Source organism: Streptomyces sp. SD15 (assembly GCF_054462255.1).
The window spans coordinates 226,921-284,591 of sequence record NZ_JBTLMO010000002.1 but is presented as its reverse complement, the minus strand read 5'-3'; the positions used below and the strand labels follow the sequence as shown (position 1 = coordinate 284,591).

The window sequence follows — 57,671 nt, the reverse complement described above, 5'->3', positions numbered from 1 at the left end:
GCCGGAGTCGGGGCGCTCCATCCCGTACAGGACGGACATCAAGGTGGACTTGCCCGCGCCGTTCTCGCCCATGAGGGCGTGGATCTCGCCGTGGCGGACGGTCAGGTCGACGGCGTCGTTGGCGAGCGTGCCGGGGAATCGCTTGGTGATTCCCCGGAGCTCGACCGCGACGCCAGGATCAGCCGGCTGCGGGGTCATCGACCTTCAGCTCTCCGGACACGATCTGGTCGCGCAGCGCCTCGACCTTCTCCAGGACGTCCTTGTGGTCCGCGATGACGCACTTGGAGGTGTCGACGCCCGCCTCAAGGCCGGTCAGGCTGATGCCGCCCTCCTTCAGGCCGTACGAGACGGTCGTGCCCGCCTTGCCGTCGAGGACCTGCTTGATGCCCTCCTCCACGGCGACGTCCGTCTTCTTGATCACGTTGTCGACGACCGTGCCGGGCGCCGAGACGCACTGGTTGACGTCGACGCCGTACGCGTACGCGCCCTTGGCCTTGGCCGCCTCGAAGACGCCGTAGTTGCCGGCCGCGGCCGCCGCCATGATCTGGTCGTAGTCCTTGGCGAGGAGCGAGTTCGCCTGCTCCTTGGCGCGGGCCGAGTCGTCGAACGGGGACTGGCCGCCGACGAAACGGGTGGAGGTCTCCGTCTTGGCGGCGACCTTCTTGGCGCCGGCCGCGAACGGGTCGCTGTAGCGCCGGAACTGGGGCGTGTCGAGGACGTCCACCGCGCCGACCTTGCCGCTCTCGCTGAGCAGCCCGGCCTCGGCGCCCGCGAGGAACACGCCCTCGTGCTCGCGGAAGACCGCGCAACTGACGTTCTCGTACGTCTTCGTCGTGCACGCGTCGATCATCAGGAACTGCTGGCCGGTGTGCGCCTCGGCCTGCTGCGCGACCAGGTCGGCGAACTCGAAGCCGACCAGCACGATGACATCCGGCTCGGCGTCCACCGCGGCCTGCACGTTCTGCTGCATGGAGGCGGTGTCCGAGGACTCGTAGACCTTCTGCGTTCCGTCATGCGACGTGGCCGCGGCCTTCACCCCGTCGACCGCGAGCTTCAGGAACTCGTTCTGACCCACGGCGTCCGGCGTGACCAGGGTGAAGGACTCGCCACTGTCCTTGGCGCTGTCGGAAGTGTCGTTCTTCGCGGCGGCGTTGCAGCCGGTGACCGCGGTGACGAGGAGCGCGGTGGCCGCGGCGAACTGCAGGGTACGGCGGTGTCTGCGGTGCATCGGGGGACCTTCCGGATACGGCAAGGCGCGCTCCGACGGGAGCACGTGAGGGTGAGTGGTGGGCGCTGAGGGGGACGGGTCAGCGTCGACAGCCGTCGCTTGCGCACCGGCCGTGGTCGAGGAAGCGGCGTTTCGTGAGCAGCACACGTCCTCCTTCGCGTCGGCCTGGGGGCTGCGGGTGCTGGACTTTAACACCGGTTTCCGGACAGGTGTGCGGCTGTCTCGAACTGTGGTTCTCACAGGTCATGTACGGTGTCGGACACCTTCGGAACATCAGGAGTGTCCCGCTATGTCCCAGGAACTGCGCGCCGTCGACTGGACCGGAAACAGCCTCGCGCTCATCGACCAGACCGTCCTTCCGCACCGCACCGAGACGTGTGAAATCCGTGACGTGGACGCTCTGGTGGACGCGATCCAGCGGCTCGTGGTGCGCGGCGCTCCGGCGATCGGGGCGGCCGGGGCGTACGGTGTCGCGCTCGCGCTGCTCCAGGGCGAGCGGGAGGGCTGGGACCGCTCGGAGGTGCGCGCCGCGGTCGCCCGCATCCGCTCGGCACGCCCCACCGCGGTGAATCTCATGGTGTGCGTGGACCGGGTGATGACCCGCTTCGACGAGGGCCTCGACGCGGTCCTCGCCGAGGCCGCGGCCGTCCAGCGCGAGGACGTCGAGGCGAACCGCGCGATGGGGGCGTACGGCGCGGACTGGCTGCTCAAGCGCGTCGACGCCGACCGGCCGCTGCGCATCCTGACGCACTGCAACACCGGCGCGCTCGCCACCGCCGGCTGGGGTACCGCGCTCGGCGTCATCCGCGAACTGCACGCGCGCGGCCTCGTGGAGGTCGTGTACGCCGACGAGACGCGCCCCCTGCTCCAGGGCTCCCGGCTCACCGCCTGGGAACTCGTCCAGGAGGGCATACCGCACTACGTTCAGGCCGACGGAGCCGCCGCCGGCACCATCCTGCGCGGCGAGGTCGACGCGGCGATCGTCGGCGCCGACCGCATCGCCGCGAACGGTGACACGGCCAACAAGGTCGGCACCGTGGGCGTCGCGCTGGCCTGTGCGGACGCGGGTATCCCGTTCCTGGTGGCCGCCCCAACGACCACGGTCGACCTGTCGACGGCTTCGGGCACCGACATCCACATCGAACTCCGGGGCGAGGACGAGGTGTTGGAGTGGTCGGGCGTACGGACGGCTCCGGCGGAGTCCCGGGGGCACAATCCGGCATTCGACGTCACGCCGGGGCGGCTGGTGACGGGGTTGGTCACGGAGCGCGGGGTACTGGAGGTGTCGGCCGGGGAGTTGCCGGGGGATCACCTGAGCCGACAGAAGAGCGCTTGAGCCGGCAGAAGAGCGCTTGAGCTGAGGGCGGAGCGCTTGAGCTGACGGCGGAGCGCTTGAGCTGACGGCGGAGCGCCTGGGCCGACGGAGGAGCGCCTGAGCTGGCGGCACGCGAAAGCCGCGGTCCCGAATCGCCATCGGGCCGCGGCTTTTCGCTGAGCTGGGCGCTTGGTTCAGCGCTGGGTCAGTTCCAACTCCAGCAGCCACTCCACCACTTCGGTGTGATGCCGCGCCTGACGGGGATCGGCGCCCCACACGTACAACCCGTGCCCCGCGACGACCACAGCGGGCATCCGCGGGTCGCGGGCCGCCTCCAGGCGATCGCCCAGCACCTTCATGTCCTGGCTGTTGGTGATGACGGGGAGGGTGACCTCGACGTCGTGGGCGGGCTGGCCGACGCCCTTGAGCATCTCCAGGTCCCTGAAGACGATGCCGCCGGGCTCGCGGCGGCCCATGGCCACGGAGGCGACGGTGTGGACGTGGACGACCGCGCCCGCACCCGTGAGCGCGGCCACGCGCGCGTGCAGCTCGGCCTCCGCGGACGGCCTGCCGCCCGACACCGCCGCGCCCGAGCCGTCCACCAACACCACATCGGCGGGCGTCAGTTCACCCTTGTCGTGGCCGCTCGCGGTGACCGCGAGGCGGAGCGGCTCACGGGACAGCACCACCGACAGGTTTCCCGACGTGCCGCGCATCCAGCCGAAGGAGGCGAAGCGGGCCGACTCGGCGGCCAGGACCGCGCCCGCCTCCTCCAGGTCCAGTGCTGAGGTCTCGACGGTCATGCGGTGCTCCTTGCGATGGTGATCTCGTCGAACGTCCCCGCCTGCGGGTGATCGCCGACGCCCTGCTCGTAGTACGGCTCCCCGGGGCGACGTACGCCCACGGCCTGCCAGCCCGCCGCGCGCGCGGCGTCCAGCTCGCCCGGCCGGTCGGAGAGGAAGAGGATGCGGCCGGGGGCGACGCCCAGCGCGGCCGCGATGGTCGCGTACGACTGAGGCTCCTGCTTGGGGCCCGCGTTCTCCGTGTCGTACAACCCCTCGACGAGCGGCAGCAGATCGCCCTCGGGGCTGGACCGGAACCACGCGCGCTGCGCGGCCACCGAGCCGGACGAGTACACGTGCAGGCGGACGCCTGCCGCGTGCCAGCGGCGCAGCGCCGGGAGCACGTCGTCGTAGAAGTGCGAGACGAGGTCGCCGCGTGCGAAGCCCTCGGACCAGATGAGGCCCTGGAGGGTCTTGAGGGGGGTCGCCTTGCGGTCTTCGTCGAGCCACTCGCCCAGGGCCTTCTCGACGCGTACGGCGTCGGCGTCCGGCTCCCCGATCAGCTCCCGCACCTGCGCGACTGCCCGCGCCACCTCCGGATCACCGCTCCGCTCGGAGAGCAGTGCTCCGAAACGAGAGCGGGAGTACGGGTAGAGCACGTCCACGACGAACCCCGTGGCGCTCGTGGTGCCCTCGATGTCGAGCACCACGGAGTCGATGTCGAAGACGGAACTCATGCTTCCGAACCCGCCCGGTCCGCCGCGTACCCCGCGTCGATCGTGTCGAAGTCCGGGAACCGGTCCGCGATCCGGTCACCGGTGAAGCTCCCGATCCAGCCGTCCTCCTCGTGGAAGAACCGGATCGCGGTGAACGACGGCGTTGTGCCCATGTCGAACCAGTGCGTGGTGCCGCGCGGCACGCCCAGCAGGTCGCCCTTCTCGCACAGCACGGCGTGCACCTCGCCGCCCACGTGGAGATAGAAGATCCCGGAGCCGGAGACGAAGAAGCGGACCTCGTCATCGTCGTCGTGGGTGTGCTCCTGGAGGAACTTCTGCCGCGCGGCCTTCGCCTTCACCGGGTACTCGGGGTCGTCGCTCGGGTGCAGCCCGAGGACGTCGACCGTGGTGAAGCCCTCCTCGGCGTTCAGCTTGTCGATCTCGGGGCCGTACGCGGCGAACACCGTGTCGCTGTCGGCGTCCGCGGGCACGTCCTCGCGAATCGGCCACTGCTCGTAGCGCACACCGATCGGCGCGAGCGCGGCGGCGATCTCGGCGGGGTCGGAGGTGCGGCGCACCACGGTCAGGGGACCGGACTCGGGCCAGGTCGTCAGCAGGGTCATGGGAGCAACTCCAGGAACTGGAAGGGATGTCCGGATGCTGGACGGGCGCCCGGACGGGGAGTGGGGAGGGACGGAGGCGGAGACGAGGACGGCGGGCGCGGCACGCCCGGGCGCGGCGCGCGAGGGGCAAAAGCCGACGGGGGGTACGGGGATCCGGCCGGATTCCGGTGGGAAACCCCTGGTCAGCCGGGACACCCCGCGCCGGTACAGCGTCGCCTCGCTGTCGCGCACGGTGTCGTCATCGGAGCCTCACTGTCCCGGGTCGGGTGCCGGTTCCGAGATGGTAACTCCCGGCGGACGGGCGGCCGAGTGTGACGTAGTTGTTGTCTCAAGTGCTGAGAAAGCGGGTCCTACGCTTTGACGCCTGGCTGGAAACGTTCAGATGATTTGCCCATGAAGACGCTGCTGCTTGTGCGGCGGCTGTACGTGGACTTGCTCCGGTCGACCACAGCCCGCTGTCGCTGACCTGCCCCCGGAGCGCCGGCTCGACCGAGCCCGAAACGCCAAGTCGGCCCAGTCCGAGGGGCTCCCGCCCGCTGTGCGGTGCCGGCGCGTCTGTCTGCCCTGCTCCGGGTCAAGCATTCCCTTTCCTTCATCCCCTGCGTACCGCCCTGCATCTGGAGCCCTGTCATGTCCCGTAGCCGTCTGCCCCTTGCCGCGTTGTCGCTGGCCTCCGTCTCCGCCCTCTTCCTCGCGGGCTGCTCGCAGTCCTCGAACGCCTCGGAGAGCACCGGTGACCAGGCCGCGTCGGCGTCGGCCGCCACCGGCAAGAAGCCCGCGCCGTTCAGCAAGGGCACGGTCAAGGTGGCCCTGGTGCGGCAGAGCGGCGCCGGTGACTACTTCGAGCAGTGGGGCAACGGCGCCAAGGCGCAGGCCAAGGCCCTCGGTATCGACCTGACGGTGTACGACGCCCAGGCCGACAACGCCAAGCAGGCCACCGACCTGTCCTCGGCGATCAACTCCGGCGCACAGGCGATCATTGTCGACCACGGCTTTCCGGCCACCATCCAGCCGGAGATCGACAAAGCGGTGAAGAAGGGCATCAAGGTCGTCGTCTACGACGTCGAACAGACCAACACGTCGGCCGTCAGCACCAAGCAGGACGACGCCAGCATGGCCCAGGCCGTCCTCGACGTGATGGCGAAGGAGCTCGGCAAGAACGCCAAGGTCGGCTACGTCAACGTGGCCGGCTACGCCGCCCTCGACAAGCGGGACTCGGTCTGGAAGTCCACGGTCGACGCCAACGGCTGGAAGCAGCAGTTCAAGGTCGGCAAGGTGACCGACTCGACGGCCACCGACAACGTTCCCCTGGTCTCCGCCGCGCTCACCCAGAACTCCGACGTGACCGGCGTCTTCGCCCCCTACGACGAACTGGCCAAGGGCACCGTCCTCGCCGTCCAGAACAAGAAGCTCCAGGACAAGGTGAAGGTCTTCGGCGCGGACGTCTCCAACGCCGACATCCAGAACATGACCGCCACCGACAGCCCTTGGGTCGCCACGGCGGGCACCGACCCGTCCGCGGTCGGCGCCGCCGTGGTCCGCACCGCCGCCCTGGAGCTGGCCGGTCAGCTGAACAAGACCTCGGTCGAGTTCCCCGCCGTCGCCATCACCCAGGACTTCCTGCGCGAGAAGAAGATCGAGAACATGGACCAGCTGCGCGAGGCGCTGCCCGCGCTGAACCTGTCCAAGGTGAGCACCGCGGACTGGATCCCCAATGTCGCCCACTGAACCGATCTCGCCCACCGAACCGGTGTCTCCCACCGAACCGGCGGTGCGCCTCCGTGAGGTCAGCATGGCCTTCGGCGGCAAAACCGTCCTGGAGTCCGTCTCCCTGGACATCGCCCCCGGCGCCGTCGTCGCGCTGCTCGGCGCGAACGGCGCCGGCAAGTCCACGCTGATCAAGATCCTGTCGGGCGTCCACACGGATCACGGCGGGGAAGTGAGCGTGAACGGCGCGCCCGCCGCGCTCCACTCCCCGCTCGCCGCCCGCCAGTTGGGCATCCAGACCGTGCACCAGCGCATCGGCGAGGGCATCGTCCCCGGCCTCACGGTCGCCGAGAACCTGGTCTTCGAGGAGCTGGCGCAGACCCGCGGCAACCCGTTCCTCAGCGGGCGTCGGCAGCTGGCCCGCGCCCGCGAGATCCAGTCCGCCCTGGACCTCGGCTGGAGCGACACCGTGCTCAAGCGCGACGTCACCGAACTCGGCATCTCCGACCGGCAGCTGCTGATCCTGGCCCGCGCCCTCGCGACCCGCCCCCGCCTGCTCATCCTCGACGAGCCGACGTCCGCGCTCTCCGCCGCCGAGGCGGAGCGCCTCTTCGCGCTCGTCGAGCGGATGCGGTCCGAGGGCATCGCCGTGCTGTACGTCTCCCACCGCCTCGGCGAGATCGACGCGCTCGCCGACCGGCTGGTCGTCCTGCGAGACGGCCGTCTCACCGGGGACCAGGCCAAGCCCTTCGACTGGGACAGCGCCCTGCGCGCCATGCTCGCCCAGGCGCAGGAGGCGACCACCGCGCGCCCCCAGCGGGCCGCCGACCAGGGCGAGATCGTCCTCTCCCTGCGCGGCGTCCCCCTCCTCGACGGCCACACCCCGCAGAACCTCGACCTCCGTACGGGCGAGGTCACCGGTGTCGTGGGCCTGCTCGGCGCGGGCAAGACCGAGCTGGCCCGCGGCCTCTTCGGCGCCGAACCCTTCACCGGGGGAGCCGTCGAGCTGGACGGCAAGCCGTACCAGCCGCGCCGCCCCGCCGACGCGATCCGTCGCGGCGTCCACCTCGTCCCCGAGGACCGGCACGCGGACGCCCTGGTCCCCGGCTGGTCGGTGGCCCAGAACATCTCGCTGCCGTTCCTGAAATCGCTGTCCACGGCGGGACTTGTGAGCCGGGCCAAGGAGGACGCCCTCGGCCGCGACACCATCGAGCGGCTCGGTGTCGTCGCCCGCGACGAGCGCAGCACCGTCGAGGAGCTGTCCGGCGGCAACCAGCAAAAAGTCGTCGTCGGCCGCTGGCTCGCCGAGAACCCGCGCGTCCTCATCCTGGACGAGCCGTTCCGAGGCGTGGACATCGGCGCCCGCCGCGACATCGGCCGCCGCGCCCGCGCGCTGGCCGCCGACGGAGCAGCCGTCCTCGTCCTGTCCGCCGACGTCGACGAGATCCTGGAGATCGCCGACCGGGTCGTCGTCCTGGCCGCGGGCGAGATCCGCCTCGACGCGTACGGGGAAGACGCCGAGCGCGACCGCGTCATCCAGACCATCTCGGCGTCCGTCTGATGCCGTACCCGTACGTCGGCCTGATGCCGCGCCTACCCGTCGGCGCACACCCGATGCCGGTCACACCAGGAAGTACGCCATGACCATCACCCAGAGCACGCCCGTGAAGGCGGCGACCCCGTCCTCGCCCGCCCTCGGCCCGCGCGTGCAGAACGCCGTCATCAAGTACGGCTTCATCTTCGTCACCGTCACACTCTTCGCGTACTTCGGAATCAGCGAGCCGTCCTTCCGTGACTCGGCGACGCTCCTCGACACCCTCCGGTACGTCTCCGTCGCCGCCATCCTCGGCCTCGGCGTCACGCTCACCATGGCCGTAGGCGGAATGGACATGTCCGTCGGCGCGGTAGCCGGACTCGGGGTCACGGTCGCGGCGAAGACCATGGTCACGTACAACCAGGTCGGCGCGGTCGCGATCCTCGCCGTGATCGCGGCGGGTGCCCTCGCGGGCCTGCTCAACGCGCTGCTGATCGTCGTCCTCAAGATCCCCGACATGCTGGCCACGCTGGGCACGATGTTCGTGATCCAGGGCACCAAACTCATCCTGGTCGACGGGCAGTCCATCACCCCCGGCATGACCCGGTCCGACGGCACCACCGCGCCCGGCAAGTTCACCGACGGCTTCCTGCGCATCGACCGCGGCACCGTCCTCGGCATCCCCGTCTCGGTGCTGATCTTCGGCGCGCTGACGGTGATCGCCTGGGTGTTCCTCGCCCGCACCCGCTGGGGCCGCGTGCTGTACGCGATCGGCGCCAACCCGGAGGCCGCACGCCTGGCCGGCATCCGCGTCGGCGCGTACCGGGCCCTCGCGTACGTCCTGTCCGGCGTCCTCGCCTCCATCGGCGGCCTGATCCTCGCCTCCCGCATCGGCCAGGGAGACGTTTCCGCCGGTACCTCCCAGCTCCTCGAGGCCGTCGCGGTGGCGCTGGTCGGCACCTCGGTCCTCGGCCGGGGCCGCCCGAACGTCTGGGGCACGGCCCTGGGCGCCGTCCTGATCGGCATCATCACCACCGGCCTGACCATCAAGGGCCTGCCCTACTACACCCAGGACGTCGTCGAGGGCGCGGTCCTCATCCTCGCCCTGGTCTTCAGCTTCACCCTGTCCAAGCGCCGCACCGCATAAGGGAGTACCGACCCGATGGGCTACCGCATCCTGGAGACCGAGGACATCGCCGGCTACCTGCGCGAGCGCGGCCACTGGGGCGCCGACGAACCCCACGTCCGCGAGGTCTCCGACGGCAACATGAACCGCGTCTTCCTCGCCACCTCCACCGACGGCACCCGCAGCCTCGCCGTCAAACAAGCCCTGCCCTGGGTGCGCGTCGCGGGCCCCTCCTGGCCGATGAGCCCCGAGCGCGCCGACGCGGAGGCCCGCGCCTACGAGCAGGTCACCAAGGTCGCCCCCGACAAGATCCCGGCGATCCACGGCTACGACTCGGACAACTACGCCCTCGTCATGGAGGACATGTCCGACCTTCAGGTGCTGCGCACGGTCCTCAACGACGGCGCCGCGTACGGCCCGGACATCTCCCGCCGCATCGGTGAGTTCGTCGCCCAGCTCTCCTTCGCCACCAGCGACTTCGGCATGCCGTCCGCCGAGCGCAAGGCGCTGATCGCGGCCTCCGTCAGCCCCGAGCTGTGCAAGATCACCGAAGATGTCGTCCTCTCCGAGCCGTACCTCGAGCACGAGCACAACCACTGGCACCCGGGCCTCGACGACCTCGTGGCCGCCTTCCGCTCCGACCCGCGGCTGCGCACCGAGGTCGCCGAGCTGCGCCACCTCTTCATGACCAGTGCGCAAGCCCTCCTGCACGGCGATCTGCACACCGGCAGCGTCATGGTCGGCGCACGCGAAGGCGCCCCGGTGGTACGGGTCTTCGACCCCGAGTTCTCCTTCGTCGGCCCGATCGGCTTCGACCTCGGCCTGTACTGGGCCAACACCCTCGCCTCTCAGGCCCGCGCGAGCGCCCTCGGTGCCGAGAGCGACCACGGCGACCAACTCCGGCTGTCCTGGGACGCGTTCAAGGCGGAGTTCCGCCGCCTGTGGCCGACCCGGGTCGACACCTTCTTCGACGACGCCTACCTCGACCGCTTCCTGGACCGCGTCTGGACCGAGTCCCTGGGCTTCGCCGGCGCGGAGATCGTCCGCCGCATCATCGGCTTCGCCCACCTCACCGACCTGACCACCCTGCCCGACCCGGTCCCGGCCTCCCGCCGCGCCCTGCTGCTCGGGCGTGAACTCATCATCAGGCGTGCCGAGTTCACCGGCCCCGAGGACGTCCGCGCCGCGGTCCGGTCCCTGGCCTGACAGAACCCCGGCGGCGTACGGGATCCGAGGCCCGTACGCCGCCGGTCCCGGCGTACAAAGAAGAGAGGGGCGGCTCCCCCCGTGGGAGCCGCCCCTCAAGTCCACTCGGACAGTTACTTCTTGTCGAGCAGGTCCTGCACCTTGCCGCGTATCTCGTCCGTGGCCAGGCCGCGGATCGTCAGCGTCGTACGGCGGCGCAGCACGTCGTCCGTGGTCTCGGCCCACTCGTTGTCGCGGGCGTAGACGACCTGCGCCCAGATCTCCGGGGCGTCCGGATGGACGCGCTCGGCGAGCTCCGGGTTGTCGTTCGCCAGGCGTGCGATGTCGAAGGCCAGCGAACCGTAGTGCGTCGCCAGGTGCTTGGCGGTGTCGGCGCCCATGCGCGGACCGGGCGCAGGGCCGTCGACAAGGAGGCGGTGCGCGACGGCGCGCGGGTTGGCCACACCCGGCAGCGGCAGCTTCTTCGGCAGCTCCGAGATCGGCTCGAAGTCCTCGCCCAGCGGGCGGCCAGGCAGCGACTCCAGCTTCTTCATGACCGTACGGCCGATGTGCCGGAAGGTGGTCCACTTGCCGCCCGCGACCGACAGCATCCCGCCGCGGCCTTCCGTGACGACCGTCTCGCGCTTGGCCTTCGAGGTGTCGCCGGGACCGCCGGGCAGCACGCGCAGACCGGCGAAGGAGTACGTGATCAGGTCACGGGACAGCTGCTGGTCGCGGATGGAGAACGCGGCCTCGTCCAGGATCTGGGATATGTCCTTCTCGTTGACCGCGACATCCGCCGGGTCGCCCTCGTACTCCTCGTCGGTCGTGCCGAGCAGCAGCATGTCCTCCCAGGGGAGGGCGAAGGTGATCCGGTACTTGTCGATCGGGGTCGCGAGCGCGGCCTTCCAGGGGGAGGTGCGCTTGAGGACCAGGTGCGCGCCCTTGGACAGACGGATGGACGGCGCCGCGTTCGGGTCCTCCAGCTTGCGCAGGTGGTCGACCCACGGGCCGGTGGCGTTGAGGACGAGGCGCGCGTCGACGCCGAACTCCGCGCCGTTCGTCCGGTCCCTGAGGTCGGCTCCGGTGACCCGGCCCCTGGTGAAGCGCAGGCCCGTCACCTCGGCGTGGTTGAGGACGACGGCACCCGACTCGACGGCCGCGCGGACCGTCATCAGCGCCATCCGCGCGTCGTTCATCTGGTCGTCGCCGTACACGGCCACGGCCTTGAGGTTCTCGGTGCGCAGCTCGGGGACGTCCCGCGCCGCCTTCGACGGCGAGAGCAGGTGGCCGACGCCGTCGCCGAATGCCGAGAGTGCGGAGTAGGCGAAGACGCCCGCCCCGAGCTTCGCCGCGCCGTGCGGCCCGCCCTTGTACACGGGGAGGTAGAACGTGAGCGGGTTCGCCAGGTGGGGGGCCACCTGACGGGAGACCGCACGGCGCTCGAAGTGGTTCTCCGCCACCAGCTTCACCGCGCCGGTCTGCAGGTAGCGCAGACCGCCGTGGAGCAGCTTGGAGGAGGCGGAAGAGGTGGCGCCGGCGAAGTCGCCGGCGTCGACCAGGGCCACCCTGAGCCCGGACTGCGCGGCGTGCCAGGCGGTGGAGATGCCCAGGATGCCGCCGCCGATCACGAGAAGGTCGTACGTTGCCTTGGAAAGCTGCTCACGGCTCTCGGCGCGGCTCGGGTGGGAGCGGGAGGCCGGGTGCGTACCGAGGGCAGGCACGGTCTGCAGGGTGGACTGACTGGTCATGCGGATTCTTACTCCTCGTCCTCGAGCCAGCCCATGGTCCGCTCGACGGCCTTGAGCCAGCTCTTGTACTCACGGTCGCGCTCGTCCGCGGCCATGTTGGGGGTCCATTCGGCGGCCCGGCGCCAGTTGGCGCGCAGGTCCTCCGTGTTGGTCCAGAAGCCGACGGCGAGACCGGCGGCGTAGGCGGCGCCGAGGCAGGTGGTCTCGGCGACCATCGGGCGCACCACGGGGGCGTCCAGGACGTCGGCCAGGGTCTGCATCAGCAGGTTGTTGGAGGTCATGCCGCCGTCGACCTTGAGGGCCGTGAGCTCGACGCCCGAGTCCTTGGTCATGGCGTCGCTGATCTCGCGGGTCTGCCAGGCGGTGGCCTCGAGCACGGCGCGCGCGATGTGCGCCTTGGTGACGTACCGGGTCAGGCCGGCGATCACGCCACGGGCGTCCGGGCGCCAGTACGGGGCGAACAGACCGGAGAAGGCCGGCACGAAGTAGGCGCCGCCGTTGTCCTCGACCGACGACGCGAGCGTCTCGATCTCGGCGGCGGACTTGATCAGGCCCATCTGGTCGCGCATCCACTGCACCAGCGCACCGGTGACGGCGATGGAGCCTTCGAGGGCGTAGACCGGCTTCTGGTCGCCGATCCGGTAGCCCACGGTGGTCAGCAGTCCGCTGTACGAGTTGATGACCTTGTCACCGGTGTTCATCAGCATGAACGTGCCGGTGCCGTACGTGGACTTGGCCTCGCCCTCGGAGAAACAGGTCTGGCCGAACAGGGCCGCCTGCTGGTCGCCCAGCGCGGAGGCGACCGGGATGCCGCCGAGCAGCTCGCCGAGCCTGCCGCCGGTGACCTCGCCGTACACCTCGGCGGAGGAGCGGATCTCGGGCAGCATCGCCAGCGGGACGCCGATGGATTCGGCGATCTTCGGGTCCCACTCCAGGGTGTGCAGGTTCATCAGCATGGTGCGGGAGGCGTTGGTGACGTCGGTGACGTGGTGGCCGCCGTTCGCACCGCCCGTCAGGTTCCAGATGACCCAGGTGTCCATGGTGCCGAAGAGGATGTCACCGGCCTCGGCGCGCTCGCGCAGGCCCTCGATGTTGTCGAGCAGCCAGCGGGCCTTGGGGCCGGCGAAGTACGACGCGAGCGGTAGGCCGGTCTCGCGGCGGAAGCGGTCCTGGCCGACGTTGCGGCCGAGCTCCCTGCAGAGCGCGTCGGTGCGGGTGTCCTGCCAGACGATGGCGTTGTGGACGGGCTCACCGGTGTTCTTGTCCCACAGCAGCGTGGTCTCACGCTGGTTGGTGATGCCGATGGCCTTGATGTCCTCGCGGGTGATGCCGGCCTTCTCGATGGCCCCGGCCACAACCTCCTGGACATTGGTCCAGATCTCGGTGGCGTTGTGCTCGACCCAGCCCGGCTTCGGGAAGATCTGCTCGTGCTCCTTCTGGTCGACGGCGACGATACGGCCGTCGCGGTCGAAGACGATGCAGCGGGACGAGGTGGTGCCCTGGTCGATGGCGGCGATGAAGGGGCCGGCGGTGTGTGCGTCGGTCACGGTGTGCTCCTGAAGGTTCCGTACGAAAGAGGCTGGCTTACGGCGTATTGCTTACGGCTCGGAAAACCTTGCGGTTCAAGGAGCTCCAGGGCGTCTGGGCGCGGGGCCCGAGCGCCTCGGAGTCTCTGAGCGAAGAGGCTCTGAGAAGAGGCTCTAAGCAAAAGCGACGCTGTAGAGGCCTGCGGCGAGCGCGCCGCCGATCAGCGGACCGACGATCGGGACCCAGGAGTAGCGCCAGTCGGAACCGCCCTTGTTGGGCAGGGGGAGCAGGGCGTGCACGATACGCGGACCGAGGTCACGGGCCGGGTTGATCGCGTAGCCGGTCGGGCCACCGAGGGAGAGACCGATGGCGACAACCACGAGGGCGGTGATCAGGGCGCCCAGGGGGCCGAGACCGTTGCCGCCGTCGTTCAGGCCCTGCGTCATGACCGCGATCACCAGCACGAAGGTGCCGATGATCTCCGTGGCGAGGTTCTGCACCACGTTCCGGATCTCGGGACCGGTGGAGAAGATGCCGAGCACGGGGCCCGCGCCCTTCTCCCCCGCCTCGACGGACTTGGTGACCTCGCTTTCGGGGCCGCCGACGATCTCGCGATCGGTGAGGTGCGTCTGGAACTGCCCGTAGTACGCGACCCAGACCAGCACGGCACCGATCATGGCGCCCAGCAGCTGGCCGCCCCAGTACACCGGCAGGTCGTCCCAGCCGCCGTTCTCGATGGTCAGCGCCAGCGTCACGGCCGGGTTCAGGTGTGCGCCGGACAGCGGCGCGGAAGTGTAGACCGCCGTCAGAACGGCGAAGCCCCACCCGAAGGCGATGGCGAGCCAGCCGGCGTTACGGGCCTTCGAGGCCTTCAGTGTGACGGCGGCGCAGACGCCGCCACCCAGCAGGATGAGTATGGCGGTACCTATGGTCTCGCCGATGAAGATGTCGGAGCTGGACACCCGCGACTCCTTTGTCCTTCGTCCAGGGGAAGCAGAACCCCGGGTCCCTCCGGTGGTTCGTGCTCTCAGTTCGTGCTCTCGTGGAGAGAGCAATACGGCCCATGGCGTCGTCACACTCTAGCGCGTATTGCCGGTAGGTGTTCGACAATGCCGACCGATGGACGGGAGTCTTGCCGCCGTGTTACCGGCACGTCAAGAGCTCTGTTATCGAAAACACGATCGTTATTGATCGCTACGAGTTATCGATCTTTCGGGTGGCCGCGCACGCCAAAAGGCCGGCACGTCGACGACGTGCCGGCCTTTTGGCGTGCGGCTGTCTATGGAGGTCAGAACCGCCCGGCGCCCAGGTCCCGCGACACGGCGCGGGCGCAGTCGCGCACCGCCGCGATCAGCTCGGGACGCAGCTCCCCGTTCACGCAGACCCGCTCCACGGCCCCGGTGATGCCCACCGCCCCGACCGGCATGCGCCGCCGGTTGTGGATGGGTGCGGCGACCGAGGCGACGCCCGTCCAGGTCTCCTCGACATCGGCGGCGTACCCCCGCGCGCGGGTCAGATCGAGGACCCCCTCGAACTGCTCCTGCTCGCTGATCGTCCGGACCGTGAACGGCTTGCGCTCGGCTTCCAGGACCTCACTGTGCGCCACCGGGTCGTACGCCGACAGGACCTTGCCCAGCGCCGTGGAGTGCAACGGCTGCATGGCCCCGACCTCCAGCACCTGACGGCTGTCGTCCGGCCGGAACACGTGGTGCACGATGAGCACCCCCTGCTGGTGCAGAACCCCCAGATAGACGCTCTCGCCGCTGGAGCGGGCCAGGTCGTCGGTCCACACCAGGGCGCGCGCCCGCAGCTCGTGCACGTCGAGATAGGTGGTCCCGAGCCGCAGCAGCTCGGCACCCAGCTGATAGCGCCCGGAGGCCGCGTCCTGCTCGACAAAACCCTCCTGCTGAAGGGTGCGCAATATGCCGTGGGCCGTACCCTTGGCCAGGCCCAGCGAGGAGGCGATGTCCGACAGGCCGAGCTGCCGTTCGCCGCCCGCGAGCAGCCGCAGCATCGCCGCCGCCCGTTCGAGCGACTGGATGTTCCGTGCCATCGCCGTGCTGCCTCCGTCCTTCGACCGACGGCGTGCGCACTCGTCACCACCGTTCGGCAATGTCGAACACTACCGTTCGTTGCCGAACTCCCGCTAATGGGCCGTCGCAACATACTCCGTCTCTCTTTGCGCCTCTGTAGCACGCGCCACACACGTCCGTCCCGTGGACGCCCCTGACCCTTCGGCGGGGCTCCGGGCTAGGCTGACGGCGTGCGTCTTCCATGGGAAGCGCAAAGCCGACAGCCGTCGCACTCCAGGGAGCACCTTCATGGCTTCGTTGCCGAACCCGTCCCTTTCGTCCGAGCTTGCCGAGAACCGGACCCGTATCGACGCACTCCGCGACGCTCTGGCCAGCCGCGTCGTGGTGGCCGACGGAGCGATGGGCACCATGCTCCAGGCCCAGGACCCGACGCTCGAGGACTTCGAGAACCTCGAGGGCTGCAACGAGATTCTGAACGTCACCCGCCCCGACATCGTCCGCTCCGTCCACGAGGAGTACTTCTCCGTGGGCGTCGACTGCGTCGAGACCAACACCTTCGGCTCGAACCACTCGGCGGCGAGCGAGTACGAGATCGCCGACCGGATCTTCGAGCTGTCGGAGTCGGGCGCCCGGATCGCCCGCGAGGTCGCCGATGAGTTCGGCGCCAAGGACGGCCGCCAGCGCTGGGTCCTCGGCTCGATCGGCCCGGGCACCAAGCTGCCGTCGCTCGGCCACATCGGCTACGACGTACTGCGCGACGGCTACCAGCAGAACGCCGAGGGCCTGATCGCCGGCGGCGCGGACGCCCTGATCGTGGAGACCACGCAGGACCTGCTGCAGACCAAGGCGAGTCTGATCGGCGCGCGCCGCGCGATGGAGGCGCTCGGCCTGGACATGCCGCTGATCTGCTCGCTCGCCTTCGAGACCACGGGCGTGATGCTGCTCGGCTCGGAGATCGGCGCGGCGCTGACCGCGCTGGAGCCGCTCGGTATCGATCTGATCGGCCTGAACTGCTCGACCGGCCCGGCGGAGATGAGCGAGCACCTGCGCTATCTGGCCCGCCACTCGCGTACGCCGCTGATGTGCATGCCGAACGCGGGCCTGCCGATCCTGACCAAGGACGGCGCGTACTTCCCGCTGACCCCGCCCGAGATGGCCGACGCGCAGGAGACCTTCGTACAGGACTACGGTCTCTCGCTGGTCGGTGGCTGCTGCGGCTCGACGCCCGAGCATCTGCGTCAGGTGGTCGAGCGTGTCCGCGACATCGCGCCCTCCCCGCGCACCCCGCAGCCCGAGCCGGGCGCCGCCTCCCTCTACCAGACGGTCCCGTTCCGTCAGGACACGGCGTACATGGCGATCGGTGAGCGGACGAACGCCAACGGGTCGAAGAAGTTCCGTGAGGCGATGCTGGAGGGCCGCTGGGACGACTGTGTGGAGATGGCCCGGGACCAGATCCGCGAGGGCGCGCACATGCTGGACCTGTGCGTGGACTACGTCGGCCGCGACGGTGTGGCGGACATGGAGGAGCTGGCCGGTCGTTTCGCCACCGCTTCCACGCTGCCGATCGTGCTGGACTCCACCGAGGTCGACGTGATCCGGGCCGGGCTGGAGAAGCTCGGCGGGCGCGCGGTCATCAACTCCGTCAACTACGAGGACGGCGACGGGCCCGAGTCGCGGTTCGCGAAGGTCACCCAGCTGGCGCAGGAGCATGGTGCGGCGCTGATCGCGCTGACCATCGACGAGGAGGGCCAGGCCCGCACTCCGGAGCACAAGGTCGCCATCGCCGAGCGGCTGATCGACGACCTGACCGGCAACTGGGGTATCCACGAGTCAGACATCCTCATCGACACCCTGACCTTCACCATCTGTACGGGTCAGGAGGAGTCCCGCAAAGACGGCATCGCCACCATAGAGGCGATCCGCGAGCTCAAGCGCCGCCACCCCGACGTCCAGACCACCCTCGGTCTGTCGAACATCTCCTTCGGCCTCAACCCGGCCGCCCGCATCCTGCTCAACTCGGTGTTCCTGGACGAGTGTGTGAAGGCGGGCCTGGACTCGGCGATCGTGCACGCCTCGAAGATTCTGCCGATCGCGCGCTTCAACGAGGAGGAGGTCAAGACCGCTCTCGACCTCATCTACGACCGGCGTGCGGAGGGGTATGACCCGCTGCAGAAGCTGATGGCGCTGTTCGAGGGCGCCACCACCAAGTCGCTGAAGGCGGGCAAGGCCGAGGAGCTGGCCGCGCTGCCCCTTGACGAGCGGCTCAAGCGGCGCATCATCGACGGCGAGAAGAACGGCCTGGAGCAGGATCTGGCCGACGCCCTCGAGGAGCGCCCCGCCCTGGACATCGTCAACGAGACGCTGCTGGACGGCATGAAGGTGGTCGGCGAGCTGTTCGGGTCGGGTCAGATGCAGCTGCCGTTCGTGCTGCAGTCGGCCGAGGTGATGAAGACCGCGGTGGCCTACCTGGAGCCGCACATGGAGAAGTCCGACGCGGAGGGCAAGGGCACCATCGTGCTGGCCACCGTGCGCGGGGATGTCCACGACATCGGCAAGAACCTGGTCGACATCATCCTGTCGAACAACGGCTACAACGTCGTCAACCTCGGTATCAAGCAGCCCGTTTCGGCGATCCTGGAGGCGGCCGCGGAGCACCGGGCGGATGTCATCGGCATGTCCGGGCTGCTGGTCAAGTCCACGGTGATCATGAAGGAGAACCTGGAGGAGCTCAACCAGCGCGGTCTGTCGGCCGATTACCCGGTCATCCTCGGCGGCGCCGCGCTCACCCGCGCGTATGTGGAGCAGGACCTGCACGAGATCTACCAGGGCGAAGTCCGCTACGCCCGGGACGCGTTCGAGGGTCTGCGTCTGATGGATGCGCTGATCGGGGTCAAGCGGGGGGTGCCGGGGGCGGTGCTGCCGGAGCTGAAGCAGCGCCGGGTGCGGGCCGCCGCCCCGACCGTGGTGGAGGAGCGCCCGGAGGAGGGGCATGTCCGCTCGGACGTGGCCGTCGACAACCCGGTGCCCACCCCGCCGTTCTGGGGCACCCGCGTCATCAAGGGCATCCCGCTCAAGGAGTACGCGTCCTGGCTGGACGAGGGCGCGCTGTTCAAGGGGCAGTGGGGGCTGAAGCAGGCCCGCGCCGGGGATGGGCCGACGTATGAGGAACTCGTCGAGAACGAGGGCCGTCCGCGGCTGCGGGGGCTGCTGGACAAGCTGCAGACCGACAACCTGCTCGAGGCGGCGGTGGTCTACGGCTACTTCCCCTGTGTGTCCAAGGACGACGACCTGATCATTCTGGACGAGCAGGGCAACGAGCGCACCCGGTTCACCTTCCCGCGCCAGCGGCGCGGGCGCCGGCTGTGTCTGGCCGACTTCTTCCGCCCGGAGGAGTCCGGCGAGAGTGATGTGGTCGGCCTGCAGGTGGTCACGGTCGGCTCGCGCATCGGTGAGGAGACGGCCCAGCTCTTCGAGTCGAACTCCTACCGCGACTACCTCGAACTGCACGGCCTCTCGGTGCAGTTGGCCGAAGCCCTCGCCGAGTACTGGCACGCCCGCGTCCGCGCCGAACTCGGCTTCGCCGGTGAGGACCCGGCGGCCGTCGAGGACATGTTCGACCTCAAATACCGTGGCGCCCGCTTCTCCCTCGGCTACGGCGCCTGCCCCGACCTCGAGGACCGGGCCAAGATCGCCGAGCTCCTCGAGCCCGAGCGCATCGGCGTCCAGCTCTCCGAGGAGTTCCAGCTGCACCCCGAGCAGTCCACGGACGCCATCGTGATCCACCACCCCGAGGCGAAGTACTTCAACGCCCGTTAGCCCGTGTAGTCCCACTCGACCCGCCCTGGATGTATCGAGAGGCACTTTCGCAACGGGAGACGTACACTGGTCGGTCCACCGCAGGCCGGTTGTTCCTCTGTTCCCAGAGGGGTAACCGGCCTGATCGTCCCTCAAGGAGGTGCGCCCGGATGACCAGTACGGTCCCCGCGCTCAATACCCGTACGGCCGAAGGCTCTGCTCTGCAGGCCGTGCTCCTCGACATGGACGGCACCCTGGTGGACACCGAGGGCTTCTGGTGGGACGTCGAGGTCGAGGCCTTCAAGGCGCTCGGGCACACCCTCGACGACTCCTGGCGCCATGTGGTGGTCGGCGGCCCCATGACCCGCAGCGCCGGCTTCCTGATCGAGGTCACCGGGGCCGACATCACCCTCGCAGAGCTCACGGTGCTGCTCAACGACGGCTTCGAGGACCGTATCGGGCACGCGCTGCCGCTGATGCCGGGGGCGGCAAGACTCCTCGCGGAGCTCGCGGCGCACGAGATCCCCACCGCCCTGGTCTCCGCCTCGCACCGACGCATCATCGACCGCATCCTGGCCTCGCTCGGACCCCAGTACTTCGCGCTGACCGTCGCGGGCGACGAGGTGGAGCGGACCAAGCCGTTCCCCGACCCGTATCTGCTCGCGGCCGCCGGACTGGGCGCGGATCCGGCCAGGTGCGCCGTCATCGAGGACACCACCACGGGTGTCACCGCCGCGGAGGCCGCGGGCTGCCGGGTGGTGGCCGTGCCCTCGGTCGCACCGATCGCCCCCGCGGCCCGGCGCACGGTCGTGACCTCGCTCGAAGAGGTCGACCTGCCTTTTCTGCGCGGCCTGATGACGGAAATGCGCTAGGCGTTCACCCAGCGTGCATAACCGAATGCGCGGATATCGGCGAGAGGGCGACCCCGGGTAACCAAGAGAGGGCAACCCCGGGTGGCCCCAAGAAGGCGGCCCCGGAATTCGATCCCCCGTCGGCTGGCTGAATTCTGGTACTCGCCCGCCGAGTTGGGAGTGTGACGTTCAACACTCCCAACGGAGTCGACATCGGGCTCGAATTGTGCCGACACCCCCCTTTCGGGGGTGGCTGACGTGCCCTTGTGTCCCGATTGGTGGAATGCTGCACGAATCCTTCCGCTGTCGGGTTATCGGTGCGTCCGCGTCCGGTTTCGCAGCGTGATGGGAACTCAACTCCGGTCTCTGCGGGCCGTCCTGGTGGTGCGGACTAATCTCGTTGCGAGAACCTCGCCATAACCCCCGTGACTCGCTTGCACCACCCTTGCATGGCGCGTACACGGACACGACAGCTCTGGAGAAACTCGAGCATGAACCGTAAGACTTTGGTGCTGCCGGCCGTGGTCGGCCTGCTCGCCCCGGTGCTCGCCGCGTGTGGCGGTTCCGACAGCGGGGGCAACAGTGGCGATGCGATCGTCGTCGGCACCACTGACCGGTTCACCGCGTCGAAGGAAGCCCCGGCTCCGCTCGACCCGGCGTACGCCTACGACGTCGGCACCTGGAACATCCTGCGCCAGACCGTGCAGACGCTGTTGGTCCAGCCCCGCGGCGACGGCGAGCCCGAGCCCGAGGCGGCCGAGAGCTGCGGTTTCACCGACTCCGGCAATGAGCGCTACGCCTGCCAGCTGCGCGACGGGCTGAAGTTCGCGAACGGTGACCCGATCACCGCAGAGGACGTGAAGTTCTCGATCGACCGAGCGATGTCGCTCAAGGCCGACAGTGGCGTGTTCGCGCTGCTGTCCACCGTCGACACCGTCGAGACGCAGGGCGACAGCGAGGTGATCTTCCACCTCAAGACCGCGGACGCCACCTTCCCGTTCAAGCTGTCGACCCCGGTCGCCGCCATCGTGAACCCCAAGGACTACGAGAAGGGCAAGCTGCGCGACGGTTTCCAGATCGACGGCTCCGGCCCGTACACCGTGGAGACCGAGGTCAAGGACGACGAGGCCGTCAAGTTGGTCTTCACCAAGAACCCCAACTACAAGGGCGCTCTGGAGGTGAAGAACTCCAAGGTCGAGATGCGCTCCTTCGAGAGCGCCGACGCCATGGGCAAGGCCCTGAACGACGGCGACATCGACCTGATGACCCGTGCGATGACGCCGGCGCAGATCAAGGAGCTCGGCGGCGCCTCCGCGGACAGCAACATCGACCTGGTCGAGATGCCCGGCCTGGAGATCCGCTTCCTGGGATTCAACACCGACGACCCGTCGGTGAAGGACAAGGCCGTCCGCCAGGCCATGGCTCAGATCATCAACCGTGGTGAGCTCGTCTCCGAGGTGTACGGCTCCGCGGCCGAGCCCCTCTACTCGGTCGTCCCGGCGACGATCACCGGTCACTCCAACTCGTTCTTCAACGAGTACGGCGACCCGAGCGTCGCCAAGGCCACGACGACGCTGAGCGGGGCCAACATCACCACGCCGGTGAAGCTCACGCTGCACTACACGACCGACCACTACGGCTCGGCCACCAAGGACGAGTTCGAGGTGCTGAAGAAGCAGCTCAACGCCAGCGGCCTGTTCGACGTCGACATCAAGGGCCAGCCCTGGGATGTCTTCCGCCCCGCCGAGCAGAAGGGCGAGTACGAGGTCTACGGCATGGGCTGGTTCCCCGACTTCCCGGACGCCGACAACTACGTGGCGCCGTTCCTGGACAAGGACAACACCCTCGGCTCCCCGTACGTGAACGCCACGATCCGTGGCACCCTGCTCCCGGAGTCCCGCCGTGAGGCCGACCGCCTCACCGCGTCGAAGAGCCTCACCGACATCCAGGACATCGTCGCCAGCGACGTGCCGTTGCTGCCGCTGTGGCAGGGCAAGCAGTACATCGCCACCCGGGACGACATCACGGGTGCCGAGTGGGCGCTCAACTCCTCCTCGACCCTCCAGCTGTGGGAGCTCGGCCGCGGCGTGAGCTGAGCGGCCCTCTTTGGGCGCCGGGCCACGAGGACCCGGCGCCCGCGAGATTTGCGGCGCCCGAGAGATCGGGCGCCACCGAGAACCAATGACAAGGCACTTGCTCGTGAACATGCGCAACCAGTGGCCGGCTCTCTCCGTCGTGACGGGGCTGGCCGCCGGCCTGCTCACCGGATGCGGCGCGGAAACGGGTGACTCCGGGAGCACCGGCTCCTCCGTGGTGATCGGGATGTCCGACGACGTCCTGGCCACCGACCCGGCGTCCGGCTACGACCCGGGATCCTGGCTGCTGTTCAACAACGTCTTCCAGTCGCTGCTGAGCTTCCCCAACGGCGGTACGGAGCCGGAGCCCGAGGCCGCCGAGAAGTGCGCGTTCTCGGACACCGGGACCAAGGTCTACAAGTGCACGCTCAAGGACGGTCTGAAGTTCAGCAACGGTGACGCGCTCACCTCGAAGGACGTCAAGTTCTCCTTCGACCGCATGCTGAACATCGACGACGCCGCGGGCCCGGCCGTCATGTTCCCCATGATCGACACGGTGGAGACCCCGGACGCCAAGACGGTCGTCTTCAACCTCAAGCACGCCGACGCCACCTTCCCGAGCAAGATCGCCTCCGGCGCCGGCTCGATCGTGGACCACCGGCAGTACTCCACGAACGGACTGCGCAAGGACAACCAGGCCGTCGGCTCGGGCCCGTACAAGCTGGACTCCTTCACCGACGACAAGGCCGTCTTCTCCGTCAACACGAGCTACCAGGGCACCGCCACCGTGAAGAACTCCGGCGTCACGCTGGAGTTCTTCCACGGCGACCAGTCCGCCCTGAAGAAGGCGCTGCTGAACAACGAGGTCGACGTCGCCTACCGAGGTCTCGCCGCCGACGACATCGCGGACATCGACAACGACACCTCCACCGGCAAGGGCGTCGACATCGTCGAGGGCACCAGCGCCGAGGTCCAGCACCTGGTCTTCAACATGGACGACCCGGTCACCGGCCGGCTCGGGATACGCAAGGCCATCGCCTATCTGCTCGACCGCGAGGCCCTGGTCGACGAGGTCTACCAGGACACGGCGACCCCCCTCTACTCGATCATCCCGGCCGGTATCACGGGCCACAACACGGCCTTCTTCGACACCTACGGCGCCCGCCCCTCGAAGGCGAAGGCCGCGGCCGCGCTCCAGGCCGAGGGCATCACCGACAAGGTGAAGCTCACCCTCTGGTCGACGCCGTCGCGCTACGGACCCGCCACCGACCAGGAGTTCAAGGCGATCGCCCAGCAGCTCAACGCGAGCGGGCTGTTCGACGCGACCGTCAAGTCCGTCGCCTTCGACCAGTACGAGAAGGACATCGCCAAGGGCAAGTACGGCGTCTACGTGAAGGGCTGGGTGCCCGACTACCCGGACCCCGACAACTTCACGGCCCCCTTCTTCGGCGAGGGCAACGTGCTGAGCAACAACTTCACCAACAGCACGATCACCGGTCGGATCATCCCGGAGACGGCCGCCCAGGCCGACCGCGCCTCGACCGAATCCGAATACGGCAAGCTCCAGGACATCGTGGCCGAGCAGGTCCCGGTCCTCCCGATCTGGCAGGCCAAGCAGTACGCGATCGTGCGGGACAACGTCTACGGCCTCGAGTACTGCCTCGACGCCTCGACGGTGTTCCGGTTCTGGGAGATCAGCAAGGACTGATTCCGGCACGACGAACGCCGAGGGCGCCCCCTTCCCGGAAGGGGGCGCCCTCGGCGTTCGTCGTGCTGTGGGTGTCACATCGTGGTGCTGTGGGCTTTCACTGCGCCCCGGGGCGCACCAATCCGCTCTCGTACGCGTACACCGCGGCCTGCACCCGGTCGCGCAGCCCCAGCTTGGTGAGGACGTGCCCCACATGCGTCTTGACCGTGGTCTCGCTGACGAAGAGATCGGCGGCGATCTCCGCGTTCGACAGGCCCCGCGCCACCAGCTTCAGCACCTCGACCTCGCGCTCCGTGAGGGTGTGCAGCGTGTCGGGCAGGGGCTCGTCACCGGACGGCAGATGCCCCGCGTACTTGTCCAGAAGCCGACGCGTGATACTCGGCGCGAGCATCGCCTCACCCGCCGCGACCACTCGGATCGCCTGCACCAGCTCATTGGCCGGCGCGTCCTTGAGCAGGAAGCCGCTGGCACCCGCGCGCAACGCCTCCACCACGTACTCGTCGAGATCGAAGGTCGTCAGCACGAGCACCTTCGCCGGGCCGTCCCGCCCGGGCCCGGTGATCTGCCGGGTCGCTTCCACCCCGTCCATCCGGGGCATACGGATGTCCATCAGAACAACATCGGGCTGCAGGGCACGTACCTGATCGAGTGCCTGGAGACCGTCACCGGCCTCGCCGACGACCGCAAGGTCCTGCTCCGCTTCCAGGATCATCCGGAAGCCGGTACGCAGCAGCGGCTGGTCGTCGACCAGTAGGACGCGGATGGCCACGTAAGTCTCCTTCGCTAGTCCGGCCCCATTCTGCCCTGCGCGGTCCGGCCCGACTCGGGCGCCCTGACCGGCAGCGGCTATGCCGTCCCGGGGGCACCCCCCGGACCCCCGGTCGAAGAGGGGCTCGCCTTGCGCACCGGCAGCGGATAAGGCGGGGGAGTACCGCCAAATTCCGGACATACCGCCTGGTGATCGCACCAGCCGCACAGCTTGGTGGGCCGCGGTCGCCAGTCACCCGTCTCGGTGGCCTGCCCGATCGCCTCCCACAGCGCGAGCAGCTTGCGCTCGACCCGCTCCAGATCCGCGACCACCGGGTCGTACGTCAGCACGTCGCCGCTGCCGAGATAGACGAGCTGGAGCCGACGCGGAACCACCTGCTTCAACCGCCACACCACCAGGGCGTAGAACTTCATCTGGAACAAGGCGCCTTCGGCGTACTCCGGCCGCGGCGCCTTTCCCGTCTTGTAGTCGACGATCCGGACCTCGCCCGTCGGCGCCACATCGACGCGGTCGATGATCCCGCGCAGCTTCAGCCCGGAATCGAGCCGCGCCTCGACGAACAGCTCGCGCTCCGCCGGCTCCAGCCGGGTCGGATCCTCCAGCGTGAACCAGCGCTCGACCAGCCGCTCGGCCTCGCCCAGCCAGCGCGTCAGCCGCTCACCCTCGGGGTCGTCGGCGAACAGCTCCACGACCTCCGGCCTGGACTCGCGCAGCCGATCCCACTGGCCGGGGATCAGGGACTTGGCGCGCGGAGCCGTCCGCTCCGTCGCCGGGGTGTCGAAGAGCCGCTCCAGCACCGCGTGCACCAGCGTGCCCCGGGTCGCCGCCTCGCTCGGCTTCTCCGGGAGCTTGTCGATCACCCGGAACCGGTAGAGCAGCGGACACTGCATGAAGTCGGAGGCGCGCGAGGGCGACAGCGAGGCCGGCGGCACCGCCGCGACGGCCCCGACGGTCTCGGCCGCCCCGGCCCGCTCGGTCGACCCGGCCGAATCGGACCGTACGACGGCGCTGTCGGTGCCGGTCTCCGCGACGCCCTCAGTGCTGGTTTCCATGACGACAGACCCTACGGCGTGCCACTGACAGCACTGCGCCATTCCGGGGGATAACCCCCACCCCCACGGCCGGGAAAGAGCGAAACCGGTCGCGACCCGGCGGCTCGGGCGACGGCGCGGAAAACAGAGGGGGTGCCGGGGCGGAACGCGCCGCGACGGCCGCATACCATCGACCACAGACCCTCCTGCTCCGCATGGTCGGGAGCGGGGGACGCTTCGAACGAGGGGACATCGTGGACGAGAGCGGCGGGAGCGGGCAGCCGCGGTCCGGCACCGACGAAGCGACCGAGCGCCACGGGGAGCCACAGGTCCCCCCGACCTCGGCCGCGGACACCACGCGCCCCGGACCGGAGCGGGACGAGCGCCCCACCGGGCCGACGCCCACCGAACCGGGCGAACCCGGCCGCGAATCCGACCCCGCCTCAGGCGCGAACAGCGCACCCACAGACACCACGGGCGAGGCCGAGACCCGCGACGGATCCTTGGACGAGGCCCAGAAACACCCCGGCCCCTCGACCGACAGCACCCCCGAACCCGTACCGACGCCTCCCCCGGCGGACCGGCCGACCCCCGTCGACCCCGCCCCGTACCCCCGCACCCTCGCCCGGTCCGGCACCCGCCCCGGCAAGGGGCAGCCCCCGCGGCGCGGCCGGGAACCCGGCGGCGGTCTGCTGATGGGGCGACCGTTCGGCGTGCCCGTCTACGTGGCCCCCAGCTGGTTCCTCGTGGCAGCCCTGATCACCTGGGTGTTCGGCGGCCAGATCGACCGCGTACTGCCCGAACTCGGCGCCCTGCGCTACCTCGTCTCCCTCTTCTTCGCGGTCGCCTTCTACGCCTCCGTCCTGGTCCACGAACTGGCCCACACGGTCGCCGCCCTGCGCTTCAAACTGCCGGTACGCCGGATCCAGCTGCAGTTCTTCGGTGGGGTCTCGGAGATCGAGAAGGAGTCGGACACCCCCGGCCGGGAGTTCGTCCTGGCCTTCGTCGGCCCCCTGCTCTCCCTCGTCCTCTCCGGCGTCTTCTACCTCGCCATGCAGGCCGTCGAGCGCGACACGGTCCCCGGCGTCCTCCTGGCCGGCCTGATGATCTCCAACCTGATCGTGGCCGCCTTCAACCTGCTTCCCGGCCTGCCCCTCGATGGCGGCCGCATGCTCCGCGCCGTCGTCTGGAAGATCACCGGCAAGCCGATGAGCGGCACCGTCGCCGCCGCCTGGGTCGGCCGCGCCCTCGCCGTCTCCGTACTGATCGGACTGCCCCTGCTCACCCAGTCCGGAGCACTCGGCGAAACCCAGGACACCATGGGCGGCATGGACACCGTCACCGACGCCCTGCTCGCCGCGATCCTCGCCGCGATCATCTGGACCGGCGCCGGCAACAGCCTCCGCATGGCTCGACTGCGCGAACACCTGCCCGAACTGCGGGCCCGCGCACTCACCCGGCGCGCGGTCCCCGTCGAGACCAACACCCCGCTCTCCGAAGCCCTGCGCCGCGCCAACGACGCCGGAGCCCGCGCCCTCGTCGTCGTCGACGCCCACGGCGAACCCCTCTCCCTCGTCCGTGAGGCCGCCATCGTCGGCGTACCGGAGCACCGCCGCCCCTGGGTCGCCGTCAGCGGCCTCGCCCAGGACCTCACCGACGGCATGCGCGTCTCCGCCGAACTCGCCGGCGAAGACCTCCTCGACGCCCTCCGCGCCTCCCCCGCCACCGAATACCTGGTGGTGGAGGACTCCGGCGAGATCTACGGAGTCCTGTCGGCGGCAGACGTGGAGCGAGCGTTCGTGAAAGCAATGGCCAGGCCCTCCTGAGCGCCCCGTCACGGACGCAGGGGCTGTGCCTGTGCGGCTCCCCGCGTGGGCGCGGCCGGCCACGCATCACCCGCAACGGCCGCACCCACATCCCATGGTCGGCGCCCCGCGTAGGGACCGGTAGGCTGGTCACATGTCCGAACCGACCGGTGCCGCCCGCAGGCGCGGGCCCTTCAAGGTCGGGGACCAGGTTCAGCTGACCGACCCCAAGGGCCGCCACTACACGTTCACGCTCGAGGCCGGGAAGAACTTCCACACCCACAAGGGTTCCTTCCCGCACGACGAGCTGATCGGTGCTCCCGAGGGCAGCGTTGTCCGCACCACGGGGAACGTCGCCTATCTCGCGCTGCGCCCCCTGCTCCCCGACTACGTCCTGTCCATGCCCCGCGGCGCCGCCGTGGTCTACCCCAAGGACGCGGGGCAGATCCTGGCCTTCGCCGACATCTTCCCCGGCGCACGCGTCGTGGAAGCGGGCGTCGGCTCCGGCTCGCTCAGCAGCTTCCTGCTGCGCGCCATCGGCGACCAGGGCATGCTGCACTCCTACGAGCGCCGCGAGGACTTCGCGGAGATCGCCCAGCAGAACGTGGAGCGCTACTTCGGCGGACCGCACCCGGCCTGGCAGCTCACCGTCGGCGACCTCCAGGACAACCTGAGCGACACCGACGTCGACCGTGTCATCCTCGACATGCTCGCCCCCTGGGAGTGCCTCGAGGCCGTCTCCAAGGCGCTCGTCCCCGGCGGCATCCTGTGCTGCTACGTCGCCACCACCACCCAGCTCGCCCGGACCGTCGAGTCCATCCGCGAGATCGGCTCCTTCAACGAGCCGACCGCCTGGGAATCGATGATCCGCAACTGGCACATCGAGGGCCTGGCCGTCCGCCCCGACCACCGGATGATCGGCCACACCGGCTTCCTCCTCACCGCTCGCCGCCTCGCGGACGGCGTCGAGCCGCCCATGCGCCGCCGCCGCCCCGCCAAGGGCGCGTACGGCGACGACTACGCGGGCCCGAACGCCGACGGCGGCTCAGGCCGCTGACCTGACCCGCGGCACCCGCCGCCGACGTACCCAACGCACCACCGCTGTGGCCGAGTTCCCGGGACCCTCCCGGAACTCGGCCACAGCGCTTTTCCGTTGACACACCGCCAGAAGTGCGGACCCCGCCGTTCCGCCCCACTGTGACGTGTGGCACCATGCTGGCCACCCCACCGCCACAGCCCTCCCAGGAGACGCTCCTAGTGCAGCAATCCGTCGTCCCGGAACTGGCACACACGCACACCCGCCCCATCCACTGGCTCGCCACAGCCACCGCCCTGGCCGCGGTCGTCGCCCTCTCCTCGGTCCTGCAACCCGGATCGGCGACCGCCGCCCAGTCAGGCCCCGAGGCGAAGCCCGCCCCAGCCACGACAACGCCCCCGGACCCCACCGGCGTCACGTTCCCGATCGAATGCGGGCCGACCAAGGCCATCGTCCAGAAGAAGGCCTCCGGAGACCTCGACGGCGACGGTAACCCGGAGACGGTGGCCGTGGTCCGCTGCGACGCCGGCTCGGGCACCCCACCCAACGGCGTTTACGTCCTCACCCAGGCCTCCGGCGCGAAGAAACCACGCGTCGTGGCCACCCTGGTCGACCCCAAGGACCGCCTCACCGTCACGGACTTCACGGTACGTGACGGCACCATCACGGCGACCCTGCTCGGCTACTCCTCGTCCGATGTACCGAGTTGCTGCCCGGACGTGAAGGACCACGCCAAGTGGCAGTGGAAGAACGACGCGTTCATCCGCTCGACACCGTCCGGCGCCCAGAGCGTATGAGAGGCATGTGAGAAAAGAGACAAGTCGTCACGTGGAGTGCCCGCAAGGTCACTCCGCGTCGGGACCGTAGACCTCGACGCTGTCCGAAACCCGACGTACGTGAATGCAGTCACCCGGGCACTCCTTCGCGGAGTCGGCGACATCACGCAGAAGCGTCAGCGGTACGGGCGTTGTCGCACCCGGGGCCTGCAGCAACTCGTCATCGGGGCTCTTCACGTAGGCCAGACCGTCGATGTCCAGCTCGAAGACCTCCGGTGCGTACTGGGCGCAGATCCCGTCACCGGTACAGAGATCCTGGTCAATCCAGACCTCGAGCGCCTCGCCGTCGGTTCCGGCCTCCTGCTGCACGGTCATTTCTCCTGCCATTTCCTGCGTCGAGCGATCCGAGGACTGGGGAATCGGGCCAGCTCTGACGGGTGTTGAACACTTCGACCCTACCTCCGCCCGCTTCCCAATCATGTTCGGTGGGTATTCCCCTGGCGTGAGGGAGAGCGCAAGGGTGAAGATCGGACACGCCCCTACAGTCTTTGTGATCTAGGGGTTTCAATCGACACCCACCCAGGTAGGGTCTGGAAGCGTCCAGCTCCCCTTGGAGGAGGTGAGGACCGTGGCAGCCCACGACGACGACATGAACCGCGGCATCCGCCCGGGACGAGGGTCCGATGACCCTGCCGGGCAGGTTGCCTACCTTGAGCAGGAGATCGCCGTCCTGCGACGCAAGCTCGCCGACTCTCCGCGGCACACGAGGATTCTCGAAGAGCGGATCGTCGAGCTGCAGACCAACCTGGCCGGCGTGTCCGCACAGAACGAGCGGCTCGCCAACACGCTCCGTGAGGCCCGCGACCAGATCGTGGCCCTCAAGGAAGAAGTCGACCGGCTCGCACAGCCACCGGCAGGCTTCGGTGTCTTCCTCGTGGCGAACGAGGACGGCACGGCCGACATCTTCACCGGGGGCCGCAAGCTCCGGGTGAACGTCAGCCCCAGCGTCGAGCTCGAAGAGCTCAGGCGCGGCCAGGAAGTGATGCTCAACGAAGCCCTCAACGTGGTCGAGGCCATGGAGTACGAGAGCGTCGGCGACATCGTCACCCTCAAGGAAATCCTCGAGGACGGCGAACGCGCCCTCGTGCAGGGGCACACCGATGAGGAACGGGTGGTACGGCTCGCCGAGCCGCTGCTGGACGTCATCATCCGCCCCGGCGACGCCCTGCTTCTCGAACCCCGTTCCGGCTATGTCTACGAAGTTGTCCCGAAGAGCGAGGTCGAGGAACTCGTCCTCGAAGAGGTCCCGGACATCGGCTACGAGCAGATCGGCGGCCTGGGAAACCAGATCGAACTGATCCGCGACGCGGTCGAGCTCCCCTACCTCTACCCCGACCTCTTCAAGGAGCACGAACTGCGGCCGCCCAAGGGCGTCCTGCTGTACGGGCCCCCCGGATGCGGAAAGACGCTCATCGCCAAGGCCGTCGCCAACTCGCTGGCCAAGAAGGTCGCCGAAGTCACCGGCCAAGCCACCGGCAAGAGCTTCTTCCTCAACATCAAGGGCCCCGAGCTCCTCAACAAGTACGTCGGCGAGACCGAGCGGCAGATCCGCCTCGTCTTCCAGCGTGCTCGTGAGAAGGCCAGCGAGGGCACCCCCGTCATCGTCTTCTTCGACGAGATGGAATCCCTCTTCCGCACCCGTGGATCAGGCGTCAGCTCGGACGTGGAGAACACCATCGTCCCCCAGCTGCTCGCCGAGATCGACGGCGTGGAAGGCCTGGAGAACGTGGTCGTGATCGGCGCCTCCAACCGCGAGGACATGATCGACCCCGCGATCCTGCGCCCCGGACGCCTCGATGTGAAGATCAAGATCGAGCGCCCGGACGCCGAGGCAGCCAAGGACATCTTCGCCAAGTACCTCACCCAACGCCTCCCGCTGCACTCCGACGACCTCGGAGAACACGGCGGGGACCGCGCGGCCACCGTCCACGGCATGATCCAGACCGCCGTGGAACAGATGTACGCCGAGTCCGAGGAAAACCGCTTCCTCGAGGTCACCTACGCCAACGGCGACAAGGAAGTCCTCTACTTCAAGGACTTCAATTCCGGCGCCATGATCGAAAACATCGTGGGCCGCGCCAAGAAGGCAGCGATCAAGGCCTTCCTCGAACAGAACCAGAAGGGCCTACGGGTCTCCCACCTCCTCCAGGCATGCGTGGACGAGTTCAAGGAGAACGAGGACCTGCCCAACACCACCAACCCGGACGACTGGGCCCGGATCTCCGGAAAGAAGGGCGAACGGATCGTTTACATCCGTACGCTCGTCACCGGAAAGCAGGGCGCGGACACCGGACGCTCCATCGACACGGTGGCGAACACCGGTCAGTACCTGTAAAAGACGGGGCGGCTGCGGGTGCCCACCACGGGTGCCCGCAGCCGACTGTTTTCCGCGTCACGGCTGGAGCAGAGCAATGACGCAAATGATCTCCCCACCAGCGCAAAGGCGTTCTAGGCTCTTTCGTACCGCCGAGTCGCGCGTTGCGGGGACGGGCACCGCACACGCACCGGAGCACCAGCGGTACTTGAGCAGCGTCCCCGACCGAGGGCGCCGCCGGGCAAGGAGGGCCGCATGACCGTACGGCGAGTAATGGGCATCGAGACGGAGTACGGGATCTCCGTCCCCGGCCACCCCAACGCCAATGCCATGCTCACCTCGTCCCAGATCGTCAACGCCTACGCGGCGGCGATGCACCGGGCGCGCCGCGCCCGCTGGGACTTCGAGGAGGAGAACCCGCTGCGGGACGCGCGAGGTTTCGACCTCGCACGCGAGGCCGCCGACTCCAGCCAGCTCACCGACGAGGACATCGGCCTCGCCAATGTCATCCTCACCAACGGCGCACGGCTGTACGTGGACCACGCACACCCCGAATACAGCGCCCCCGAAGTCACCAACCCGCTGGACGCCGTCCTGTGGGACAAGGCCGGCGAGCGCATCATGGCGGAGGCCGCGGAACGCGCGGCCCAGCTCCCCGGCGCCCAGCCGATCCACCTCTACAAGAACAACACCGACAACAAGGGCGCCTCCTACGGCACGCACGAGAACTACCTGATGAAGCGGGAGACCCCCTTCTCGGACATCGTGCGCCACCTCACGCCGTTCTTCGTGTCCCGTCAGGTCGTCACCGGAGCGGGCCGCGTCGGTATCGGCCAGGACGGCCACGAACACGGCTTCCAGCTCAGCCAGCGCGCCGACTACTTCGAGGTCGAGGTGGGCCTCGAGACCACCCTGAAGCGCCCCATCATCAACACGCGTGACGAGCCGCACGCGGACGCCGAGAAGTACCGCCGCCTGCACGTGATCATCGGCGACGCGAACCTGTCGGAGATCTCGACCTATCTGAAGCTGGGCACCACGGCTCTGGTCCTGTCCATGATCGAGGACGGCTTCATCGCGGTGGATCTCGCCGTCGACCAGCCCGTACGCACCCTCCACCAGGTCTCGCACGACCCCACCCTGAAGCGACTTGTCACGCTCCGTAGTGGCCGCACACTCACCGCGGTCCAGCTTCAGATGGAGTACTTCGAGCTGTCGCGCAAGTATGTGGAGGAGCGCTTCGGGGCCGACGCGGACGACCAGACCAAGGACGTCCTGCTCCGCTGGGAGGACACCCTCAACCGCCTCGAGAACGACCCGATGAGCCTCTCGGGCGAGCTCGACTGGGTCGCCAAGCGGGAGCTCATGGAGGGCTACCGCCGCCGCGACAGCCTCGACTGGGACGCCGCCCGGCTGCACCTGGTCGACCTCCAGTACGCCGACGTGCGTGCCGAGAAGGGCCTCTACAACCGTCTCGCGGCGCGCGGCAAGATGAAGCGGCTCCTGGACGAGCAGGACGTCGAGCGGGCCCGCACGAAGCCGCCGGAGGATACGCGTGCGTACTTCCGTGGACGCTGTCTCGAACAGTACGCGGACGACGTCGCGGCGGCCTCCTGGGACTCGGTGATCTTCGATCTGCCGGGCCGGGACTCGCTCCAGCGCGTCCCAACCCTCGAGCCGCTTCGCGGAACGCGTAATCACGTCAAGGAGCTCCTCGACCGCTGCCGCACCGCAGAAGACCTGGTCAGGGTCCTGTCGGGCAACTGAACGGCCCCGCGAGCCCACAGGGTCGATCGGGGTGGAAAGACGCGACGTCCGGGAATCATCGAGGTGGCTCCCGGACGTTGTAGCAACTGCGGGGCCGATGTCGGACCCTGCTTGTAGGGTCTGATCAAGAACGTCGAACCGAGCGGGGTGAGGGTATGGCGACCAAGGACACCGGCGGCGGACAGCAGAAGGCGACGCGTTCCACCGAGGAGGTCGAGGAGCAGGCGCAAGACGCACAGGCTTCGGAAGACCTCAAGGAGCGCCAGGAGAAGCTGAGCGACGACGTCGACTCGGTTCTGGACGAGATTGACGATGTCCTCGAGGAGAATGCAGAGGATTTCGTTCGCTCATTCGTTCAAAAGGGTGGACAGTAAAGGTCGAGGTCCACTTTTGCCTTCGAAGTGAAGGTGTGGGGTGGGTGAGTGATCGAGCGGGGGCAGCTGAAGCGCTGTGTGCGGTGCGGCGAGAGCAAGCCGCACGCAGCCTTCTCCCGTAAGCGGACGAACCTCGATGGTTTGCAACGCCATTGCCGGGATTGCGCAACCGACTGTCACTGCAGGAAGCAGGAGCAAGGTCTGCAGAGCGGCGGCGGCGCCTGCGGCTCACCTGTGGCGCAAGTACGGCATGACCGCCGAACGTGACGAGATGATCGCCTCTCAAAAGGGGCTCTGTGCGATCTGCTTGAAAGCCCCGGCAGTCCAGGTGGATCACTGCCACGAGACGGGTAGGGTCCGTGGCGTACTGTGCTTCAACTGCAATTCCGGCCTCGGACTGTTGAGGGACGACCCCGAAGCGGCGTACCGAGCTGCCGATTACCTGGAAGGAAACGCGTGGAAGCCAACACTCGTAGCACCGGGCGTCTACCGGCTGCCTTCCTGACGCCTGGGTCGTCGTCCTTCATGGACTTCCTGGCCGACCATCAGCCGGAGATGCTCCCGGGCAAGCGGCAGCTGCCGCCCGTCCAGGGCGTGATCGAGGCCCCGCACGGCACGACCATCGTCGCCGCCACGTTCCCCGGCGGTGTGGTCCTCGCCGGTGACCGGCGGGCCACCATGGGCAACGTCATCGCGCAGCGGGACATCGAGAAGGTGTTCCCGGCGGACGAGTACTCGGCCGTCGGTATCGCCGGCACCGCGGGTCTCGCCGTCGAGATGGTGAAGCTGTTCCAGCTGGAGCTGGAGCATTTCGAGAAGGTCGAGGGCACCACGCTCTCCCTGGAGGGCAAGGCCAACCGCCTCTCCACGATGATCCGTTCGAACCTCGGCATGGCTCTGCAGGGCCTCGCCGTCGTCCCCCTCTTCGCGGGCTACGACGTGGACCGCGAGAAGGGCCGCATCTTCTCCTACGACGTCACAGGCGGCCGTTCCGAGGAGCACGGCTTCGCGGCCACCGGTTCCGGCTCGCTGTTCGCGCGCAGCGCCATGAAGAAGCTGTACGACAAGGACCTGACCGAGGAGCAGGCTACGACGCTCGTCATCCAGGCCCTGTACGACGCGGCCGACGACGACTCGGCGACCGGTGGTCCCGATGTCGCCCGCCGGATCTATCCGATCGTCACCGTGATCACCGATGAGGGATTCCGTCGTCTCACCGACGACGAGTCCTCCGAGATCGCCCGCTCGATCCTGGAGCGGCGCATGGAGCAGCCCGACGGCCCGCGGGCCGCGCTGCTCTGAGCCCGGCTCTTTTTACCAAGGTGACCCAGTGACTTCGACGGAAAGGGATGGATAACCGGTGTCGACGCCGTTCTATGTTTCACCCCAGCAGGCCATGGCGGACCGGGCGGAGTACGCCCGTAAGGGCATCGCTCGCGGTCGCAGCCTCGTCGTGCTGCAGTACGCCGACGGCATCGTGTTCGTCGGCGAGAACCCGTCCCGCGCGCTGCACAAGTTCAGCGAGATCTATGACCGGATCGGTTTCGCGGCCGCCGGTAAGTACAACGAATACGAGAATCTGCGGATCGGTGGTGTGCGGTATGCCGATCTGCGTGGTTACACCTATGACCGTGATGACGTGACCGCCCGCGGTCTCGCCAATGTGTACGCCCAGACACTGGGTACGATTTTTTCCTCCGCGGCCGAGAAGCCGTACGAGGTGGAGTTGGTCGTCGCCGAGGTGGGGGAGACCCCCGAGGGTGATCAGATCTATCGGCTTCCGCATGACGGTTCGATCGTGGACGAGCACGGTTCGGTCGCGGTCGGCGGTAATGCGGAGCAGATCAGCACCTATCTGGATCAGCGCCACGAGGACGGCATGAGCCTCGCCGAGGCGCTCAAGCTGGCCGTGCAGTCCCTGTCGCGGGAGCCGAACGGCGGCGAGCGGGAGATTCCCGCGGAGCGTCTGGAGGTCGCCATCCTGGACCGGACGCGTCCGCAGCAGCGTAAGTTCAAGCGGATCGTCGGCCGTCAGCTGGCTCGTCTGCTGGAGGCGGACGGTGCGTCGACCGCCACGGAGGCCGAGGACGCCGAAGACGAGGAGTGACCCTCGTTTCCACCCCGCTCCACCCCGCCCATCGCGTGCCCCGGCCTGTATCGGCCGGGGCACGCGGCGTTTCCGGGGGCCTGTGGGGCTGCGGTCAGGCTCTTGGTGCCGCCGTGGAGCCTCGTACGACGAGCTGGACCGGGATGTCGCCCGCGGGGGGTGTGCGGCCGTCCAGGACGGCCAGGAGGGCTTCCATGCCGCGTTCGCCGAAGAGTTCGGCGTCGAGGCGGACGGTGGTGAGCTCGGGGTCGATGGCGCGGGCCAGGGCCAGGTCGTCGAGACCGGTGATCGAGATGTCGTCGGGGATGCGCAGGCCCAGGCGGCGGGCCGCCTTGTAGGCGCCGGCGGCGAGTTTGTCGTCGTCGCAGACGAGTGCGGTGGGGCGGGGGCCGGGGGCGGCGAGGGCGGTTGCCGCGGCGGTGAGGGCGTCGTCGATGGTGATCGGGGCGCGGGTGGTGCGCAGCTCGGTGCCGGGGACCTGGCCGAGGCGTGCGGTGAGTTCTCGGGCGCGTACCTCGAACGTCCAGGAGGGGATGTCGGCCGCCAGGTGGAGGAAGCGGCGGTGTCCCAGGGTCAGCAGGTGGTCGGCCACCTGTCGGGCGCCGTCGGCGATGTCCAGGTTGACCGTGGCGGCGCCGAGGCTGCCTTCCGGGTCGCTGTCGAGCATCACGAGGGGCAGTTGGTCGCCGCGGATGGCGGTGAGGGCGTCGGCGGCCATGGAGGAGGCGATGACGCCGTCCAGTGCGGCCTGTGCGGAGCCGAAGGGGTCGCGGGCGGGGCCGATGCCTTCGGGGGAGGGGTAGAGGACGACGCCGAAGCCGTGTGCGGAGGCGACGCGGGCCGCGCCGGTGTAGACGCCGGCGAAGAACTCGGTGGTGAGGGCGGGGACGACGAGGAGGACGGTGCGGGTGCGGCCCAGGCGTAGGTTGCGGGCGGCGAGGTTCGGGCGGTAGCCGAGCTCCTGGGCGGCTTCGCGGACGCGGCCGGCCGTGGTCTCGGAGACCCGGCCGCGCCACTTCTCGCCCAGGACAAGGGAGACGGCGGCCTGGGAGACCCCGGCGGCCTGGGCGACGTCACGGCTTGTGGGGCGGGTGCTACCTCGTGCCACCGTGGGCCTGCTCTTTCGTCTGGACTCGCGGACTGGGCACATGGTACGTATGACGCGGGACGTTATACGTAAAACCTGAGGCTGGGCCGTCTCGGGTACTCGGCGGAGAAGGTGGCGGCATGGTCGCGGGATACCTGGAGATCCTCAGGGCGAAGCACGCCGCTCGGCTGCTCACCGGCACCCTCATAGGGCGGTTGCCGAACGCGACCGCCGCCATCGCCGTGGTGCTCTTCATTCGCGCGGAGGGTGGCACGTACAGCCTGGCCGGTGCGCTCGCCGCCGTGTACGGGGTGGCCAATGCCGTGGGGCAGCCGCTGCTCGGGCGCCTCGTGGATCTCTACGGGCAGCCGCGCGTCCAACTCCCCGCCGCCCTGGTCTCCGCCCTCGGCATGGCGGTCTTCGCGTGCTCGGGCACGGACCCGCTGCCGTTGGCGTATCTCTCCATGGCCGTCGCCGGGCTCTTCACGCCACCCCTGGAGGGTGGCCTGCGTGCCCTGTGGCCCGCTGTCCTGCGCGGGGAGGGGCAGGTGCACACGGCGTACGCGATGGACGCGGTGGCGCAGGAAGTGATGTTCACCGTGGGGCCGTTGCTCGTGACGTTGTGCGTGTCGCTCTGGTCGGCCCAGGCCGCGCTGCTCGTCCTGAACGTCATCGGTCTCCTGGGTGCCCTCTGGGTGGTCGTCTCGCCGCCCTCGCGCGCGTGGCGCTCGGCACCGCGCGAGGCGCACTGGCTCGGCGCGTTGCGCTCCCCGGGACTGCTGGCCCTGTTGGGTGCGTTCCTGTTTGTCGGTATCGCGCTCGGGTCCATCACCGTCGCCGGAGTGTCGTACGCCGACGGTCACGGCGGGGACGCGGTGTACGGCTGGCTGATGGCGGCGCTGGGGCTCGGCGCCCTCGTCGGCGGTACCGCGTACGGGGCGCGGCAGTGGACGGACGCCCCGGAGCGGCGGCTGCGCGTGCTCGTCGCGCTTTTGGCGGTGTGTTATCTCCCGCTCCTGCTGCTGCCGGACGCGGTCGCCATGACGGCGCTCTCGGCGCTCGCCGGGGTCTTCCTGGCGCCGTGTATCGCCTGCGCTTTCATCATTGTGGACCGGCATGCGCCGAGGGGCACGGTCACCGAGGCGTTCTCCTGGCTTGTGACGACGTTCACCGTGGGAGCGTCGGTGGGAACGGGCCTGGCGGGCCCGGTCGTCGAGTCGGGTGGGACGGTGTGGGGGTTCGCCGTACCGGGTGCCGCGGGGGCCGCAGCGCTGGTGGTTCTGCTGGCCACGGGGCGGGTCCTCGCAGCTACCGGGGAGGGTGCGGTAGTTGCGGTCTCATCGGAAAATGATCCAAACCGTGCTGTCGAACCCCGTTTCAGCTCGGGGGATCGGGCGTAATGTTCAGTCATGGACCGCCGCATTTTCGGGCTGGAGAACGAGTACGGCGTCACGTGTACGTTCAGGGGACAGCGCCGCCTGTCTCCCGACGAGGTGGCGCGGTACCTCTTCCGCCGTGTCGTGTCATGGGGCCGCAGCAGCAATGTCTTTCTGCGGAACGGTGCCCGCCTCTATCTCGACGTGGGATCACATCCGGAATACGCGACACCCGAATGTGACAACGTGACGGAGCTCGTCACCCACGACAAGGCCGGCGAGCGCATTCTCGAAGGACTCCTGGTGGACGCCGAACGACGCCTGCACGAGGAAGGAATCGCGGGCGACGTCTACCTGTTCAAGAACAACACGGACTCTGCGGGCAACTCCTACGGGTGTCACGAGAACTATCTGGTGGCCCGGCACGGGGAGTTCTCCCGACTCGCGGACATTCTCATTCCGTTCCTCGTCACGAGGCAGCTGCTGTGCGGCGCGGGCAAGGTGCTGCAGACTCCGCGCGGCGCCGTGTACTGCGTCAGCCAGCGTGCCGAGCACATCTGGGAGGGCGTCAGCTCCGCGACGACGCGCTCCCGGCCCATCATCAACACGCGCGACGAACCGCACGCCGACGCCGAGCGCTACCGCCGGCTGCATGTCATCGTCGGCGACTCGAACATGTCCGAGACGACCATGCTGCTCAAGGTCGGCGCCACCGATCTGGTGCTGCGCATGATCGAGGCGGGCACGGTGATGCGTGACCTCACCCTGGAGAACCCGATCCGGGCGATCCGCGAGGTCAGCCACGACATCACGGGCCGTCGCAAGGTGCGGCTGGCCAGTGGCCGGGAGGCCTCCGCGCTGGAAGTGCAGCGTGAGTACTACGAGAAGGCTGTGGACTTCTGCGAGCGTCGCGGCATCCGCACCGGTACCGTCGAGCAGGTGCTCGAGCTGTGGGGTCGTACCCTCGACGCGATCGAGGCCGAGGACCTCGACCGGATCGGCACCGAGATCGACTGGGTGATGAAGTACAAGCTCATCGAGCGGTACCGCGCCAAGCACAATATGACGATGTCGCACCCGCGGGTCGCGCAGATAGACCTCGCGTACCACGACATTCACCGTCGTCGTGGCCTGTACTACCTGTTGGAGAGGAAGGGGCAAGCCGCCCGGATCTGCAACGACTTGAAGATCTTCGAGGGCAAGTCCGTGCCGCCGCAGACCACTCGGGCGCGGCTGCGTGGCGACTTCATCCGGCGTGCTCAGGAGCAGCGTCGTGATTTCACCGTCGACTGGGTTCATCTCAAGCTGAATGACCAGGCACAGCGCACCGTGTTGTGCAAGGACCCGTTCCGTTCCGTCGATGACCGGGTGGAGAAGCTGATCGCCGGAATGTGAGTTTCACGCGTCCGGTGGGTTCCGGAACGCAACGCGGGGCGTCGTACGTTTCTCGTACGGCGCCCTTCTCACGTCGTAGAGTTGCGCGCACGCCATCAACCAAGATCAATCGATACGAGGCCCCCACCGTGCGCCGACGCTCCCTCCTTATCGCCGTTCCCGCTGGACTGGTCACACTCGCCGGATGCGGTGACGACAAGTCGGGCAAGGCCGAGTCCAGCGGCAGCCCGTCGGCCTCGGCCGCGGCCTCCGCCTCGTCGGCCCCGCCGCCGAAGATCGTCGACGGTCCGCTGCCGGCCATCACCGCCGGGACGAAGTTCGACGAGAAGCCGACGGTGGCCAAGGGCAGTGGCGACCCGTCGAAGGATCTGGCGGTCAAGACGGTCATCGCGGGCGGCGGCAGGACGGTCGCGGAGAACGATTACATCCAGGCCAACTACCTGGGTCAGATCTGGTCCTCCGGGAAGGTCTTCGACAACTCCTACGACCGGAAGACGCCGCTGGTCATCCAGCTCGCCCAGGGTGGCATCATCGACGGCTGGCGCTATGCGCTGGTGGGCAAGAAGGTCGACAGCCGGGTCCAGATGGCCGTTCCGCCGACCTGGGGTTATGGCACGTCGGGCAATACGCAGGCGGGCATCAAGGGCACCGACACGCTGGTGTTCGTCGTCGACATCCAGGACACCTTCAACGCGAAGAGCTCCGCCAAGGGCAAGACCGTCGCGCAGGGCGACGCGGACCTCCCGAAGGTCGGTACCAACACCGATGGCGAGGCCCCCTCGATCGAGGTACCGAAGACGGACGCCCCGACGGAGCTCGTGGCGACCTACGTCATCGAGGGTGACGGTGACGAGGTGGCGGCGGACAGCAGCGTCCTGGTGCAGTACAAGGGTGTGCTCTGGGACGGTGGCAAGGAGTTCGACTCGACGTACAGCAGGGACGCGCTGACGTCGTTCTCGCTCCAGCAGGTCGTCAAGGGCTGGGCGCAGGGTCTGACCGGGAAGAAGGTCGGCAGCCGCGTCCTCATCGTGATCCCGCCGTCCCTGGGTTATGGCGACAGCCCGCCGAGTGGCGGCGACATCAAGAAGGACTCCACGCTGGTCTTCTCGGTCGACATCCTGGCGAAGATGTAACCGCTACGGGGATGTGAGACTGTCGGTGTTGCCTGAAGGCCTTTACGCGAACAAGCAGGAGCTAGAGACGTGAGCATCGAGAAGCCCGAGATCGACTTCCCGGGCGGCGAGCCCCCGGCGGACCTCGAGATCAAGGACATCTGGGAGGGCGACGGCGCGGTTGCCAAGGCCGGCGACTTCGTCAAGGTCCACTACGTGGGCGTGGCCTTCTCCACCGGCGAGGAGTTCGACGCCTCTTGGAACCGTGGCACCCCGCTGGAGTTCCAGCTCGGCGTCGGCCAGGTCATCAGCGGCTGGGACAAGGGCGTGCAGGGCATGAAGGTCGGCGGCCGCCGCCAGCTGATCATCCCGGCGCACCTCGCGTACGGCGACCGTGGTGCCGGTGGCCGGATCGGGCCCGGTGAGACGCTGATCTTCGTCTGCGACCTGGTCGCGGTCTGATCATCACGTAGATCGGATGTCGGTCCGACTTCGGTCCGATCTTCGTCCGCAGTGTGATCGGGATCCGGCTGGACCTGATCATCTGGGGCCCATGCCTGTTCGGGCATGGGCCCTCGGCTTTTGCCACGACACTCCGGAGCGGTACGGTCATCGGTCGGGAGCACCATAGGGAAGGGCGTCAATGGCCATTGCCAAGGCCGAGCGGTTGATGAACCTTGCGCTGTGTCTGCTGGGGACCCGGCGGCCGCTCAGCAAGCGCGAGTTGCGCGAGTCCATCGAGGCCTATCTGGAAGCAGGCTCGGACGACTCCTTCAACCGGATGTTCGAGCGCGACAAGGACGATCTGCGCGAACTCGGCCTGGTCATCGAGACGGTCGAGAACCTGGACGGCGAGGTCGGCTATCTCGCCCGCCGTGACAGCAACCGGCTGCCGCCCATCACCCTCGACGCCGAGGAGGCCGCCGCCCTCGGCCTCGCCGCCAAGGTCTGGCAGCAGGCCCGCCTCGCGGGTGCGGCGAGCGGCGCCCTGCAGAAACTGCGCGCCGCGGGGCTGCCCGAGGACGTGGACCCGTACGAGGCCCATGGCGCCCTGGAACCGCACATTCCCGTGCACGAGGCGGCTTTCGAGCCGCTGATGCTCGCCTGCCGTGACCGCCGCCCCGTCGTCTTCGACTACCGGAAGGCGACGGCCGCGCGCCCCGAGACCCGCCATGTCGAGCCGTGGGCGCTGGAGTGCTGGCGCGGCCACTGGTATCTCGCGGGCTGGGACCGCGACCGCGGCGCCGAGCGCGTCTTCAGGCTCTCGCGGATCACCGGCAAGGTCCGGGCTCGCGCGGGGCGGTACACGGCCGAGGTGCCCGACGTGGTCACGGTGCGTGAGACGGTCGCGAGCTGGGCGGGGGAGATCGCCGACCGCTCCGCGCGGATCCGGCTGCGTACCGGCTCGGGCTACCCGCTGCGGGCCAAGGCCGTCTCCGTACGGGAACTGGGTGGCGGCTGGGACGAGTTGGAGATTCCGTACGGGCATGGTCTGGACGCCTGGCTGGTGGAGTTCGGGCCCGACGTGGTGGTCCTGGAGCCCGCCGAGCTGCGGGCCGATGTCGTGGACCGGCTGCGCGCCGTGGCCAAGGGCTGAGGGGGACGTAGGAGAGTGGCAGGAAAACCGGCCAGACCCACGAACGCGATCGACCAGACACGGCGGATGCTGTCCCTGGTGACCTATCTGCGCGAGCGCCCCGGCGCGCGCGTCGGTGATGTCGCGCGGGCCTTCGGGATCACCGAGGACGAGCTGATCTCCGACCTGGATGTGTTGCCGCTGTGCGGGACCAGCTTCCGCGGCGGCGATCTCCTCGACATCGACACCGACGGCGACCGTATCTGGTGGCACAACCCGGATGACGTCGCCGAGCCGCTGCGCATCGCCGCCGACGAGGCGACCGCGTTGCTGGTGGCCGCCCGTGCGGTGTCCACGCTGCCCGGGCTGCGCGAGGGTGACCGGCAGGCGCTGCTGCGCGCCACCGCCAAGGTGGAGGCCGCCTCGGGTGAGGCGGCGGGTGCCAGCTCGCGCCTTTCGGTGACCTTCGAGTCCGAGGGTGGGGTCTTCGCGGACGTCGACCGGGCGATCTCCGAGCGACGTCGGCTGTGGATCCGCTACTACTCGCCTTCACGGGACGAGCTCACCGAGCGCGAGATCGACCCGATCCGCCTGGTCAGCGTCGGACACACCTACGTGGAGGCATGGTGCCGCCGCTCCGAGGCGCGCCGCACCTTCCGGCTCGACCGGGTCGCCGAGATCCGCATCCTCGACGAGCCGTCCGCGCCGCCCGAGGTCGAGCTCCGGGATCTCTCCGAGGGCCTGGTGCAGCCCGCGGCCGAGGATCCCGAGGTGGTCGTCGAGGTCGGCCCGGGCGGGCGCTGGGTGGCGGAGTACTACCCGCACGACAGTGCGGATGAGCTTGCGGACGGTGGGCTGCGTATCACCTTGCGGACTCCCGACCCGGCGTCGCTGCGACGGCTGGCGCTGCGGCTGGGGCGCGACGGACGGATCGTGTCGCCGCAGGATCTGGCGGACAGTGCCCGCCGGGCGGCCCGCGAGGCGCTGGCCGCCTACGACGGACCCGAGTCGGTGGGCGACGACCGGCCCCAGGGAGTTCAGGGCGGACCGTACGACAGGCGGGAGCAGGGGCTTTGACCACGTCGGCGATGTCTGGTGCGTCGGAGAGGACTGGGGTGTCGGAGCGGGCGGGGGAGTCGTCGGGGGCGCCGGAGATGACGGTCGTGACCGCGTTCGCCGGGATGAGAAGGGTGGTCGAGGTGATGTTCAAGGCCGGCTGCCCCGACTGCCGGACCGACTTCGAGCTCAGGGCGAGTGCCCTACGGCTGGCCATCGGTGCGTCGAGCCGCACCACCTTCTACTTCTTCACCTGCCCCGAGTGCGGCTCGGCCGTCCGTAAGCCCGCGGGTGAGCGCATCGTCGAACTTCTCACCGGGGGCGGGGTGCGGACCTTGCGCCTGCACTCGACCGTCTAAGGTCGGCGTCATGTTCTGGCCGATGTTCGCGATCGCTGTGGGTTTCCTGGGAATTGCCGTCCTCGGCGTGCTCGCTGTCCGTGTGTTTGTGGAAGCGGAGCGTCTCGGCAGGCAGGTGACGGATTCCGCACGCCGTATCAACAGTGCGGCCGACGACCTGGAGCGGGCGGCCGTCGGGGCCGCGCGTTCTGTGGACTCCCTGTGACCTTTCCCGGATCCCGGTATGAGTCCTTCCAGGGTTGCGCAATGAGTCACTCGAGCCTGTCAACATCCCGGTTGGGCCAGGTACGCTTCTGATCGCGGTCCGGAGAACGAGGCGCGGGCCGCAAACCGGGAGTACGCACAGGGATTGTCCCGCGTTCACCCCTGAGCGTTACGATCGCTGTCAACACGACGGTCGGACACATGTCCGAGCGATCGGACAGCACCCCGCCCCAGCCGCCTCGGTGAGAAGGTAAAGAATTATGTTCGGAAGGCTCGGAGCTCCCGAGATCATTCTCATCCTCGTCGTCATCATCCTGCTGTTCGGCGCGAAGAAGCTTCCGGACATGGCGCGCTCGCTGGGCAAGTCCGCGCGCATCCTCAAGAGCGAGGCCAAGGCGATGAAGTCGGAGGGCCAGGACCCGGCCGCGGCCGGCCCGCCGAAGGCCGACGAGCAGACCCCGGCTCAGCGCACCATCCAGGCCGCGCCCGGCGATGTGACCAGCTCCCGCCCGGTCACCGAGCCGACGGACACGACCAAGCGCTGACGCAGGGCCGGAGGCTTCCGGCTCGCCGCACGAGATGAGGACGTGGGTTGCCGAAGTCTGCCCGCAGCAAGGAGAAGGATCCCGAGGGGCGGATGCCCCTGGCAGAGCATCTTCGTGAGCTCCGCAACCGGCTCGCGAAGGCGATGCTGGCCATCGTCTTGGTCACGATCGTCGCCGCCTTCTTCTACAACGACATCATCAACTTCTTCACCCAGCCGATCCTGGACTCGGTCGGTTGCGGGAAGAGCTTCGAGGAACTGACGAAGTCGTCTTCGTCGACCGAGCCCTGCGCACAGATCACGATCAACGGTCTGCTCACACCCTTCACGCTGGCGTTGAAGGTCTCCCTGATGGCCGGTGTCGTCCTCGCCTCGCCGGTCTGGCTCTACCAACTCTGGGCGTTCGTCGCGCCGGGGCTGCACAAGAGTGAGAAGAAGTACGCCTACGCGTTCGTCGCGTCCGGCGTTCCGCTCTTCCTCGGCGGTGCCTTCTTCGCCTACAAGGTGCTGCCGACCACCGCGAAGGTCCTGATCGAGTTCACCCCGTTCGGCGTGGACAACCTGCTGCCGCTGGACGACCTGCTCGACCTCGTCACCCGCATGGTGATCGTCTTCGGTCTCTCCTTCGAGCTGCCCCTGCTGCTGGTGATGCTCAACCTCACCGGGGTGATCGGCGGCAAGCGCATGCTCGGCTGGTGGCGCGGCATGATCATGGGCATCACGGTCTTCGCGGCCCTCGCCACGCCCAGCACCGACCCGTTGACCATGCTGGCGCTCGCCGGACCGATCTGGATCCTGTACTTCGCCGCGGTCGCCTTCTCGCTGCTCAACGACCGTCGCAGGCGGCGTCGCGAGGCCGAGGGCCCGGCCGACGACGAGGCTTCCGACCTCGACCTCACGCCCGAGAGCGTCGGTGAGGTCGAGACCGTGTCGGCGAGCCGGGCGCTGCCGGAGCAGGCGGGCGCGGACCGGGTCAACGGTTATGACGACGTGACCTGACGAAGCCCTCGATCTCGTAGGGTCAGGGCCGTGACCAGCGAGATCACCCTTTTCGTCAACCCCACCGCGGGACGCGGCCGGGGCGCCCACGCGGCGCAGCCGGCCGCTTTCGCTTTGCGGGCGGCGGGATTCTCCGTCCGTACGGTCCTCGGGGAGAACGCCGTAGACGCCCTCACGCGTGCGCGCGACGCGGTCGAGAGCGGAACGGGTGCCCTGATAGCCGTCGGCGGCGACGGCATGGCCAACCTGGCCCTGCAGGCCGTCGCCGGCACGCGCACCCCGCTCGGCCTGGTCGCTGTCGGCACCGGGAACGACTTCGCACGCGCTCTCGGACTGCCGGTGCGCGACCCGGCGGCCGCGGGCCGGTTGATCGCCGAGGCCCTCAAGGAGGCGCGGCTGCGTGACATCGACCTGGGCCGCGTGCACGGCACCTGGTTCGGCACCGTCCTCGCCTCCGGCTTCGACTCCCGGGTCAACGACCGCGGCAACCGCATGCGCTGGCCCAGCGGCCGCTTCAAGTACGACGTGGCGATGCTCGCCGAGCTGGCCGCCTTCAAGCCCGTCCCGTACCGGATCACCCTGGACGAGGGCGAGGTCCGGGAGATCGAGGCGACCCTCGTCGCCGTCGGTAACGGATCGTCGTACGGCGGAGGAATGAGGATCTGCGCCGACGCGGATCTGAGTGACGGACTGTTCGACATCACGGTCGTCGGCGAGTGCAGTCGTACGACGCTGCTCAAGGTGTTCCCGAAGGTCTACCGGGGCACTCACCTCGACCATCCCGTGGTCAGTGTGTACCGGGCGGCCAAGGTCGAGCTCGTGGCCGAGGCCGTCACGGGGTACGCGGACGGGGAGCCGCTCGGGCCGCTGCCGCTCACGGCGGAGTGTGTGCCGGGTGCGGTGCGGGTGGCGATTCCCTGAGCTGCGGGGATTCGGGGTTTCACAGCAGCGGATCCGGATATTGATCGTCCTGTTGTCAGTGGCTCCCGGTAGTCTCGAAGAACGATGACAGAGGACCTCTCACCGGCCGAGCGGTACGCGGCAGCTCGTAAGCGTGCTGTCGAGCAGGCCACCGCGCTCGCGTCCTTCCGCGAGATGTACGACTTCGGCCTCGACCCCTTCCAGATCGAGGCCTGCCAGGCCCTCGAGGCGGGCAAGGGTGTGCTCGTGGCCGCTCCCACCGGCTCGGGCAAGACGATCGTCGGCGAGTTCGCCGTCCACCTCGCCCTCCAGCAGGGCAAGAAGTGCTTCTACACGACGCCGATCAAGGCGCTCTCGAACCAGAAGTACGCCGATCTGTGCCGCCGTTACGGCGCGGACAAGGTCGGCCTGCTCACTGGCGACAACAGCGTCAACTCCGAGGCTCCGATGGTCGTCATGACCACCGAGGTGCTGCGGAACATGCTGTATGCGGGGTCACAGACCCTCCTCGGCCTCGGATATGTGGTCATGGACGAGGTGCACTACCTCTCCGACCGCTTCCGCGGCGCTGTCTGGGAGGAAGTGATCATTCACCTTCCCGAGTCGGTGACGCTGGTGTCACTTTCGGCGACCGTGTCGAACGCGGAGGAGTTCGGCGACTGGCTGGACACCGTCCGCGGCGACACCGAAGTGATCGTCTCCGAGCACCGGCCCGTTCCGCTGTTCCAGCATGTGCTGGCCGGGCGCCGGATGTACGACCTCTTCGAGGAGGGGGAGGGCAACAAGAAGGCCGTCAACCCCGACCTCACGCGCCTGGCGCGCATGGAGGCGAGCCGTCCTTCGTTGCAGGACCGCAGACGCGGCCGTGCGATGCGCGAGGCCGACCGCGAGCGCGAGCGCAGACAGCGCTCGCGGGTGTGGACGCCCGGCCGGCCCGAGGTCATCGAGCGGCTCGACGCCGAGGGCCTGCTGCCCGCCATCACCTTCATCTTCAGCCGCGCCGCCTGCGAGGCCGCCGTCCAGCAGTGCCTGTACGCGGGCCTCAGGCTGAACGACGACGAGGCGCGCGCGAAGGTCCGCGAACTCGTCGAGGAGCGCACGGCCTCCATCCCGAGCGAGGACCTGCACGTCCTGGGCTACTACGAATGGCTCGAGGGTCTGGAGCGCGGCATCGCGGCCCACCACGCGGGCATGCTGCCCACGTTCAAGGAGGTCGTCGAGGAGCTGTTCGTACGCGGCCTGGTCAAGGCCGTGTTCGCGACCGAGACCCTCGCGCTGGGCATCAACATGCCCGCCCGTTCGGTGGTGCTGGAAAAGCTCGTCAAGTGGAACGGCGAGCAGCACGCCGACATCACGCCCGGCGAGTACACCCAGCTGACCGGCCGGGCGGGACGCCGCGGCATCGATGTCGAGGGCCACGCGGTCGTGCTGTGGCAGCGCGGATTCAGCCCCGACCAGCTGGCGGGACTGGCCGGAACCCGCACCTACCCGCTGCGCTCCAGCTTCAAGCCGTCGTACAACATGGCGGTGAACCTGGTCGAGCAGTTCGGCCGACACCGCTCGCGCGAGCTGCTGGAGACGTCCTTCGCCCAGTTCCAGGCCGACAAGTCGGTCGTCGGGATCTCCCGGCAGGTACAGCGCAACGAGGAGGGCCTCGAGGGCTACAAGGAGTCCATGACCTGCCACCTCGGGGACTTCGAGGAGTACGCGCGACTGCGCCGCGAGCTCAAGGACCGCGAGACGGAGCTGGCCAAGCAGGGCGCGGCGCAGCGGCGTGCCGAGGCGGCCGTCGCGCTGGAGAAGCTCAAGCCCGGTGACATCATCCATGTCCCGACCGGCAAGTTCGCGGGCCTGGCGCTGGTGCTGGACCCCGGCCTGCCCGCCGGCCGGTCGAACGGCCATCGGGGCTTCGAGTACCACGACGGCCCGCGCCCCTTGGTGCTCACCGCCGAGCGTCAGGTGAAGCGGCTGGCCTCGATGGACTTCCCGGTGCCGGTGGAGCCGCTGGAGCGGATGCGTATCCCGAAGTCCTTCAACCCGCGCTCGCCGCAGTCCCGTCGTGACCTCGCCTCCGCCCTGCGCACCAAAGCCGGGCACATAGTCCCCGACCGGCTTCGCAAGCGGCGCTCCGAAGCGGCCGACGACCGCGAGATCGCCCGGCTGCGCACAGCGATCCGCGCGCATCCCTGCCACGGGTGCAGCGACCGTGAGGATCACGCCCGTTGGGCCGAGCGCTATCACCGGCTGCGGCGCGACACCGCACAGCTGGAGCACCGTATCGAGGGCCGGACGAACACCATCGCCCGCACCTTCGACCGGATCGTCGCCCTTCTCACCGAGCTGGACTATCTGCGCGGCGACGAGGCCACCGAGCACGGCAGGCGGCTCGCCCGGCTGTACGGCGAACTGGACCTGCTCGCCAGTGAATGCCTGCGCGCCGGTGTCTGGGATGGTCTTTCCCCGGCCGAACTGGCCGCCTGTGTCTCGGCGTTGGTGTACGAGTCCCGGGTCGGCGACGACGCGATGGCGCCGAAGCTGCCGTCGGGCAAGGCCAAGGCGGCGCTGGGCGAGATGGTCCGCATCTGGGGCCGCCTCGACGCCCTGGAGGAGGACTTCCGGATCACCCAGACCGAGGGCGTCGGCCAGCGCGAGCCGGACCTCGGCTTCGCCTGGGCGGCGTACGAGTGGGCTTCGGGCAAGGGGCTCGACGAGGTGCTGCGCGAGGCGGAGATGCCCGCCGGTGACTTCGTCCGCTGGTGCAAGCAGGTCATCGACGTACTGGGCCAGATCGCCGCCGCGGCACCCGTCTCCGGCGGCGAGGGCTCGACGGTCGCGAAGAACGCGCGCAAGGCGGTCGACGGATTGCGGCGGGGAGTCGTCGCCTACTCGTCGGTGGGCTGAGCCGCCCGGTCGCCCCGGTTCCCTGATGCGCCGCCTCCCACTCCGGGGGCGGCGCACTTTCTTGTACGGGGGCGGATGGGGAGGCCGGCGAGGGCGCGCGTTCTCCCTGTGGGCAGGGTGTGCGGGTTGGACGATCGCGGGGGTGGCTGAAGCGATGGCTGTACGCCGGGGGCCCGAGGGTCAGGTGCGCGACCGGAGGTACCCGCGCCAGCCTCCGTGCTCGGTGATGTCCTCGGCCCCTTCGAGCGCGCCGGGCTCGCACAGGAAGCCGGGCACGTGCGTGCCGTCGGCCAGCTCGACCCGGCCCAGCGCCATCGGCCGGGGCAGCGCGTCGAGCAGGCGCCCGAGGCTTTCGGCGGGCAGCCGCCACACCTCGGCCTCGATCGCGGCGCCGCCCTCGCCCACATGGACGAGGCCCGGCTTGGGCGGGGTGGTGGAGAGTGCGTGCAGGTGGTACGCGGCTGCCGTCGTGGTCGTACGCTCCAACTCCGCTCCCAGGGAGAGGAGTTGGGGGTTCAGTGGCTGGCCGGACAGGTGGGCGCCGACCACGGCGATACGCAGCCGCGGCTGGAGCAGCGCGGCGATGCGGGCGAGGCGCTCGTCGGTGAATGCCGGGCCGATCAGCATCACGCCGAAGGGCAGTCCGTCCACCGCTCCCGCGGGGGCGGCGACCGCGGCCAGGTCGAAGAGGTTCGTGGAGTTGGTGAAACGGCCCAGCCGGGCGTTGGCGCCCAGCGGGTCGGCGGCGACCTCGGCCAGTGTGGGATGGCCGGGCGCGGTCGGCAGCAACAGGGCGTCGGCGTCGCCGAGTTGGGTGAGCGCCCGGGCGCGCAGCTCGGCCAGCCGGTCCTGATCGGCGTAGAGCTGGTGCGCCGGGATGTCCCGGGCGCGGGTGATGATCCCGGCGACGGTCGGGTCGAGACCGGCTCCGCCCTCCGCGATCAGCTTGTCGACAAAGCTCCCCACGGCGGTGTAGCGCTCGGCGACGAACGCGCCCTCGTAGAGCATCGCGGCCGCCTCGGTGAACGGGGCGAGGTCGATGGTGCGCACCTCGGCCCCTGCCGCGACGAGCTGGTCGACGGCGGCCTCGTACGCCTGCGCCCAGCCCTCGTCCAGTTCGCCGAGCTGCGCCGTCGGAGGGACGGCGATACGCCATGGGCCGGGGGCCCGCTGGGGGAGTGCGGGGAGCTCCCGGCCGGACGGGGACGCCATGTACGCGAGGGCCCGCTCGGCTTCCGGGAGCGTCCGGGCGAAGACGGTCACGCAGTCGAGCGAGGCACAGGCCGGGACGACACCGGTCGTCGGAACCAGGCCGCGGGTCGGCTTCAGGCCGACGATGCCGTTGAAGGCGGCGGGGACGCGGCCCGAGCCGGCCGTGTCCGTGCCGAGGGCGAAGTCGACGATGCCCAGGGCTACGGCCACGGCCGATCCGGAGCTGGAACCGCCGCTGATCCTGGCCGGGTCCAGGGCGCCGCGCACGGCGCCGTGGGGGGAACGGGTGCCGACCAGGCCGGTGGCGAACTGGTCCAGGTTCGTGGTGCCGAGGATCAGCGCGCCGGCGGCGCGCAGGCGGGCGACGACGGGGGCGTCGGCCTCCGGGGTGTAGGCGTAGGCCGGGCAGCCGGCGGTGGTCTGCAGTCCGGCCACATCGATGTTGCCCTTCGCGGCGAAGAGCTTGCCGGCGAGGGGGAGACGTTCGCCTGCGGCGAGGCGGGCGTCGATGGCCTCGGCTTCTGTCTCGACCTCCGCCTGGGGGCGCAGGTCGATCCAGACCTCGGGGCGGGCTACGGAGTCGATGCGGGCGTAAGCCGATCGGACTCGGGTGAGAGTGGGGGACGACATCGGTGCTCCTTACCTGGGGTGGACTGTCGGCTGCGGGCAGGTGGTCGTCTGTGCCCACCCGTTCCGCCCTGCGGAACGCCTGCCCACAGACGACGGGGCCGGTTTCAATGTGCCGGCGCGAGAACCAGCAACGCCGTGCCCGCCTCCACCTGGGCGCCCGGCTTGGTGAGGATCTCCGCCACCACTCCGTCCATCGGGGCGGGCACCCGGGACTCCATCTTCATGGCCTCCAGGGCCAGCAAAGGCTGGCCGGTGGTGACCCGGTCACCCGGGCGGACGTTCAACTGCCAGACGGACGCGGCGAACTCGGCCTCGATCAGGCGGCCGCCCGCCGGGACGGTCACCTCGACGGGGGCAGCCGCGGGCGCGGACACGGCGTCCGCCCGGGCGAACTCGCCCGCCGCCTCCCAGGCATCACGCTCCGCGGCGAACGCGGTGCCCTGCCGGGCCCGGAACTCCGCGATGGAGTCGGCGTCGGCGGCGAGGAAACCCTCGTACTCGGCCAGTGAGAACTCGCCCTCCTCGATCCGGGGCACGAACCGCCCCGAGACGATGTCGGCGCGCAGGTCGAGGAGTTCGTCGGGCTCGACGGCGTACCACTTGATGCGGTCGAAGAAGCGCAGCAGCCAGGGCGAGCCCGGCTCGAACGCGCCGCGCTGCTGCCAGCCCGACCACACCTGGGTCGTACGGCCCACGAACTGGTAGCCGCCCGGGCCCTCCATCCCGTAGACGCAGAGGTATGCCCCGCCGATGCCCACCGAGTTCTCGGCCGTCCAGGTGCGCGCCGGGTTGTACTTGGTGGTGACCAGGCGGTGCCGCGGGTCCAGGGGTGTCGCCACCGGCGCGCCCAAGTACACGTCGCCCAGGCCGAGTACGAGATACTCCGCGTCGAACACCGTGCGGTACACGTCGTCCACGGAGTCCAGGCCGTTGACGCGGCGGATGAACTCGATGTTCCACGGGCACCAGGGCGCGTCGTCGCGGACGCCCGCCATGTAACGGGCGATCGCCTCCCGGGTGGCCGGGTCGTCCCAGGACAGGGGGAGGTGCACCGTGCGGGAGGGGACGACCAGTTGGTCGCTCGGCGGGAGCGTCCGCGTGATCTCCCGTACCGTCGCGAGGAGGTCGCGCTGCGGCAGCCGGTGCGGGTCGGTCTGGATCTGGAGGGAGCGGATGCCCGGAGTGAGGTCCGTGACGCCGTCGAGACCCGCCTCGGCCACCGCCTCCATCAGCGCGTGGACGCGCATCCGCAGGGCCAGGTCCAGTTGCATGGGGCCGAATTCGACCAGCAGGTTGTCGTCGCCGCTGCGGCGGTACGTCACGTCGCCGTCCCGCGCGAGCACCCCGCCGTCCACGATCGCGGGCCGCGCCGAGCCGTCCTCGGCGAGCGGCGCGAAGCGCACCGTGTCACCAGGACGGAACTGGCCGAGCTTCCAGCGCTCCGTGCTGACGACCGTCGCCGGGCAGACGAAGCCACCCAGCGAGGGACCGTCCGGGCCGAGCAGCACCGGCATGTCACCCGTGTAGTCGACGGCGCCGACCGAGTAGGGCGTGTCGTGGATGTTGGACGGGTGCAGACCCGCCTCACCGCCGTCGGTGCGCGCCCAGCGGGGCTTAGGCCCGACCAGCCGTACGCCGGTGCGCGCCGAGTTGAAGTGGACCTTCCAGTCGGCGGCGTAGAAGTCGTGGATGTCGTCCTCGGTGAAGAACTCCGGCGCGGCATGCGGGCCTTCGAGCGCGCCCACCTGCCAGGCGGCGCCGAAGACCGGACGGTCCCCGGGCGCCACCGGGCCGCCCGAGTCGGTGACGGACCCGCCGTGCAGCACGTCACCCGTCCGCAGCGCCCGCCCGCCGTGCCCACCGAACCGGCCCAGCGTGAAGGTGGACGCACTGCCGAGGAACGCCGGCACGTCCAGGCCCCCGCCCGCGAACAGGACGTACGTGCGCAAGCCGTGTTCGGCGGGGGCGCCGACCTGCAGCAGCGCACCCGCGGGCACGGTCACTGGCTCCCACTGCGCGACGGCCGCGCCGTCCACGGTGACCGGTGCCGGAGCGCCCGTGACGCAGACCGTCGTGGCGTGGCTGAAGCGCAGGGCCGGCCCCTGAAGCGTGCACTCCAGGCCCGGCGCGCCCTCATGGTTGCCGAGCGCCCGGTTGCCGAGCCGGAAGGACAGGTCGTCCATCGGGCCGCACGGCGGCACACCCACCTGCCAGTAGCCGGTGCGCCCCGGCCAGTCCTGCACAGTGGTGAGCGTTCCGCCGGAGACGACCTCGACGCGCGCGGTGGGATCGGTGACACCCGTGAGCGTGGCCGTCGAGTGTGTCGCCCGCCGGAAGGAGCCGTCGGCGAGCGCCGCCCGCACCAGCCCCAGATTCGTCTCGATGCCGTCCACGCGAGTGCGGGCCAGCGCCTCGTCGAGGCGTTCCAGGGCGTGCGCCCGGTCCGATCCGTACGCGATGACCTTCGCGAGCATCGGGTCGTACGACGTGGTCACCTCGGTGCCTGTCTCCACCCAGCCGTCCACGCGGACGCCGCCGGGGAACTCGACCCGGGTCAACAGGCCCGCGCTCGGCCGGTGTTCGCGCGAGGGGTCCTCCGCGTACACGCGGGCCTCGACGGCATGACCGCGGGGCGCACCCGGATCCCGAACGACCTCCGACTCGCCGCGCGCGAGCCGCAGCATCCAGGCGACGAGATCGACCCCGTAGATCTCCTCGGTGACAGGATGCTCCACCTGGAGGCGGGTGTTGACCTCCAGGAAGTACGCCTCCTCGCGCGCGGCGTCGTAGACGAACTCGACCGTGCCGGCCGAGCGGTAGACCACCGAGGCGCACAAGTCACGTGCTGCCGTGGTGAGTTGTTCACGCACGTGGGGCGGCAGCCCGGGAGCAGGGGCCTCCTCCAGGACCTTCTGGTTGCGGCGCTGGAGTGAGCAGTCGCGGTCCCCGAAGGTGACCACGCGGCCCCGGCCGTCGCCGAAGACCTGCACCTCCACATGGCGGGCGTTTTCGACCAGCCGCTCCAGGAAGACCCCGGCCGAGGAGAAGGAGGCCGCGGCGACGCGCTGCACACGCTCCCAGGCCTCGGTCAGTTCGTCGGCCGATCGACATGCCGACATGCCGATGCCACCGCCGCCGCCGGTGGCCTTCAGCATCACGGGATAACCGATGAGGGCGGCTGCTTCCAGAGCGTCCGGAAGACCGGCGAGCAGCCCGGTGCCCGGGGCCAGCGGTACCCCGGCCGCTTCGGCCGCCGCCCGCGCCGTGTGCTTCGCCCCGAACAGCTCCAGCTGCTCCGGCGTCGGACCCACGAACACGATCCCGGCGTCCTCGCAGCGCCGTGCGAACGCCGCGTCCTCGGAGAGGAAGCCGTACCCGGGGTGGATCGCCCCGGCCCCGGTGTCCTTGGCCGCCTTCAGGACCAGGTCGGCGTCGAGGTACGACTCCTTGGCGGGCGCGGGGCCGAGGCGTACGGCCTCGTCGGCGAGGCGGACGTGGGGCGCGGAGCGGTCGGGGTCGGAGTACACGGCGACCGTGCGCAGCCCGAGTTCGCGGGCCGTGCGGATGATCCGCACCGCGATCTCGCCCCGGTTGGCGACCAGCAGTGTGTCGAAGCTCATGCGGGGGCCCCGATGCTCGTCTCCACGGCCGTCGGCTCGAAGCCGTTGCAAGGGTTGTTGATCTGCGGGCAGTTGGACACCAGCACGATCACCTCGCGCTCGGCGCGCAGCGTCAGCTTCAGCCCCGGGGCCGAGATGCCGTCGACGATGCCGAGGGTGCCGTCCTTCTCGACCGGCACGTTCATGTACCAGTTGATGTTCGAGACGAGGTCGCGCTTGCCCAGGCCGTATGTGGCGCCCTCCGCGAGGAAGTTGTCCACGCAGGCGTGCTGGGACCAGGTGTGATGGCCGTACCGGAGGGTGTTCGACTCCTTGGAGCAGGCGCCGCCGACCGTGTCGTGGCGGCCCACCTCGTCCTCGATCACGGTCATCAGCGGGGTGTGCTCGTTGGACATGAGCACGCTGCCGGTGGTGAGGAAGAGGTTGCCCTGCGCCTGGATCGTGTCGGGGGCGCTGTAGCGGACGGCGGTGTCGTGGGCGTCGTACACCAGGAAGTCGACGGCCTGGTTGCCGTGCAGGTCGGTGATGGTGAGCGTCTCTCCTGCGCGGACGACGGCGGACCAGGCGGCCCGGGCCGGCACGACGGTCCTTCGTGCGGTTGCGTCGGTCATGCGATCCCCCTCGCGGCAAGGAACTCGGTGGTGTTCAGGAAGGCGCGGCGGCCCTCGGGCGTGGCCTCCCACAGCGGGTCGCCCGGCGCGGTCGCCGCCGCGCGCCACGCGAGGACCTCCAGCGGAGTGCTGACGTACTCCGTACGGGGGTCGGCGGGATGCGGCACGTTCGCGATCAGCACGGTGACGTCCTGCTCGGCGCGCAGGGTCACGCTGCCGCCGGGACCCGCCGAACCGGTGAAGTCCACAGAGCCGTCGTCGCGTACCTCCACGCCCTGGAAGAAGGAGAGCGACGGCGGCAGATCGCGCGGCTGAAGGCCGTTCTTGGCGGCGGCCAGCTTGAACAGCTCGCGCCCGGCGGGGGAGGCGGACTGCGGCGTCCCGTCGCCGTAGCGCGCCGTGTTGCGTACGAGCGTGGAGGTGCCGCACAGCGCGTCGTGCCGTCCGGAGGTGTCGGCGAGCACGGAGGCGAGCACGCGGCCCTGGTCGGAGAGGAGCAGCTGCCCCTCGCCCAGGTAGGCGTTCCACTGGACCTTGACCGTGTCCGCCACGTTCAGGCGCTCCCACGGGCGGTCGGCGACGTACAGCAGGAGGTGCGCGCAGGCGTCGCCGGTGCGGTCGGTCAGCCGGAGCTCCGTGCCGCGGGCCAGCACCTTGTGCGTGTAGTTGCCGCCCGCCACCGTCTCCGCCCACACCAGGTGGCCCGCCTCGCAGGGCGGCGCGGGCCAGTCGCTCGCGGGGACGACGGGCATGGCCTCGGTGCGGGTGCCCTCCTGGGAGCGGGCGTGGTCGCGTGCTCCGTATGTGGTTGCTGTCGCCATCGCGGGTCCTCCGGCTCCGGGGTCATTTCTGTCGCGTGACAGAAATTAGGAGCGGGGAGGTTCGGTGCCGTGTCTCTTGCGTTGCCGTGCGGTTACGGATCCCTCACCGTGATTGTTCTCGGTTGGCAGCTGCGGGCCGTCCGTGGCTGGTCGCGCCCACGCGGTGGAGCCGCATATGTCACGGCCCGGCGCCCTTCGGGGCGCCGATCCGTACCGGAGTTCATGTGCGAGGATCGAACGTATGGGAACCGGCGATGGTGGGCGACGGGTCGGGCGGCCGCGGGTGGCGCAGCGGCCGGACAGTGGTCTGTCGCCGCGGGACGAACTGCTGGACGCCGCCGCCGAGTTGTTCACGACGCGCGGCTACGCGGCCACCACCACCCGCGCCGTCGCCGAGCGGGCGGGCATGCGGCAGGCGTCCATGTACCACTACGTCTCCGGCAAGGAGGAGCTGCTCGCCGAGCTCCTGGAGTCCACGGTCACGCCCTCGCTGGCTCTCGCCCGGGAACTCCTCGCGGACGACGCGGCTCCGCCCGAGGACCGGCTGTGGGAACTGTGCCGCACCGACGTGGAGTTGCTCTGCGGGGGCCCGCACAATCTCGGCGGGTTGTACCTGCTGCCCGAGGTGCGCACCGAGCGCTTCGCCGGCTTCCATGCCGTACGGGCCGAACTCAAGGGCACCTACCGGCAGTTGCTCGCCGCGACGCAAGCGGGGGGCGCGCTCGCCAAGAGTGAGCTCGATCTGCGGACAGATCTGTTGTTCGGTCTCATCGAAGGAGTGATTCTCGTGCATCGCTCCGACCCGGAGCGGCCCGTGTCCGCGTTCGCCGAAGCCACCGCCGACGCGGCGCTGCGGATCGCCGGAATCTGACATACCGCCCGGTGAGGGTGTGTTTTCCGCATGCCCGTCCGACGTTACTCACCGTGTGTGAACGGATCCCGAGCGTGCAAATGGGGCCGAGCGTACTCCTGCCGCAAGGGCGATTTCAGGTGCTTGCTGAATATGACACGGCGTTGATCCGGTCGGACTAAGCTCGCCCGCAGCGCACCGAGTTGAGATGTATTCGTGCGCTTGTTCCCAAAAGTTCCGAAGATTCAGTTTGACCATGCCGTTTCCCCCACAAACTCCCCCACCCCCCAGCCGATTTGTCTCAGAGGGCATACATGGTGAGTGTTCAATCGCCTCCCGGTGGCCGTGAACTTCCCTACGCGCGCGTGTTGTTGCCGCCCGCCATACTGATGGCGGCGGTGA

48 protein-coding genes and 1 pseudogene (2 of these 49 only partly in view) are annotated in these 57,671 nt (G+C 69.3%); 32 read left to right on the top strand and 17 right to left on the bottom strand.

All coding sequences use genetic code 11. The features are described 5' to 3' along the window. Positions 1-198 carry the 5' end (the start) of an ABC transporter ATP-binding protein gene (locus ACX28W_RS03255; protein ID WP_458997210.1) on the bottom strand. It extends 1,368 nt beyond the left edge of the window, so 198 of the gene's 1,566 nt are visible here — the first part of the coding sequence; it begins with the start codon at positions 196-198; its stop codon lies off the left edge, out of view. Next, a complete protein-coding gene (locus ACX28W_RS03250) occupies positions 179-1,228 on the bottom strand; it encodes a BMP family ABC transporter substrate-binding protein (protein ID WP_458997209.1) in 1,050 nt (349 codons plus the stop codon). Before ACX28W_RS03250 ends, ACX28W_RS03255 begins: the two co-directional genes overlap by 20 nt. 289 nt (positions 1,229-1,517) lie before the next feature. On the opposite strand from ACX28W_RS03250, the gene mtnA reads away from it, so the two are divergent. After that, positions 1,518-2,564 carry an S-methyl-5-thioribose-1-phosphate isomerase gene (gene mtnA, locus ACX28W_RS03245; protein ID WP_458997208.1) on the top strand — a complete coding sequence of 349 codons (1,047 nt, stop codon included), beginning with the start codon at positions 1,518-1,520 and terminating at the stop codon, positions 2,562-2,564. Between the two features lie 173 nt (positions 2,565-2,737). On the opposite strand, the gene mtnB is transcribed toward mtnA, so the two are convergent. The 3 genes from mtnB to ACX28W_RS03230 are packed head-to-tail and all read right to left on the bottom strand — an operon-like array spanning position 2,738 to position 4,664. After that, complete coding sequence (gene mtnB, locus ACX28W_RS03240; protein ID WP_458997207.1) at positions 2,738-3,346, bottom strand: methylthioribulose 1-phosphate dehydratase; 609 nt, start codon at positions 3,344-3,346, stop codon at positions 2,738-2,740. Then, a complete protein-coding gene (mtnC, locus tag ACX28W_RS03235; RefSeq protein WP_458997206.1) occupies positions 3,343-4,062 on the bottom strand; it encodes an acireductone synthase in 720 nt (239 codons plus the stop codon). Before mtnC ends, mtnB begins: the two co-directional genes overlap by 4 nt. After that, entirely contained in the window at positions 4,059-4,664 is a 606-nt protein-coding gene (locus tag ACX28W_RS03230; protein ID WP_458997205.1) for a 1,2-dihydroxy-3-keto-5-methylthiopentene dioxygenase, read from the bottom strand. Before ACX28W_RS03230 ends, mtnC begins: the two co-directional genes overlap by 4 nt. A 630-nt stretch (positions 4,665-5,294) precedes the next feature. Between ACX28W_RS03230 and ACX28W_RS03225 the strand changes: the two genes are divergently transcribed. From ACX28W_RS03225 to mtnK, 4 genes are all read left to right on the top strand, one after another. Then, entirely contained in the window at positions 5,295-6,392 is a 1,098-nt protein-coding gene (locus tag ACX28W_RS03225) for a substrate-binding domain-containing protein (RefSeq protein ID WP_458997204.1), read from the top strand. Next, positions 6,379-7,932, top strand: a complete 1,554-nt coding sequence (locus tag ACX28W_RS03220; RefSeq protein WP_458997203.1) for a sugar ABC transporter ATP-binding protein — start codon at positions 6,379-6,381, stop codon at positions 7,930-7,932. Before ACX28W_RS03225 ends, ACX28W_RS03220 begins: the two co-directional genes overlap by 14 nt. Positions 7,933-8,011: 79 nt before the next feature. After that, the gene (locus ACX28W_RS03215; protein WP_458997202.1) at positions 8,012-9,052 is read left to right on the top strand and encodes an ABC transporter permease; all 1,041 of its coding nucleotides are present in this window, start codon (positions 8,012-8,014) and stop codon (positions 9,050-9,052) included. Positions 9,053-9,067: 15 nt separating this feature from the next. Then, positions 9,068-10,237: an S-methyl-5-thioribose kinase gene (gene mtnK, locus ACX28W_RS03210; RefSeq protein WP_458997201.1), complete on the top strand. Its 1,170-nt coding sequence runs from the start codon at positions 9,068-9,070 to the stop codon at positions 10,235-10,237. Positions 10,238-10,350: 113 nt separating this feature from the next. Here mtnK and ACX28W_RS03205 read toward each other — a convergent pair whose 3' ends face one another. The 4 genes from ACX28W_RS03205 to ACX28W_RS03190 form a co-directional block, all read right to left on the bottom strand. Continuing rightward, positions 10,351-11,967: a glycerol-3-phosphate dehydrogenase/oxidase gene (locus tag ACX28W_RS03205; protein WP_458997200.1), complete on the bottom strand. Its 1,617-nt coding sequence runs from the start codon at positions 11,965-11,967 to the stop codon at positions 10,351-10,353. Positions 11,968-11,975: 8 nt separating this feature from the next. After that, entirely contained in the window at positions 11,976-13,514 is a 1,539-nt protein-coding gene (gene glpK / locus ACX28W_RS03200; RefSeq protein ID WP_458997199.1) for a glycerol kinase GlpK, read from the bottom strand. Positions 13,515-13,667: 153 nt separating this feature from the next. After that, on the bottom strand, positions 13,668-14,456 hold the full coding sequence (locus ACX28W_RS03195) for an MIP/aquaporin family protein (RefSeq protein ID WP_458997198.1): 789 nt from the start codon (positions 14,454-14,456) through the stop codon (positions 13,668-13,670). A gap of 326 nt (positions 14,457-14,782) precedes the next feature. Then, positions 14,783-15,547, bottom strand: a complete 765-nt coding sequence (locus ACX28W_RS03190) for an IclR family transcriptional regulator (RefSeq protein ID WP_458997197.1) — start codon at positions 15,545-15,547, stop codon at positions 14,783-14,785. 268 nt (positions 15,548-15,815) lie between these two features. On the opposite strand from ACX28W_RS03190, the gene metH reads away from it, so the two are divergent. From metH to ACX28W_RS03170, 4 genes are all read left to right on the top strand, one after another. Next, positions 15,816-19,343, top strand: coding sequence for a methionine synthase (gene metH / locus ACX28W_RS03185; protein ID WP_458997196.1), 3,528 nt, complete (start codon positions 15,816-15,818; stop codon positions 19,341-19,343). A gap of 149 nt (positions 19,344-19,492) precedes the next feature. Next, positions 19,493-20,194, top strand: a complete 702-nt coding sequence (locus ACX28W_RS03180; RefSeq protein WP_458997195.1) for an HAD family hydrolase — start codon at positions 19,493-19,495, stop codon at positions 20,192-20,194. 470 nt (positions 20,195-20,664) lie between these two features. After that, positions 20,665-22,269: an ABC transporter substrate-binding protein gene (locus tag ACX28W_RS03175; RefSeq protein WP_458997194.1), complete on the top strand. Its 1,605-nt coding sequence runs from the start codon at positions 20,665-20,667 to the stop codon at positions 22,267-22,269. A gap of 103 nt (positions 22,270-22,372) precedes the next feature. Further along, positions 22,373-23,956, top strand: a complete 1,584-nt coding sequence (locus ACX28W_RS03170; protein WP_458997270.1) for an ABC transporter substrate-binding protein — start codon at positions 22,373-22,375, stop codon at positions 23,954-23,956. A gap of 97 nt (positions 23,957-24,053) precedes the next feature. Here the strand turns inward: ACX28W_RS03170 and ACX28W_RS03165 are convergent, their stop codons facing one another. Then, on the bottom strand, positions 24,054-24,725 hold the full coding sequence (locus tag ACX28W_RS03165; protein WP_458997193.1) for a response regulator: 672 nt from the start codon (positions 24,723-24,725) through the stop codon (positions 24,054-24,056). Between the two features lie 77 nt (positions 24,726-24,802). Continuing rightward, on the bottom strand, positions 24,803-25,777 hold the full coding sequence (locus ACX28W_RS03160; protein WP_458997192.1) for a RecB family exonuclease: 975 nt from the start codon (positions 25,775-25,777) through the stop codon (positions 24,803-24,805). Between the two features lie 233 nt (positions 25,778-26,010). Between ACX28W_RS03160 and ACX28W_RS03155 the strand changes: the two genes are divergently transcribed. From ACX28W_RS03155 to ACX28W_RS03145, 3 genes are all read left to right on the top strand, one after another. Next, complete coding sequence (locus ACX28W_RS03155) at positions 26,011-27,582, top strand: site-2 protease family protein (protein WP_458997191.1); 1,572 nt, start codon at positions 26,011-26,013, stop codon at positions 27,580-27,582. A 133-nt stretch (positions 27,583-27,715) separates the two neighbouring features. Further along, positions 27,716-28,618, top strand: coding sequence for a tRNA (adenine-N1)-methyltransferase (locus tag ACX28W_RS03150; RefSeq protein ID WP_458997190.1), 903 nt, complete (start codon positions 27,716-27,718; stop codon positions 28,616-28,618). A 200-nt stretch (positions 28,619-28,818) separates the two neighbouring features. Further along, the gene (locus ACX28W_RS03145) at positions 28,819-29,394 is read left to right on the top strand and encodes a hypothetical protein (RefSeq protein WP_458997189.1); all 576 of its coding nucleotides are present in this window, start codon (positions 28,819-28,821) and stop codon (positions 29,392-29,394) included. A gap of 48 nt (positions 29,395-29,442) precedes the next feature. On the opposite strand, the gene ACX28W_RS03140 is transcribed toward ACX28W_RS03145, so the two are convergent. Beyond that, positions 29,443-29,748: a ferredoxin gene (locus ACX28W_RS03140; RefSeq protein ID WP_362070923.1), complete on the bottom strand. Its 306-nt coding sequence runs from the start codon at positions 29,746-29,748 to the stop codon at positions 29,443-29,445. 253 nt (positions 29,749-30,001) lie between these two features. Between ACX28W_RS03140 and arc the strand changes: the two genes are divergently transcribed. The 6 genes from arc to prcA all read left to right on the top strand — a co-directional run bounded on the left by arc (position 30,002) and on the right by prcA (position 35,995). Next, the gene (gene arc / locus ACX28W_RS03135; protein WP_362070921.1) at positions 30,002-31,768 is read left to right on the top strand and encodes a proteasome ATPase; all 1,767 of its coding nucleotides are present in this window, start codon (positions 30,002-30,004) and stop codon (positions 31,766-31,768) included. A 234-nt stretch (positions 31,769-32,002) separates the two neighbouring features. Beyond that, complete coding sequence (gene dop / locus ACX28W_RS03130; RefSeq protein ID WP_362070919.1) at positions 32,003-33,514, top strand: depupylase/deamidase Dop; 1,512 nt, start codon at positions 32,003-32,005, stop codon at positions 33,512-33,514. A 155-nt stretch (positions 33,515-33,669) separates the two neighbouring features. Beyond that, on the top strand, positions 33,670-33,888 hold the full coding sequence (locus ACX28W_RS03125; RefSeq protein WP_016325855.1) for a ubiquitin-like protein Pup: 219 nt from the start codon (positions 33,670-33,672) through the stop codon (positions 33,886-33,888). A gap of 136 nt (positions 33,889-34,024) precedes the next feature. Next, positions 34,025-34,393 carry an endonuclease VII domain-containing protein gene (locus tag ACX28W_RS03120; protein WP_458997188.1) on the top strand — a complete coding sequence of 123 codons (369 nt, stop codon included), beginning with the start codon at positions 34,025-34,027 and terminating at the stop codon, positions 34,391-34,393. After that, positions 34,345-35,190: a proteasome subunit beta gene (prcB, locus tag ACX28W_RS03115; protein ID WP_458997187.1), complete on the top strand. Its 846-nt coding sequence runs from the start codon at positions 34,345-34,347 to the stop codon at positions 35,188-35,190. The genes ACX28W_RS03120 and prcB overlap by 49 nt, the downstream gene beginning before the upstream one ends. A 58-nt stretch (positions 35,191-35,248) precedes the next feature. Continuing rightward, entirely contained in the window at positions 35,249-35,995 is a 747-nt protein-coding gene (gene prcA, locus ACX28W_RS03110; protein ID WP_362070912.1) for a proteasome subunit alpha, read from the top strand. Between the two features lie 94 nt (positions 35,996-36,089). Here the strand turns inward: prcA and ACX28W_RS03105 are convergent, their stop codons facing one another. Continuing rightward, positions 36,090-37,103 (bottom strand): LacI family DNA-binding transcriptional regulator, encoded by a 1,014-nt coding sequence (locus tag ACX28W_RS03105; protein WP_458997186.1) that lies wholly within the window; start codon positions 37,101-37,103, stop codon positions 36,090-36,092. A 119-nt stretch (positions 37,104-37,222) separates the two neighbouring features. Here ACX28W_RS03105 and ACX28W_RS03100 point away from each other — a divergent pair, with 119 nt between their 5' ends. From ACX28W_RS03100 to ACX28W_RS03045, 12 genes and pseudogenes are all read left to right on the top strand, one after another. Beyond that, positions 37,223-38,482 (top strand): MFS transporter, encoded by a 1,260-nt coding sequence (locus ACX28W_RS03100; RefSeq protein ID WP_458997185.1) that lies wholly within the window; start codon positions 37,223-37,225, stop codon positions 38,480-38,482. Between the two features lie 9 nt (positions 38,483-38,491). After that, on the top strand, positions 38,492-39,853 hold the full coding sequence (gene pafA, locus ACX28W_RS03095) for a Pup--protein ligase (protein WP_059196529.1): 1,362 nt from the start codon (positions 38,492-38,494) through the stop codon (positions 39,851-39,853). A gap of 128 nt (positions 39,854-39,981) precedes the next feature. Beyond that, positions 39,982-40,986: an FKBP-type peptidyl-prolyl cis-trans isomerase gene (locus tag ACX28W_RS03090; RefSeq protein ID WP_458997184.1), complete on the top strand. Its 1,005-nt coding sequence runs from the start codon at positions 39,982-39,984 to the stop codon at positions 40,984-40,986. 69 nt (positions 40,987-41,055) lie between these two features. Further along, positions 41,056-41,427, top strand: a complete 372-nt coding sequence (locus ACX28W_RS03085) for an FKBP-type peptidyl-prolyl cis-trans isomerase (protein WP_362070903.1) — start codon at positions 41,056-41,058, stop codon at positions 41,425-41,427. 181 nt (positions 41,428-41,608) lie between these two features. After that, positions 41,609-42,562, top strand: a complete 954-nt coding sequence (locus ACX28W_RS03080; protein WP_458997183.1) for a helix-turn-helix transcriptional regulator — start codon at positions 41,609-41,611, stop codon at positions 42,560-42,562. 15 nt (positions 42,563-42,577) lie between these two features. Beyond that, positions 42,578-43,618, top strand: coding sequence for a helix-turn-helix transcriptional regulator (locus ACX28W_RS03075; RefSeq protein WP_458997182.1), 1,041 nt, complete (start codon positions 42,578-42,580; stop codon positions 43,616-43,618). Between the two features lie 11 nt (positions 43,619-43,629). Beyond that, positions 43,630-43,956 carry a hypothetical protein gene (locus ACX28W_RS03070; RefSeq protein WP_458997181.1) on the top strand — a complete coding sequence of 109 codons (327 nt, stop codon included), beginning with the start codon at positions 43,630-43,632 and terminating at the stop codon, positions 43,954-43,956. Positions 43,957-43,966: 10 nt separating this feature from the next. Next, complete coding sequence (locus tag ACX28W_RS03065) at positions 43,967-44,161, top strand: hypothetical protein (protein WP_458997180.1); 195 nt, start codon at positions 43,967-43,969, stop codon at positions 44,159-44,161. Between the two features lie 259 nt (positions 44,162-44,420). Continuing rightward, positions 44,421-44,705, top strand: a complete 285-nt coding sequence (gene tatA, locus ACX28W_RS03060) for a Sec-independent protein translocase subunit TatA (protein ID WP_458997179.1) — start codon at positions 44,421-44,423, stop codon at positions 44,703-44,705. Between the two features lie 47 nt (positions 44,706-44,752). After that, positions 44,753-45,703 carry a twin-arginine translocase subunit TatC gene (tatC, locus tag ACX28W_RS03055; protein WP_458997178.1) on the top strand — a complete coding sequence of 317 codons (951 nt, stop codon included), beginning with the start codon at positions 44,753-44,755 and terminating at the stop codon, positions 45,701-45,703. A 30-nt stretch (positions 45,704-45,733) separates the two neighbouring features. Next, the gene (locus ACX28W_RS03050) at positions 45,734-46,624 is read left to right on the top strand and encodes a diacylglycerol kinase (RefSeq protein ID WP_458997177.1); all 891 of its coding nucleotides are present in this window, start codon (positions 45,734-45,736) and stop codon (positions 46,622-46,624) included. A gap of 40 nt (positions 46,625-46,664) precedes the next feature. Beyond that, a pseudogene (locus ACX28W_RS03045) lies at positions 46,665-49,525 on the top strand (DEAD/DEAH box helicase). A gap of 180 nt (positions 49,526-49,705) precedes the next feature. Here the strand turns inward: ACX28W_RS03045 and atzF are convergent. The 4 genes from atzF to ACX28W_RS03025 all read right to left on the bottom strand — a co-directional run bounded on the left by atzF (position 49,706) and on the right by ACX28W_RS03025 (position 56,419). After that, a complete protein-coding gene (atzF, locus tag ACX28W_RS03040) occupies positions 49,706-51,367 on the bottom strand; it encodes an allophanate hydrolase (RefSeq protein ID WP_458997176.1) in 1,662 nt (553 codons plus the stop codon). A gap of 104 nt (positions 51,368-51,471) precedes the next feature. Beyond that, the gene (locus tag ACX28W_RS03035) at positions 51,472-54,987 is read right to left on the bottom strand and encodes a 5-oxoprolinase/urea amidolyase family protein (protein WP_458997175.1); all 3,516 of its coding nucleotides are present in this window, start codon (positions 54,985-54,987) and stop codon (positions 51,472-51,474) included. Continuing rightward, positions 54,984-55,598 carry an urea amidolyase associated protein UAAP2 gene (locus tag ACX28W_RS03030; protein ID WP_458997174.1) on the bottom strand — a complete coding sequence of 205 codons (615 nt, stop codon included), beginning with the start codon at positions 55,596-55,598 and terminating at the stop codon, positions 54,984-54,986. The genes ACX28W_RS03035 and ACX28W_RS03030 overlap by 4 nt, the downstream gene beginning before the upstream one ends. Then, positions 55,595-56,419, bottom strand: a complete 825-nt coding sequence (locus tag ACX28W_RS03025; RefSeq protein WP_458997173.1) for an urea amidolyase associated protein UAAP1 — start codon at positions 56,417-56,419, stop codon at positions 55,595-55,597. Before ACX28W_RS03025 ends, ACX28W_RS03030 begins: the two co-directional genes overlap by 4 nt. 241 nt (positions 56,420-56,660) lie before the next feature. On the opposite strand from ACX28W_RS03025, the gene ACX28W_RS03020 reads away from it, so the two are divergent. Then, positions 56,661-57,290: a TetR/AcrR family transcriptional regulator gene (locus tag ACX28W_RS03020; RefSeq protein WP_458997172.1), complete on the top strand. Its 630-nt coding sequence runs from the start codon at positions 56,661-56,663 to the stop codon at positions 57,288-57,290. A 293-nt stretch (positions 57,291-57,583) separates the two neighbouring features. Further along, on the top strand, positions 57,584-57,671 hold the beginning of the coding sequence (locus tag ACX28W_RS03015; RefSeq protein WP_458997171.1) for an ATP-binding protein. The gene runs 1,502 nt beyond the window's last position; 88 of the gene's 1,590 nt are visible here — the first part of the coding sequence; its start codon is at positions 57,584-57,586; the stop codon falls past the right edge of the window.

What these genes read in the sequence shown, in the direction of transcription:
- ACX28W_RS03070 (WP_458997181.1), top strand. Translation starts at nt 43,630, where the DNA reads ATGTCTGGTGCGTCGGAGAGGACTGGGGTGTCGGAGCGGGCGGGGGAG.
- ACX28W_RS03035 (WP_458997175.1), bottom strand. Translation starts at nt 54,987, where the DNA reads ATGAGCTTCGACACACTGCTGGTCGCCAACCGGGGCGAGATCGCGGTG.
- ACX28W_RS03030 (WP_458997174.1), bottom strand. Translation starts at nt 55,598, where the DNA reads ATGACCGACGCAACCGCACGAAGGACCGTCGTGCCGGCCCGGGCCGCC.
- ACX28W_RS03100 (WP_458997185.1), top strand. Translation starts at nt 37,223, where the DNA reads ATGGTCGCGGGATACCTGGAGATCCTCAGGGCGAAGCACGCCGCTCGG.
- ACX28W_RS03120 (WP_458997188.1), top strand. Translation starts at nt 34,025, where the DNA reads ATGGTTTGCAACGCCATTGCCGGGATTGCGCAACCGACTGTCACTGCA.
- atzF (WP_458997176.1), bottom strand. Translation starts at nt 51,367, where the DNA reads ATGTCGTCCCCCACTCTCACCCGAGTCCGATCGGCTTACGCCCGCATC.
- ACX28W_RS03225 (WP_458997204.1), top strand. Translation starts at nt 5,295, where the DNA reads ATGTCCCGTAGCCGTCTGCCCCTTGCCGCGTTGTCGCTGGCCTCCGTC.
- tatA (WP_458997179.1), top strand. Translation starts at nt 44,421, where the DNA reads ATGTTCGGAAGGCTCGGAGCTCCCGAGATCATTCTCATCCTCGTCGTC.
- ACX28W_RS03220 (WP_458997203.1), top strand. Translation starts at nt 6,379, where the DNA reads ATGTCGCCCACTGAACCGATCTCGCCCACCGAACCGGTGTCTCCCACC.
- mtnC (WP_458997206.1), bottom strand. Translation starts at nt 4,062, where the DNA reads ATGAGTTCCGTCTTCGACATCGACTCCGTGGTGCTCGACATCGAGGGC.
- ACX28W_RS03175 (WP_458997194.1), top strand. Translation starts at nt 20,665, where the DNA reads ATGAACCGTAAGACTTTGGTGCTGCCGGCCGTGGTCGGCCTGCTCGCC.
- ACX28W_RS03190 (WP_458997197.1), bottom strand. Translation starts at nt 15,547, where the DNA reads ATGGCACGGAACATCCAGTCGCTCGAACGGGCGGCGGCGATGCTGCGG.
- mtnA (WP_458997208.1), top strand. Translation starts at nt 1,518, where the DNA reads ATGTCCCAGGAACTGCGCGCCGTCGACTGGACCGGAAACAGCCTCGCG.
- mtnK (WP_458997201.1), top strand. Translation starts at nt 9,068, where the DNA reads ATGGGCTACCGCATCCTGGAGACCGAGGACATCGCCGGCTACCTGCGC.
- ACX28W_RS03125 (WP_016325855.1), top strand. Translation starts at nt 33,670, where the DNA reads ATGGCGACCAAGGACACCGGCGGCGGACAGCAGAAGGCGACGCGTTCC.
- ACX28W_RS03160 (WP_458997192.1), bottom strand. Translation starts at nt 25,777, where the DNA reads ATGGAAACCAGCACTGAGGGCGTCGCGGAGACCGGCACCGACAGCGCC.
- pafA (WP_059196529.1), top strand. Translation starts at nt 38,492, where the DNA reads ATGGACCGCCGCATTTTCGGGCTGGAGAACGAGTACGGCGTCACGTGT.
- ACX28W_RS03025 (WP_458997173.1), bottom strand. Translation starts at nt 56,419, where the DNA reads ATGGCGACAGCAACCACATACGGAGCACGCGACCACGCCCGCTCCCAG.
- ACX28W_RS03150 (WP_458997190.1), top strand. Translation starts at nt 27,716, where the DNA reads ATGTCCGAACCGACCGGTGCCGCCCGCAGGCGCGGGCCCTTCAAGGTC.
- ACX28W_RS03215 (WP_458997202.1), top strand. Translation starts at nt 8,012, where the DNA reads ATGACCATCACCCAGAGCACGCCCGTGAAGGCGGCGACCCCGTCCTCG.
- ACX28W_RS03080 (WP_458997183.1), top strand. Translation starts at nt 41,609, where the DNA reads ATGGCCATTGCCAAGGCCGAGCGGTTGATGAACCTTGCGCTGTGTCTG.
- ACX28W_RS03180 (WP_458997195.1), top strand. Translation starts at nt 19,493, where the DNA reads ATGACCAGTACGGTCCCCGCGCTCAATACCCGTACGGCCGAAGGCTCT.
- dop (WP_362070919.1), top strand. Translation starts at nt 32,003, where the DNA reads ATGACCGTACGGCGAGTAATGGGCATCGAGACGGAGTACGGGATCTCC.
- mtnB (WP_458997207.1), bottom strand. Translation starts at nt 3,346, where the DNA reads ATGACCGTCGAGACCTCAGCACTGGACCTGGAGGAGGCGGGCGCGGTC.
- metH (WP_458997196.1), top strand. Translation starts at nt 15,816, where the DNA reads ATGGCTTCGTTGCCGAACCCGTCCCTTTCGTCCGAGCTTGCCGAGAAC.
- ACX28W_RS03140 (WP_362070923.1), bottom strand. Translation starts at nt 29,748, where the DNA reads ATGACCGTGCAGCAGGAGGCCGGAACCGACGGCGAGGCGCTCGAGGTC.
- ACX28W_RS03205 (WP_458997200.1), bottom strand. Translation starts at nt 11,967, where the DNA reads ATGACCAGTCAGTCCACCCTGCAGACCGTGCCTGCCCTCGGTACGCAC.
- ACX28W_RS03020 (WP_458997172.1), top strand. Translation starts at nt 56,661, where the DNA reads ATGGGAACCGGCGATGGTGGGCGACGGGTCGGGCGGCCGCGGGTGGCG.
- ACX28W_RS03065 (WP_458997180.1), top strand. Translation starts at nt 43,967, where the DNA reads ATGTTCTGGCCGATGTTCGCGATCGCTGTGGGTTTCCTGGGAATTGCC.
- ACX28W_RS03230 (WP_458997205.1), bottom strand. Translation starts at nt 4,664, where the DNA reads ATGACCCTGCTGACGACCTGGCCCGAGTCCGGTCCCCTGACCGTGGTG.
- ACX28W_RS03250 (WP_458997209.1), bottom strand. Translation starts at nt 1,228, where the DNA reads ATGCACCGCAGACACCGCCGTACCCTGCAGTTCGCCGCGGCCACCGCG.